Here is a 57,671-nt window from a genome sequence, read left to right as displayed (position 1 = left end):
CGGAAAACTGGTCTCGGCGGGCAAAGGGATCGCGCTCAAGGGGGACGACAAGGTGCTGAATATCGACGGAGATTACCTGACGGCCCGCAGCGATCCGCGCAACACGTTGGCCAATTACAGGCGTATCACCGGATCGCTGCGTTACAACAGTCGCAGTGTGACCGACCGCGCCTCGCTCCGCTGGCGGCTGAGCCTGGACTACACCGGTTCGCTCGACAAGGAAAAAACGGACGCCGACGCTTCGATGGCCGGCGACCGCTTCAAAGCCTCGTACAACCGTTTCGCATTTGCCTCTGCTTTCCATTGGGTCTTTTTCGATGCCGGGGCGGTAAAATCGCTGGATATCACGGCGTCGCTGGCGCAGGAGGTGAGCCGGATGGAACAGACCAAACAGGTCTATCTGAACCGGCCCGTCCCGCTGCCGGTGGGGATGACGAACGGCCAGGAGCACGATGCGGAACTGCTGCCCTATAAATATACGGCCGACGTGGCGGTGGACGGCAAGCCGATGAACGCTTTCGTCAAGGCCGTCCTGGGGCTGGGAGGCCGGACGGGCGGCGTGCGGCACGACGGCAAAGCGGGGCTGGACTGGAAATACGACAAGAACTGGGGGAAAGGCCAGGTGTACGACATCACGCGGCCGTTGAACCCGAGCAATACCAACCGACCGCGGGCGTTCAGCGATATTCCGGCCGGCACCGAGCTGTCGCTCTTCGCCGAGGACGCGCTCCGGTTCGAGGCGGGCCGGCACCGGTTCGTGGTGACGGCCGGGGTGCGTGCCATGATGCCGCTCAACATCCGCAAAGCGTATGCGATGCACGGCAAAGTATATGTCGATCCGCGCGTGAACGTGCAATGGAAACTGCCCGCCGCGGGCGAAGGGGCGGGCCGGTGGAACTTCGAAGTCGCCGGGGGGATCGGGCGGCATACCAAAACCCCGACGCTCGACCAGCTTTATCCCGACCCGATTTACAACGATCTGGTGCAGCTGAACTACTACCCGACCGATCCCGACCTGCGGCGGATCAATATGCTGACTTACGTGTGGGACAACATCAATTTCGACCTGCGTCCGGCCCGCAACCTCAAGTGGGAAGTCCGTTTCAGCACGCAGCACCGGGGGATGGACTTTTCGGTAACCTATTTTCAGGAACGGATGCGGGACGGGTTCCGCACGATGAGCTACTACAAAGCCCTGCCGTATAAAAAGTACGACGCGAACGCGATCGACCCCGGAACGCTCACCGGGCCGCCCGACCTGGCGGACGTGCCTTACACGACCGATACGTTGCTGGATACGTACGGCCGATGGGCGAACGGCAGCCGGATCGATAAACGGGGGATCGAGTTCCAGTTCTCCTCGCCGCGGATCGAATCCATCCGCACGCGTATCACGGTGAACGGGGCGTGGTTCCGGACGACGTACAGCAACAGTGCGCCGATATACCGTTCGGCGACGGTCAATCTGGGGGGCGATCCGCTCAAATACGTGGGCCTGTACGACTGGGAAGACGGCTCGGTGCGCCAGCAGTTCAACACCAACGTGACGTTCGATACCCATCTGGAAAAGCTGGGGCTGACCTTTTCGACCACGTTCCAGTGCCTTTGGTTTACCAGCAGCCAGCCGTTGTGGAACGACGGGGTGCCGGTGGCGTGGGTGGACGCTTCGGGCACGGAACATCCCTTCACCGAGGCCGACAAGCACGATACGCAGCTGCAATGGCTGGTGCAGACCTACTCGGCGAGCTATTTCGACCGTTCGACAGTGCCGTTCGCGATGGATGTGAACCTGAAGGCGACCAAGCATTTCGGCCGGTGGGCGCGGTTGGCGATGTATGTCAATCGACTGCTGAGCGCCTATCCGGACTATTACCGCAACGGGGTGCTGACGCGGCGGTCGGCGTCGCCCTATTTCGGGATGGAACTGAACCTGACTTTTTAACGAAAAGAGGGATACCCGGCGGGGATTTCCCCGAAGAACACGGAAATGTCTAACTAAAAAACATACGAACCATGAAACGACTGAAAAGACTCGCGCTGCTGTGCACCGCGGCCCTGGCGTTGGCTTCCTGCTCGGACAACACGCCGAAACAGGTAACGATCGGCAACGAGACGATCGAATTGACGGCTCCCGGCAACATCACTTCGATGAATGTCAAGAGCGGTAAATATACTTTTACCAACGTGACTACCGGCGTGGCGAAAGAACTCGAATATCCGCTTTCGTCGGATGCCAGCGTCGAGGAAGGGCTGTATAACGTGAAATTCGAAGGCGAAGCCGAAGTGCTGGTCGATCTGACCAAAGCGGCCGACGAAGAGGAGGCCCCGACGCCCGTTACCGTCAAGATGCAGGGCGTGGCCAACAACGTGGTGGTCAAGGCCGACGGGACTTTCAGCCTGGAACTCAAACTTTCCGTCGTCCCGGAAGCCAGCAACGATTTCGTGATTTCGGAGATTTATTATGTAGGTTCCGCCTATGCGCCCGATGCCAGCGGCAAACAGAAACAGTATAACGGCGATCAGTATATCAAAATCACCAACAACTCCGATACGGTGCTTTTTGCTGACGGGCTGGCCCTTTGCGAGTCGGAATTCACGACTTCCCAGAAAAAGAGCGGGCTGACTCCCGATGTCCGCGACGAGGCGATTACGGTGGACTGTTTTATGGTGATCCCCGGTTCGGGAACCGATTATCCGGTACAGCCCGGCGAGTCGATTATCCTGTGCGACAATGCCCAGAATCATAAGGAGGCCGATCCGTCGTTCATGAACCTCAGCGGCGCGAATTTCGAGTGGTACACGTCGTCCACCAGCAGTACTACTACGGATACGGATAACCCTGCCGTGCCGAACCTCGATATCTACTATTGCTATACGAGAACTATTTTCGTCTTCAACAAGCAGGGAACGAAGGCTTATGCTCTCGCCCGTCTGCCGGAGGGGATGACCAAGGAAAAGTGGCTCAACGATTATGCCTATACCTATACTTATACGCTGGTGACCGGCAAACCTTCCAAGGGTTCTACGGCCTACAAGGTTCCGAATGAATGGGTGGTGGATGCCGTGGAACTCCGCAGTTACAAGTCGGAATTCGCATGGCCGGTATTCGACCCGTCGTTCGATATCAGCTATACTTATTGCGGCGATCTGAATGCCGGTTCGATCGATTTCGGTACCGCCGTACGCCGCAAAGTGGCTTCGACGACCGAGGACGGACGCCAGATTTTGCAGGATACGAACAATTCGGCTGAAGATTTCGAACGTAACGTGACGCCGTCGATGAAATAAAAAACGCAGGGCCGGCTCCCGCGATTCCATTCCGGAACCCGGAGCCGGCCCTACGCGGGACGCGGCTGCGGCCCGACTCGGGGTACTATTACGGATAGCCCTGGGGTTGTTTGTCCGCACAGCGACCGGTCCGGAGCCACTCCCGGTGCAGGCCTTGCTATTTATCGTACGGTTAAAATATTTCGGAAATATCCCTTTCAGGCTTGTACTTTATATATCTATGTAGCTCCCGGCCCTCGATGTCTCGGCGCGCGTCCCCCTGCGCGCCCTGCGGGCTCGCCCGCGACCGAGACAGCCGTCCGGAAACCGGAACAAGCCGAATAGGGATACTGCCGAAATATTTTACCCGTTCGGCTTTGCGCCCACCCATTGGCGCAAACTCCCGGTCGGAGTGCCCGGAGGCACCGCGAAAGCCGGTGATTCTTATGAATCGCGGAAACTAAAAACTCTACGGTTAATTACCATGTTTTCTTTTAGTCAGGCCGGAGCCACCCCGGGCGTAGGCCTGCAAGCAGTCCACGCTGGCTCCGGCCTTGAGTCTGCAAATTAAAAGTAGGTTTAAATAAGTACTTCTTTCGGTGCCTTACTTTGTACCCGAAGTACGGGCAGAGACTGCCGACCCGGGAATGTGCGATTTTCCGATCCGACGGGAGTCGGGAGCGGGGAATCGCATTCCCGGCGGGTTCTTTGCTTGCTTTCTTGCCCGCCCAAGAAAGCAAGTGCCCCGCCGGCATGAGGCGTCCGGGGAAGCCGGTGCCCCGTGGCATGAGCGGGCGCAGAAAAACAAACGCCCGTCGGCGAAAGACAGTACATTTAAACCGTACAGTTAATTTTATAGCCGGAGCCAGCGGAGCCGAAACAAGCGTAGCGCAGTTGCAGGCCGCCGCCCGGGGTGGCTTCGGCCTGACTAAGGGAGAATATTGAAATAAACCGTACGGTTGCCTGCATAAACCCGCAGGGCATGGGCAGTTACGGCCCGGGGAGCCGAGCGGCGCCGGGCTATGCCGGGGACGGTTCCGGACTGATAAGGGAGAACGCTTCAAGTAATTGTACGATAAGTCGTCCCGCTTTTATCGCGCCGGCAGAACCGATCGGCCATCGTTCGTAAAATTCATAAAAATCCGCCTGATACGTGAGGTGCATCCGACATATCTTCCTCTGGGCCTTGTGCCAGCCCGTCCTTTCGGCAGCGGCCGTACAGGCCGACAGCCTGCCGCTCTTCCGGCGGGCGATGCTCGATGCGTCGCCTGCGGCGGCCCTGCCTGCCGCAGTCTTGCGGAATCCGGCCGCCATGTGGTATCGGCAGGGATTTTCGCTCTCCGAATTGTCGATCGGCTATGAAGACAGCCGGCGGGGTACGGCGGCCTTGGCACAGGACGGAAACGGGTACGGAGGGTTCGGTTTCGCCGCGCGTTCTTTCGTGCTGACCGGCCCGAAAGGGCGGGCTTTCGGCGGAGCCGGTTATACCAACGGTACGCGGCGCGATGTACGGTGGAGCGAAACCGCTGATTTCGCCTTGCTTTATCCGTATGTGACCGCCGATTCGGTCGGCGGTAGCCTGTCTTCGGAGACCTACCGTTTTTCGGGCGGATATGCCCATACGACGGGCGAATGGACCTGGGCGGCCTGGCTGGATTACCGGGCGTTGCTCGAATACCGGGAAGTGGATCCCCGGCCCCGGAACGTGGTTTCCGACCTGCAAGGGTCGTTGGCGGCGGCACGGAACGTGGGGTCGGAGTACCGGCTGTCGTTGGCCGTGCGGGGGCGGAAATACGGCCAACGGGGAGATATCGCTTTCTATAACGAGACCTATCAAGCTTCCGTTTACCACCTGACCGGGCTGGGTATGGATTACGTCCGTTTCGCGGGCGTCCAGACCAGCGCCAATTATTCGGGTTGGGGCGCGGGCGGTTCGGTGGATCTCTTTCCGGCTTCGCGGAACGGTTTTTCGGCCTCGGCGGGGTACGATTATTTCACTTTCCGCAAAGAGATGACCGGGATGAACAACCTGCCGCTGGTATCCGTGGCCGACCATTCCGCGTCCGCCACAGCGGCCTACAACGGCCGTGCGGACAGGGTGGCCTGGGGCGTCACGGCCGAGGGCGGTTATCGGAAACGGAACGGGACGGAGCATATCTTCGGCGATCCGGCAGGAAATATCTACCCTGAGATCGGAACGAGCGAGGGCTATTCCGACCGGATCGTGAACGGGACTGTGTCGGGATTCGTGGGAAGTCTGCCAGCGGCCCATACCGTCTGGTGGGTGAAACCGTCGGTTTCCTGGTTCGATTTCCGTTCCGAATATCCGTCGGCCCTGCGCCGGATGTCTTTCTCGCGTTGGCAGGCGGGGATGGACGCAGCGGCGATCTGCGCCTGGGAACAGTGGATGTTGCAGGCCGAAGTCGGTCTGTCCCGGTCGGGCAGAATCTCCGGCGAATTGGCTTTGCCGGAGGCTGATTTCAGCACTTCGCGCATCCGCACGCTGGAGGCCAATTACCGGTATCTGACGGATGATTTCACCCGTCTGCGGCTGGGAATCCGGGTCAGTCGTCGGATCGGCGGCGAACGGGCGATCTTTGCGCAGGGAGGCTGGACGCACGATTGGTTCTCGGCCTGCGGTACGGCTGACGGTTGGTCGGTGTCGCTCGGATTCGCGTTCTGACGGTTTCGGCAGTAGGAAAAGAGTACCCGATTATATACAAATCCCGGTCTATGTACTTTGATATACCGATAACTTTTACCCGCGTTTTTCGGTTCCTCCCCCGATGGCATGAGGCGGCGCACCCCCGGGCAAAAGACCCGGAGGGCCGGCGCGAGCCGAAAAAGCATCCATGAAAACGAATCGGTATATCGAAATAGATCATCGGGAAAGAATAAGTGTTGGTAAATATTAGGACTTTACCCACAGCCGTACAATGCTCGCCCCGAACGGTTCTGCGGTACCGTTCGACGCTCGGATCAGGACTCTGTACGGATCAGGAGGGCGGAAACCGGGATAGCCTGATAATCAACCTGTATAAGAGTAAAGTCCTGTCTGTTTACCCAATAAAAAAGCGGTTTCGCCCGAAAATCGGGCGAAACCGCTTTCCTTTTACGGCACACGGATTCAATCGTCGATATCGATCAGTTGGAACTGCTTGTTGAAGGTCAGTTCGAGACGGTTGCTGAGTTTGACTTCGTAATCGGCATAGCCGCGTTCGATTTTCAGGACGTTCGCCCCCGCATAATACTGTTTCACGTAATCGGCGATCTGTGCCGGGACCAGTTCGGCCGGTACGACGGTATATTTGCAGTCGAGTTCCGACCATTCGCCCGAGCTGTTAAATTCCGCCTTGTTACCGTTGGCGAACAACACTTCGTACGAGGTCTTGAAGAAGTCTTTTTCCTCTTTGGCGAAAGCGACGTTCACGTCGGCGAAATATTTCTTGATGAATTGCTGGGCGGCGGCAGGGAGCTGGGCGACGGTGATCGGCCGATCGTTGTCGGCGCGGACGACGGTTTGCAGCGAGAAGAGGCAAACGAACAGAACGAGGATCTTTTTCATGGCATTATAGGTTTTTAGGGTTTGACAATCCGTAGCCTTGGCATTAACTACATGACAAAGGTGGGGAGCGATTCTGAAAAGAATATGAAATCGGCGATTTCCCGTGAAAATTTTCGAGCGGAGTTCCGGGGCGGTAACTATTTCGCGGACGATCCCCCCCTTCGGGTCGGGCGGGAGGCGTGCCGTCCGGAGGCCGGGAGTAACGGATATGCACAACCTGCCCGTTTCTGTCGAGTTCAGCCGGGCAACGGATTTTTCCCGCAAGGGAACCGGGGGAGGGTCAGATTTCGACCAGGCCGTTTTTGATGGCGTAAACGACCAGATTCGCCGTATTCTTACAGTTCGTTTTTTCGAGGATGTTGGCCCGGTGTTTATCGACAGTCCGTTTCGAGATAAAGAGCATGTCGGCGATTTCGTAGTTGGTCAGCCCTTTGCAGATCAGCAGCAGGATCTCTTTCTCCCGTTCGGAAAGTACGGTCCCGTCTTCGTGGGCGCCTTTTTCGTCGGTTTCCGTTTCGTCCGGGGCGGGAGACGATGACCGCAGGTTGCTGACAAGGTTGAACAACAGTTCCTGTGAAAAGTAGGACCCGCCGTCCAGTACCGTTTCGAGGGCGGTGTAGACCTCCGTAATGTCCGAGTTTTTGAGCAGGAATCCTTTGACGCCCTGGGACACCATCTTGAAGTAGTAGTCTTCTTCGCCGTACATCGACAGGGTGATGATCCGCAGGTCGGGATAGCGGGCGAGGGCTTCGCCGGCGGCGTCGATGCCGTTCATCTCGGGCATCGAAATGTCGAGCAGCACGATATCGGGCAACCCTGCCGGCGTCCGTGCGGCGGCCTCCAGAAGGGCGAGCATCTCGGTGCCGGTACCGGCTTCGCCGGATACGCTGAACTTCGGATGCGAATTGAGCAATAACTTCAATCCGTTCCGAAATAGAGCGTGGTCGTCCACTAATAATACCGTATATCGCTTGTCCGCTTCCATATTTTTCAATTATCCGTTCGTTTATTTGGTACTGTTCAGGTTTGAGGCGACTGTTCTCTTTAACTTCGCTACGCTCGTTTTGCCTGCGGCTTCCTCGTGCTGCCTTGCCAAAGACCGTGAACGGTCTTGGGTCTCGGAACGCTACTCGGTTCCTCCTCGCCGCTTACCATAGCCCGCAAGCGGTCTCCGGATGCGCTGGCAGCGTCGGTTGTGAACAAAGAGAACCAGAAAACCGACGCAGCAGCCGAGCGCCATCGAACTCGTTCGGATGGCCGAGGCGCCGGGAAAAGGCGAAGCCGAACTTTTCGAGATCGCATCTCCTGAGTTTGGCAGATACTCTTTTCCTTCAGGATTTTCGGTCGGAACGACAGTCCGTTGTTTTGCGGTTCGCAGAATCGCCGGCCTTGTCGCCCTGGCGCTTTGCGCCACGGGGGGAGGGCGACAGGCCGAGCCTCAGGTTTAGGTGCAGGCCGTCGTTTCGGACAACAGTATTCCGGAACCCGAAGCGTGCAGGTTGCCTTGGTTTTCCTCTTTGTTTCGGCTCTTTGGTTCTTTCTTTTCAAAGAAAGAACAATGGACTCTACACTATACGTACAAATAAACGAACGGTTATTTAAAAAATTTATATTGGAACAGGATGAGGTAGAGCATTCCGCACGTGACGTACGAATCGGCGATATTGAACGTAGGGCCGAAGAATATGAAAGGCTCCCCGCCCCAGATCGGCATCCAGTCCGGCATCCGGTCGATTTCGATCAGCGGGAAATAAAGCATATCCACCACGCTTCCGTGCAGAAACGAAGCATATCCCGTGCCCCACGGTACGAAATGCGCCACCTCCGTAAATGTGGATTCCGAGAAAAACAGCCCGTAGAAAGCCGAGTCGAAGATATTGCCCAAAGCTCCCGCCAATACGAGCGAGACCCCCACTATCACCCCCGTCGGGGCTTCCCGCCTGATAAGCCGGCGGATGTACCAGCCGATGGCGACGACCGCCGCGATCCGGAACAAGCTCAGAATCAGTTTGCCGTACTCCCCGCCTAATTCCATGCCGTACGCGGCGCCCTGGTTCTCGATAAAGTGGATATAAAACCATTTCCCGAAGACCGGGATGGCTTCTCCGATAGTCATGTGGGTTTTGACGCAGAGTTTGACCGCCTGGTCGGCGATCAGCAGCAAAACGATAAGCGAGACGACGAGCAGGGTTTTCTTCTTTTTCTGTTCCATAGGACAAAGCATTGCCGCCGGCGATACGGTTCGGAAAACCGCCGGGACCGGACTGCGGCAAAGGTACTAAAAATGCCGATCATCTTTCCGCCGCCCTCGGGACGGAACGGAAGCGATCGGCACTATTCGATCAGGTATAAGGCTGTCGGCAACCTTCGGAAAACTATTTTTCTACGGCTGCGCTGAGTTCGGCTCCTGCCTTGAATTTAACGACTTTCTTGGCAGCGATCTTGATCGTGGCGCCCGTACGCGGGTTGCGGCCGGTGCGTGCCGGTTTTTCGGTCACGCCGAACGAGCCGAAGCCTACCAAAGCGATCTTATCGCCTGCTTTCAGCGTTTTGCCCGTAACCTCGATAAAAGCTTCGAGCGCTTTTTTAGCCTGGGCTTTGGTCAGTCCTGCTTCCGCAGCGATTGCATCGACGAGTTGAGTTTTATTCATAGCAGTAACATTTAGAGAGTTAGTAGTTTCTCGATTGTACGTTGCAAATATAGCCTATAAAACGTAACTGCCAAGGATTTAATGATTTTTTTTGCAGGAACCCGGCGGATTCGGCTAAAAAGGAGCCAGTGTTTTGGCCGTAATGAAAAAACCGCTACTTTTGTGCCCGGAGAGGTGGCAGAGTGGTCGATTGCGGCGGTCTTGAAAACCGTTGAGCTGCGAGGCTCCGGGGGTTCGAATCCCTCCCTCTCCGCCCAGGTTGTAATCCGGAAAAAGAGACATACCTCAAATCGGTATGTCTCTTTTTATTTTGGTACCGGAGACCGCCGTTCCGCTGAAGAGAGGTCGAACGGCGGAATGGGCCGATTTGTAACGGGCGATTCCGTATTCATTAAAATATGCCGGTAAATTGCCATTGTTTTCGTATTTTTGAGCAGGCAGCCGTCTGTCCGATTTTCAAATACAGCATATTTATGGATACCGAAACGAACCATATCGCGCATTTCCCCCAGGGAGTGACCGAACGCCCCGGCGAAAACGCCATCTTTATCGTCTATACGCTGAAAGACCTTCCCGGCACGGCCGATGCCGTCAAAGACGTTTGCGCCAATTTCTCGGCCCTGATCCGCAGCATGACGAACCGTTATCCGCAGGAACAGTTCAGCGCCGTAATGGGATTCGGCGCGCAGGCTTGGGGGAGGCTCTTCCCCGGACGCCCGAAACCGGCCGAACTGGAGCCTTTCGAAGAGATCAGAGGACCGAAACATACCGCCGTTTCGACGCCCGGCGACCTCTTTTTCCATATCCGCGCCCGGCGCATGGCGCTGTGTTTCGAATTCGCGTCGATCCTCGACCGGAAGCTCGACGGCACGGTCGAACCGGAGGACGAGACACACGGTTTCCGGTTCCACGACGGCCGGGCCATCATCGGCTTCGTGGACGGTACCGAAAATCCGGCCGTCGATGAGAATCCCCGCTCCTTCGCCCTGATCGGCGACGAAGACCCCTCCTTCGCCGGGGGAAGTTATGTCTTCGTACAGAAGTACATCCACGACATGAAAGCGTGGAACGCGCTGCCGGTCGAAGAACAGGAGAAGGTAATCGGCCGCCGGAAATTCGACGATGTGGAGCTTTCGGACGAGGAGAAACCCGCCGACGCCCACAACGCGGTGACCAATATCGGCGACGAGCTGAAAATCGTCCGGGCCAACATGCCTTTCGCCAATACTTCGAAAGGCGAGTACGGAACCTATTTTATCGGTTACGCGGGCACTTTTTCAACCACACGCACGATGCTCGAACGCATGTTCGTCGGCGAACCGGAAGGGAACACCGACCGCCTGCTGGATTTCAGCACGGCCGTTACGGGCACGCTGTTCTTCGCTCCCTCGTTCGACCTGCTCGGCGAACTGGGCGAATAACCGTCCCCCGCCAGGTAAAAAGCCGGACTTTCGCGGTCCGGCTTAATATTTCACTTGTATGTTACCGATAAGTAACATATATTTGTGACCGAATGGTAACATAACCGGACATGGTGCAACGGAAAATACGGATGGAAAAGGACCGAGAGGCGACGGAAAACGCCCTATTGGAGGCTGTCGGCGGACTCGTGGCCGAAGAGGGATTCGAGAAGTTGGGAGTCAATGCGGCAGCAGCCCGGGCCGGAGTATCCAAGATGTTGATATACCGCTATTTCGGATCGCTGGACGGATTGATAGCGGCCTATATCCGCAAACACGACTTCTGGATCAACTACCGGCCCGAAATACCGAAAAAGAAGCATCTGGCCCCTTTCCTGAAACAGATGTTCCGCGGTCAGATCGACCGTCTGCGCAGCGATACGACGCTGCGGCGACTCTACCGATGGGAGCTGAACGGCAATAACGCGCTTATCGCCGAACTGCGGGGCCAGCGCGAAGCGGCGGGGCTGCGGTTGGTGGAAGCCGTGAGCGAAGCGACCGGCCGGCCGCGGGCCGAAGTGGCTTCGATAGCGACGATGATTTCAGCCTCGGTCAGCTACCTGGCTTTGCTGGAAGAGAACTGCCCGGCCTACAACGGCATCCCGTTGCAGCGGAACGCCGGCTGGGAACAATATGCCGAAGGGATCGACGCATTGGTCGATCTGTGGCTGGAGAATCTGAAAAACAAATCGAAATGACGAAGGTATATGCGTGGATGGCAGCCGTACCGATTGCTTTGGGACTTTGCGGCTCCTGCCGGCAGGAAGCGGCGCGATACGGTGCCGGGGATTTGCAGATAACGGTCGAACAGGGCGAAAACTGGCTGCATGATTTTCCGCTTTTCCTGGGGATCGGCCGCAAAAATGCGCCCCAGATCGCCGTTTGGGTCGAAGATACGGCGGGCCGTTACCTGACGACGCTCTATGCGAGCGAAAAGATCGCCACGCAGGGCTGGGTGATGTCGGGCGGAAACCGCCGCAAGGAGGCCCTGCCGGTCTGGTGCTACGCGCGGGGAGTGCGTTACGAAGACGGACTTTTCCTGCCGACCGAAAAACGGCCGCTGACGGACGCTGTCTCCGGGGCGACTCCGCGGGCCGGGTTCGGGATAGGTTTTTCGTCCGGCGAACTGCCGCGCCGGTTCGTCGTGAAAGCGGAAATCAACCATTCGACCGATTTCAACGATTTTTACCCGAAAGACGCCGCGCCGGGCACGGCCGGCTGGTCGGGCGGAAAGATGGGAAGCGGACAGCCCGCCCTGGTCTATGCGGCGCGGGTCGATCTGGATTCGGGACAAAAGGCGTTCCATGCCGTATTGGTCGGCCACAGCAGTCCGGACGGGACGGACGGAACGGTCGATCCCGATCTTTCGACCCTGACCACGGCGCTCGGTATCGTCGAACGGATCACCGTAACGGCACGGTGACGGAGCCGGTTGAAAACCCGTGGCGGCGCTGCGTCCTCAAGGCGCAAGCCGTTCGATCCGCCACGAACCGTCGTCCTGCCGGGTGTAGAGTATCCGGTCGTGCAGGCGGTTTTCGCGCCCCTGCCAGAATTCGATCCGTACGGGCGTTACGGCCACCCCGCCCCAGTGCTCGGGGCGTTCGACGGGGGTGTCCGACGATTCGGCTTCCGCGAGTTTCGCTTCGTAAGCCTCCGCTAACCATGCACGCCCCGGTATCGGCCGGCTTTGCGGCGACACGGCCGCCCCGATCCGGCTGCCGGGCGGCCGTGAACGGAAGTAAGCGTCCGACTCTTCGGGCGAAATCCGTTCCGCCGTTCCCTCGATATGGACCTGCCTTTCGAGCGGGTACCACAGGAACGACAGGGCGACCTGCGGATTAGCCGCCAATTGCCTCCCTTTGCGGCTTTCGTAATGGGTGAAGAAGACGAACTGCCCGTCGCGCAGTTCTTTAAGCAGCACGGTGCGTATCGACGGGCGGCAGTCGGCCGAAACGGTGCCGACCGCCATCGCGGTCGGCTCGGTTATCTCCTGCGCTCCGACTGCCGTAGCCAGCCACTGTTCGAACAAAATCAACGGGTCGGGCGGCACGTCGCGGCGGTTCAACCCGCCCCGCGTATATTCTTTTCGGATTCCGGACAAGTCCATTGCAAAAGTATTTATATCTTTAGCGATCCCGATTATATATCATCTTCTGTACCGCATCTGCCCGCCCGCGCTGGAATCCCTCCGGCGCGGAGCGGAAACGGGACTATACGCAAGAAAAGCCGTATATAATCCTCCTCATCAAGAGCATCGCAAAAACGGTGCAATTTTTCTCCGGCGGCCTCTTTTTCGTATTTCGATGTCCTGCGGGCATTTTTCGGCACAGTGATTGCGGCATGCGGTTCCCGTTATGCTATCCATACGACTTTTTCTATCTGTGTGTATGCCGGAATTTCGGATGCTTTCGGCCCGTGCTTACCCCGGAACCGCACAAAGCAGCTTGGGCGGAAGGCCGATGGGCGGAATCGTTGTCCGATGCCGGGGAAATGCAGATCGGCTTATTAAAAAGGCGGACTATATACGTTTACACAACCTCCCTTTCGGCTCCGCGCCGGACGATGTGAAGCGGTGCAAACCCGGGCAAAAGACCCGGAGGGTCCGGCACGAGCCGAAAAAGCAGGCAGTGTAAAATAGCATATAATTACTAAAAATATCGAATCATGTTTACCGGAACCGATTTAGTCCAATTTTTCCAGGAGAACGCCGCGCTGGCCGTTTTCCTGACCGTGGCGGTCGGCTTTTGGATCGGCAAATTCCGATACAAAAGTTTTTCGCTCGGCACCGTCACCAGCGTATTGCTCGTAGGGGTACTCGTCGGGCAGATGAAAATCGAAATCCCCGAACCGGCCAAAACGCTCTTTTTCCTGATGTTCCTTTTCGCCGTGGGGTATGCCGTCGGCCCTCAGTTTTTCCGGGGGCTGCGTAAAGACGGGCTGCCGCAGGTGGCGTTCGCGGTGGTGGTTTGCCTGCTGTGTCTGGGATCGGTGTGGTTATGCGCGCTGGTGATGGGGTACGATGCGGCGCAGGCCGCGGGCCTGATGGCCGGTTCGCAGACGATGTCCGCGGTACTGGGAGTGGCGACCGATACGATACGGGAGATGCCGAACCTCAAAAACCTGGATCTGAGCACGATGCCTGTCGTCTATGCCGTTACCTACATCTACGGTACCGCGGGATCGGCCTGGCTGCTGGGAACGCTGGGGCCGCGTCTGCTGGGCGGGGTGAACAAAGTGAAAGCGGCCGCCAGGGAGCTGGAGAGCCGGATGGGCGAGGATGTCAGCGCCCAGCCGGGGTTCAATCCGGCGGTACGGGCTATCGTGTTCCGGGCCTTCAGCGCCGATAACGAATGGTTCGCTCCGGGCCGCACGGTGCGCGAGTTCGAGGAAAACATGCGCAAGCAGGGGAAGCGTATTTTCGTCGAACGGTTGCGCCAACAGGGGAAAATCCGCGACGTGACGCCTAAAATGATGCTCTACCGGGGCGACGAAATCGTGGTCAGCGGCCGGCGGGAGTTCGTGATCGAGGAGGAAGATTGGATCGGGGCGGAAATCGTGGACGAAGAACTGGTGAATTTCAATGTGGAAAAACTCTCCGTCGTGGTCGGCAGGAAAGAGGCTTCGGGGATGTGTATCCGCGAGCTGCTGAAGTCGGACTTCATGCACGGGGTGATGATCCGCAGCATCACGCGTACCGGGGTGAAAATACCCGTATTCGGGGGCGGCAGGCTCGATACGGGCGACCGGATCGAACTGATCGGACTCAGGCAGGACGTGGACCGCGCGGCGGCCCGCCTGGGGTTCGGCGACCCGGCGACGGAAAAGAGCAGCATGACGCTGGCCGGTTTGGGAATCGTGCTCGGAGGATTGATTTTCGGATGGATATTGGTCACGCGGATCGGGAGCATCCCGCTGAGCCTGACGGTCAGCGGGGGCGTGCTGATCGCAGGGCTGGTGTGCGGCTGGCTGCGGGCGAAACGGCCCAACCTGGGCGGCATCCCCGAACCGGCGGTGTGGTTCATGAACAATGTAGGGCTGAATGTCTTCATCGCGATCGTGGGTATCTCCACGGGGCCGACGTTCATCCGGGGTTTCCAGGAGGTGGGCTGGAGCCTGTTCATCGTAGGAGCGGTGGCGACCTCCCTACCGTTGATTTCGGGTATTTTTATCGGGAAATACCTCTTCAAGTTCAACGACGCGCTGACGCTGGGTTGCTGTTCCGGGGCACGCACGACCACGGCGGCATTGGGAGCCGTGGAGGAGACGCTGGAAAGCACGGTGCCGGCGATGGGCTATACGATCACCTATGCCATCGGCAATACGTTGCTGATTATCTGGGGCGTGGTGATTGTCCTGCTGGTCGGCTGACAGAGACCTTTCGCCGACCGGAACGGACGGCGAAAGGAGCCGTCGCAGGTTCCGTTGCCGGCGGAACGAATCCGGAAACATAGGGCCGGAATCCGTGAATCGGACCGGCCCTGCGTCTTTTTTGCGCCGGCGACCGGAAACCTGTCCCGGCGGGGCGGTATTTCGACATGTTGAAATATAAAATCGCATGGAACACCTCTCCGGACATGCTAAATTCGACGCCAAAATTGTTCTATATGTCGGGAATATGAACGAATTTCCGGAGAGTTACGGATAATTTGTATCTTTGCAAATCCGTTATCGCCTGATAATTAAGCGGAAGAGTAAGCAAACAGTCTCCCCTGCCCCTGGTATCGGCCGATGATCCCGTTCATCGGCCCTGCGTTCAGGCCGCTTTGCGGCTCCGGGGTGGGCGCAGGCCGAAACTATCCGAAATTCAGGCAGATATAAAATGGGGAAAACCGTATATGCTTGCCTGAGAGAATGATGACGGGAATCCCCGACCCTATGTAAACGAACAGGACAAGACATGAACAGAATATTCACCGCGCTCATGGTCGCCGCCGGATTGGGAACGACGGCCCTGCCGGCGTCCGGACAGAAAACCGTGAACATCGCTTTCGGCGATTTCGACCGGTGGACGGTACGCGAAATCAAGGAATCGGGCGTGATCGGGGGCAACGTCCGTTACCTGTACGAAATCGCCCCCGGCGACACGATCAAGGGCGACGCGCCATATCGGCGCAACCCCAAATCCCCGTGGAGGACCTCCAACGTGATGGCCAAAGTGAGCGGCATCACCAAATGCAGCGCGACCGTCTTCCCCGAACGGCGCGGAGACGGGTTCTGCGCCCGTCTCGACACCAAAATGGAAACGGTCAAAGTGTTGGGGATCGTCAATATTTCCGTGTTGGCGTCGGGCAGTATCTTCTTCGGCGAGATGCTCGAACCGATCAAAGACACCAAAAACCCCCTGGCCAAGCTGAATCACGGCGTGCCGTTCACCGACCGGCCGACGGCGCTGGTGCTGGACTACAAATTCCGCACCGACGGTTCGGCGAACCGGATCAAAGCTACCGGTTTCAGCGCCCAGAAAACCGTTCCGGGCCAGGACTACGCCGATGTGCTCCTCCTGCTCCAGAAACGGTGGGAAGACGCCGACGGGAACGTTTACGCCCAGCGCGTGGGGACGGCCAACGAACGGTTCGGGAAGAATACGCCCGAATGGATCGACGGCCATGCGATTCCCGTACTTTACGGCGATATTACCGGGAACCCGGCGTTCCGGCCCCAGATGGGACTGGTACCGGACGAACGGGCCTACTGGTGCCGCAACAGCAAGGGCCGGATGGTGCCGATCCACGAGACCGGCTGGGCGCCGGAAGGCGAACGCCCCACCCATATGATCCTCCAGATGTCTTCCAGCTACGACGGCGCTTATGTGGGCACGGTGGGCAACAGTCTGTGGGTGGATAACGTGAAACTCCAATATTGATTCCCGCTTTGAAAACCCGACGGATAAGCAGAACCCGCCGCACCTTCCTGCGTGCTTCCGCTTTTGCCCTGGCTGCGGGCCTGCTCCTTGCCGGCGGAGCGCAGGCGCAGCATACCCGTTTCGCCGTGCCTGCCGGATACGGACTATTACCGGATGCGGTCTCTGCCGGGGCCGACACTGCGGTGCAGGCCAAAACTCCCGCTGCCGCAGCGGACACCGCCGCAGCCGCCGACAGCACGGCACCGGCGGACAGCACGCCCGTGAAACTGACCGGTTGGCAGCGGTTCATGCGTTTCTTTACCGAATCGAACCAGGAAAAAAAAGATAAAAAATTCGATTTCAGCATTATCGGCGGCCCGTTCTATTCGAACGACGTGAAAGTCGGCCTGGGACTGGTCGCTTCCGGCCTCTACCGGGTCGATCGCAGCGACACCCTGCTCCAACCCTCCAATGTCTCGCTGTTCAGCTCCGTGGCTACCTCCGGGTTCTACATGGTCGGGATACGCGGCACGAATATTTTCCCCCGCGACCGCTACCGGCTGAACTACCTGCTTTATACCTTCTCGTTCCCCAGCGCATTTTGGGGAATCGGTTACGACATGGCCGCGGACAACGCCAACGCCAGCCAGTACACTCGGAAACAGAACCAGGTCAAGGTCGATTTCCAGTTCCGGATCGCCAAGAACCTCTACCTGGGACCCGTGGCCAGTTTCGACTATGTGGACGGCCTGCGTTTCGACCGGCCCGAACTGTTGCTGGGCCAGGACGCCTCAGTGCTGAGTTTCGGCATGGGGTTCGTGCTGAACTACGACTCGCGCGATGTGATGACCAATGCCTACAAGGGCTGGTACGTGCGGCTGGAACAATACGCCAACCCGAAATGGCTGGGCAACAAATACGCTTACGGGCGCACCGATCTGATCGTGGATTTTTACCAGAAACTGTGGAAAGGGGCCGTGCTGGCTTTCGACTTCCACACGCAGCACAACTATGGCGACGTGCCGTGGACGATGATGGCCAAACTGGGCGGGTCGTACCGCATGCGCGGTTACTACGAAGGGCGTTACCGCGACAATAACCTGACCGAGATACAGATGGAGCTGAGGCAGCACATCTACAACCGCCACGGGCTGGCGGCATGGGTCGGCGCGGGGAACGTGTACAAGGATTTTAAAACTTTCCGCTGGGGCCATACGCTGCCCAACTACGGGATCGGCTACCGGTGGGAATTCAAGAAAAGGGTGAACGTCCGCCTCGACTACGGCTTCGGCAAAGGACAGAACGGGTTCCTCTTCCAGATCAATGAAGCATTTTAGAGAGACCATAGAGCGGATCAGGAAACGGTTCGCCGACCAGCGGACTTACTATTGGATATTTCTGGCGGTATTGCTGGTCCCGAACCTTTTCCTGTGTCTGACCGAACCGATGCCGCTTTTCGGCAAAGCGGCTCTGATATTGGTGCCGGGGGCCGTATGGATGGCCCTGCTCGCCGTCAGCCGCAAACCGGGGAACATCATTTGGTGCCTGCTGCCGGTACTCGTGTTCGGGGCGTTCCAGTTGGTGCTGCTCTACCTGTTCGGCAACTCCATCATCGCGGTGGACATGCTGCTGAACGTGGCGACCACCAATTCGGGCGAGGCGATGGAACTGCTGGGCAAACTGGCGCCGGCCATCGTCGGAGTCGTTCTGCTCTATGTCCCCGCCCTGATACTCGGAGCGATGTCGATCCGCCTTTCCGACCGGCTGGCGCCGGCGTTCCGGAAACGGAACGCGCTGCGGGCAGCGGCCCTTTTCGCGGTCGGGCTCGGCGCCATGCTCGGCGCCCGGATGCAGGATCCGGCCTACCGGGCCAGACTCGACCTCTGGCCGGTCAATATCGGTTACAACCTGAAACTCGCCGTCGATCGGTGGGAGCGGGGCAACCGTTATGCCGAGACCTCGAAAGACTTCCGCTTCGGTGCGGTTTCCGAACGGTCGGACAGCGTGCGGGAAGTCTACGTGATGGTGATCGGTGAAACCTCGCGGGCGCTCAACTGGCAACTGTACGGTTACGGGCGGGAGACCAATCCGCGCCTGTCGGAGACCGAGGGGCTGGTCTGTTTCCGCGACATGCTGACGCAGGCCAACGCCACGCACAAAAGCGTGCCGATCATGCTGAGCGCGGCTTCGGCCGAAAATTACGACATTCTCTATACCCACAAAAGCGTCCTGACCGCTTTCAAGGAGGCGGGTTTCCGTACCGCGTTTTTCTCGAACCAGCTGCCGAACCGTTCGTTCATCGACCATTTCGGCAACGAGGCGGACACCACCGTCTTCCTCAAAGCCAACGCGATGGCCAAAGGCGAAGAGTATAACCCGTACGACGAGGTGCTGCTGCGGAGCGTGGATTCTTTGCTGGCGGATACCGCTGTGCGGAAATTGTTTATCGTGCTGCACACTTACGGCTCGCATTTCGACTACCAGGAGCGCTATTCCGTGAACGATATCCATTTCCGGCCGGCCAGCTACGAATCGGTGAACCGCGACAACCGGGACATTCTGATGAACGCTTACGACAATTCGGTTCGGGCCACCGACGAGTTGTTGCACGGGATCATCGGACGGCTCGCGGCGCAGCCGAATACGGCGGCGGCCATGCTGTACGCTTCGGACCACGGCGAAGATATTTTCGACGATCGGCGGAACCTGTTCCTGCACGCTTCGCCGATCCCGTCCTATTACCAGCTCCATATCCCGTACCTCATGTGGTTTTCGCCGCTGTACGACTCGTTGTGGCCCCAGGCCCATGCCTGCGCGGCGGCCAACAGCGGGCGGCCGGTGACCACGAACGTGATTTTCCACACGCTGCTTTCGGTGGGGGGTATCGAAACGCCCTACCGCAACGACTCGCTGGCCGTGACTTCACCGCATTTTACCGTAACCCCGCGCCATTACCTGAACGACCATAACGAACCGGAAACGCTCGACCGCATCGGCCTCAAACCGCAGGACGTCGAGATGTTCCGCCGGCTGGGGCTCGATTATCCGGCCCCCGAAACGGAATCTGCAACCCGGTAGCACGAATAAATCGTTATCTTTGGGCGTTTATCCCGCGACCGATCCATGCCATTGCGCCGACATATCGCTTTTTTCGCCGTGCTGATCGCCAGCGCGCTGATGTTCGTGCATGCCGTCGTGCCGCACCACCACCGCGCGTCCGATCTGTCGGTCTGCACGGAAGAGCCGGCGCCCTGCCGCCATGTCTCCGCTGTCCGTGAGGCGGCCGGAACGGCGGTGTTGTCCGATGCCGGCTGCGATTGCGGCTGCAACGGCGTGCAGTGCGCCGCTCCGCTGCCCTTCACCCTGCGTTGCGGTACCGACGGCGACGATCATTCCGCGGCGGCACAGGGGCTGCTGCCACTCTTCGAATGCGAACTTTGCACCGGCGCGGGCCGTCTGTCCGTCCCGGAATTGTCCGTCCTGTCCGGGGCGGTCTCCTATTTTGTCGCCGATGCGCGTCTGGCTGCGCAATGGACGCCCGGTTCCGTCGCCGGAAGGGCTCCTCCCGTTTTATAGTTCGTCTTGTTCGTGCCGCGCCGGGAAAAGGGGCGGCATGTATCTTCCATTGCTGAACTGTAAAACGAAATACCATGAAATTTCCTGTGATAATTCTGCCGGCGCTCGCTGCGCTGGCGTTGGCCGCATGTACGTCCGGCGATTCCGGCGACGCGCACGACCACGGAGCGGAAGGCCATGACCATGCCGCCGAGGCGATTGCCGAAGAGGAGGAGCATTCCGACGGACCGGGCGTCATCGCGCTCGACGACGCGCAGGCTGCGGCACTCGGCCTGAAGTATGAAAAGGCCGCGGCCGGACCGTTCGCCAGCGTCGTGCGCACCGGCGGCAGCATCGAAGCAGCCCCGGGCGACCGTTCCACCGTGACGGCCACCGCGTCCGGTATCGTCAGTTTCGGCGGCCGGCGGCTGACCGAAGGGACGAAGGTCGCCAAGGGGACGCCTTTCCTGATTTTAGGTTCTTCCGGGATGGCAGAGGGCAACTATCCGCAGCAGCTGGCCGACGCCCGTGCGGAGCTGGCCAAGGCCGAGGCCGATTATGCCCGTGCCGAGACCCTTTCTGGCAACAAAGTGGTCAGCGGGGCCGAACTCGAAGCGGCGAAGCTGGCGGTGGACGTGGCCCGGCGCAAGGTGGCCGTCCTGTCCGAGCATGCCACCAAAGGAGGCAAAAACATCGTCGCCCCGCTGGGCGGTTATGTGACTTCGCTCGCGGTGGGCGAAGGGGATTACGTGACGGCGGGACAGCCGCTGGCCACGATTTCGGCCAACCGCAACCTGGTGCTGCGGGCCGATGTGCCGCAGCGTTACCTGGCGGAAGCGGCCGAAGTCCGGACGGCCAATTTCACGACGCCCTACGATGGCCGTACTTACGACCTGTCGCAGTCGAACGGCCGCCTGATCGGTTCGGCCCGGGCGCTGGCGGCGGGTTCTCCGACATTGCCGGTGCGTTTCGAATTCGAGAACGGGGACGGCCTGACGCCGGGAACGGTGGTCGAGGTTTTCCTCAAGGGTGCGCCGCGCGAAGGGGTGATGACGGTGCCGGCTTCGGCGCTGACCGAGGAGCAGGGGGCGTATTATCTGTATGTGCGTACTTCGCCGGGGCATTACCTCAAAAAACCGGTCGAGATCGGCGCGTCGGACGGGGCGAGGGTCGAGATCGCGAAGGGTCTCGCACCGGGCGACGAGGTGGTGACCGAAGGCGCTTACTACGTCCGCCTGGCGGGTATGTCCACAGCTATTCCGCACGGACATACGCACTAAATTTCAATCGTTCGATTACCCCCCCGGAATCCGCGGAGGTAAAACCCCAGGCGAAGCGCGGGTTGCAGCTTTCCGCCCGAGGTAGTTTCGGGCAGCGCGGCTCGCGGCGCTCGCCGGACAGGTTTCCGTATGTTTCGGAGAGGCTCTGATGATGCTGCCGGAAGTCGCGCGCTGACGGAAATCCACCCCGAAAGCCTTACGGCTTTTCGGTTGTCTTTCCTGCGTTAGCGCGGTGTGCGCGACTACGGAACCGCCCTACCGGGCAGGCCCCGCGTGCTCGCGGTGGAGCTGGCGATGCTGCGCATCGCTTATATTTAACCGAACCGTAAAAAATACGATCCATGATCAACAAGATAATCAGCTTCTCGCTGCACAACCGGCTCACGGTGATGATCGTATCCGCATTGATGCTCATCGCCGGCGCCTATACCGCCCAGCGGATGGAAGTCGATGTGTTTCCCGACCTCACCTCGCCCACCGTCGTGGTGATGACCGAAGCCCCCGGTATGGCGGCCGAAGAGGTGGAGCGGCTCGTCACCTTTCCCATAGAAACCGCCCTGAACGGCGCCACCGACGTGAGGCGCGTGCGTTCCGTCTCCACGACCGGGTTTTCGACCGTTACCGTCGAATTCGACTGGGGCACCGACATCTACCTCGACCGGCAGATCGTCGCCGAAAAACTCGTCGGCATCGGCGAACAACTGCCCCAGGGAGCGCAGGCCCCCGTGCTGGCTCCCCAGTCCTCGTTGCTGGGCGAAGTGATGGTGATCGGCCTGACCGCCGACAGCACCTCCCTCGAAGAGCTGCGGACGCTCGCCGACTGGACCCTGCGGCCCCGGCTGCTTTCGACCGGCGGCGTAGCCCAGGTTACCGTCGTCGGCGGCGACATCAAAGAGTACCAGATCATCGCCTCGCCCCAGCTGATGCGCCATTACGGCGTGAGCCTCGACGAACTGCTCGCCGCCGCACAAAATATGAACGCCGACGCGGCCGGGGGCATTCTGAACCAGTACGGCAACGAATACATCGTCCGCGGCCGGGTGCGCACCGCCTCGCCGGAAGAGATCGCCGCCAGCGTGGTGAAGCTCTCGCCCGAAGGGACGCCGATCACCGTGGCCGACATCGCCGAAGTACGCATCGGAGGCAAGACCCCGCAAATGGGCGACGCCTCGGTGGACGGCATCCGTGCCGTGCGCCTCTCGGTCACCAAGCAGCCCGCGACAGGGACGCTCGAACTGACCGACAAACTCGACCGGACGATCGCCGAAATCGCCGAAAACCTGCCGCCGGACGTGCAGGTCACCACCGAGATATTCCGGCAGGCCACCTTTATCGAAAGCTCCGTGAACAATATCGAACGGGCGCTGATCGAAGGCGGCGTGCTGGTGATCGTGATCCTGATGGTCTTTCTCGGCAACTTCCGCACGACGGTCATTTCGCTGCTGGCGATCCCGATTTCGCTCCTGGTGTCGATGATGACGCTCAAGGCACTCGGTTTTTCGCTGAACACCATGAGCCTCGGCGGGATGGCCATTGCGATCGGATCGCTGGTCGATGACGCCATCATCGACGTCGAGAACGTATTCAAACGGCTGCGAGAGAACCACCGACGGCCCGAAAGCGAGCGGCAGTCCAACCTGCGGGTGGTTTACGAAGCCTCGACCGAGATACGCGCCTCTATCTGGAACGCCACGCTGATCATCATCGTCACTTTCGCCCCGCTCTTTTTCCTGAGCGGCATGGAGGGGCGGATGCTGCAACCGCTGGGAATCGCCTTTATCGTATCGCTGTTCGCCTCGATGGTCGTGGCCATTACGCTGACCCCCGTACTGAGCAGCTACCTGCTGACCGGCGACCGGATGCTGGGGCGGCACGAACGCGAACCCTGGATCGTCCGCAAGATGAAAGCCGGTTACACGGTCCTGCTCTCCGGCGTACTGAACCACCGCAAAGCGGTCGTGGCCGCGGCCGTCGTGCTGTTCGCGGGCGCCGTCGCCCTCTTTACCACCCTGGGACGCAATTTCCTGCCGCCTTTCAACGAAGGGTCGATGGCTATCTCGATTTCCGCCCTGCCCGGCACTTCGCTCGAAGAGAGCGCCCGGATCGCTTCGCTGGCCGAGGAGCAGCTGATGCAGGTCCCGGAAGTGGTCGTCGTCTCGCGCAAAACCGGCCGGGCCGAACTGGACGAACACGCCCTCGGGACGGAGACTTCCGAAATGGACGTGCCCTTCGTGCTGAAAGAGCGCAGCCGCGCCGAAGTGTTCGCCGACGTGCGCGAACGGCTGGGCGGTATCAAAGGGATCGTTTTCGAGATCGGGCAGCCCATTTCGCACCGTATCGACCTGCTGCTTTCGGGTACGCGGTCGAACATCGCGATCAAAGTGTTCGGCGACGACCTGAACGAACTTTTCGCGTTGGGCAACCGGATCAAAGCCGCCACGCAGGATATTCCGGGGCTGGTCGATCTGAACGTCGAACAGCAGATCGAGCGTCCCCAACTGCAAATCAAGCCGCGCCGCGGCGTGCTGAGCCAATGGGGCATTACGCCGGCGCAATTCGCGCAGACCGTCGAGGTCGCCCTGGCCGGCCGTGCCGTTTCCGAAGTATATGAAGGGGAGCGGAATTTCGACCTGACGCTGAAATTCGATTCTGTCAGCCGTTCGTCGATGGAAGGGATCTCCCAGATCCTGCTGGACGGCCGCAACGCGGCGGGCGAGACAGTCAAAGTCCCGCTGGGCGATGTGGCGGAGATCGTCTCCGCGTCGGGGCCGAACGCCATCAACCGCGAAAACGTGAGCCGCAAGCTGGTCGTTTCGGGCAACGTCGAGGGGGCCGACCTGCGGGGCGTGGTCGAGCAGATACAGAAACGCATCGCCGAACAAGTACCCCTGCCCGAAGGGTACCACATCGAATACGGCGGTCAGTTCGAAAGCGAAGCCGCCGCCTCGCGGACGCTGCTGCTTACCTCGCTGCTGGCCGTACTGGTGGTCTTCATGCTGCTCTACAACGAGTTCAAGGACCTCCGGCTGACGGGCGTCGTGCTGCTGAACCTGCCGCTGGCGGTGATCGGGGGCGTGGTATCCATCCGGCTCACTTCGGGCATCGTCAGCATCCCGTCGATCATCGGGTTCATCTCGCTGTTCGGGATCGCCACGCGCAACGGGATATTGCTGATCTCGCGTTACCGGCACCTGGCGTGCGAGGCCGAGGGAGCGGGATTGTCCCTGCGCGAACGGATCCTGCACGGGTCGGCCGACCGGCTCAGCCCGATCGTAATGACGGCCCTGACTTCGGGGCTGGCGCTAATTCCGTTGGCGTTGGGCGGCGACTTGCCGGGCAACGAGATACAAAGCCCGATGGCGATCGTGATTCTCGGCGGCCTGCTGACTTCGACGCTGCTGAACCTGTTCGTAGTGCCGGTGGTCTATTCGCTGATGTACCGCCGACGCGGATAAAGCGTATCCGGGGTTTCCGGACTCGCTGATTGAACCGTCGGGCGGCGGTGTGGGCCGAAGAGGTCTGAAAATCGGACATGCGAGTAATATTGGGTAAAACTGTACGATATTTGCCCGGTTCCGTTCCGTTTTGTCTTTTCGGCCCGCGCCGTCCCCTCCCGTCGGCTGCAAGCCGGCAGCGGTTTTGCGACTGTTATTTCCTTGTTGTGTAAATTGTTAGATGTCAACGAAAAAAGAACCGATGAACATATTCAGATTCACGATCGGGGCGGCATTGACGCTCGCGACGATCGGCGCCGCCCCGGCGCAGACCGGGGACTACGCATCGTTCCTCAGCGACGTGGCGTCGCGCAGCCCTCAGTTGGCCGCCGCACAGAAAGGCCATGAAGCGACAGTCCGCGGTCTCCGGACGGGACTGGCTCCGGACGATCCGGAGGTAGGGTTGGAATATTATTTCGCGGGAGAGACGCAGTATGAAATTTCCGTAGAGCAGGCCTTCGATTTCCCGACCGTCTACCACCAGCGGAACAAGATCAGCAAACTGGGGGTTTCGAAAGCCGAACAGGAATACCAGGCCGCGAGACGGGGCGTGATGGCGGCCGTGTCGGACGCCTACCTGAACCTGAACTACGCTTCCGAACGGATAACGATCCTGACCCGGCGCCGGGACGACATCCGGCAGGTCGTCGCCCTGTACCGGCAGGGGGTGGAAGCCGGACGGAATACGGTCATGGAGATGCGGAACGCTCAAATGCTCCTGACCGAAATCGAAAACAGCCTGACGTTGGCCGAGACCGAACGGGAGGAGGCCGCCGCTGCGCTCGCCCAATTGAACGGCGGGCGGAAGGTGTCGCCGCAGGGCTATCCCCGTTTCGACTTTACCGGAACGCAGGACGAATTCGTCCGTGCCGCCCTGGCTGCCGACTACGAGCTTCAGGCGGCGGCTATCGATACCCTGATCGCGCAACGGGAGCTGAAGCTGAGCCGTAACGAATGGCTTCCGAAACTCAAAGTGGGCTACAAAGCGGAAATCGAAGGCACGAAAGGGACGAACGCCCTGCTGGCGGGGATCTCGCTGCCCCTGTGGCAGAACAGCGGGCGCACACGGCATGCCCGATCGCTGGGCGAGGCGGCGAAAGCCCAGCACGCGGCGGTCGAGGCTTCGGCCCGCACACGCCTCGGTTCGCTCTATGCGCGTTATCGTTCGCTGTCGGCGGCGCTGGAAGTCCGTTTAGACGACGATTCGGCCCAAGATTATCCGGATCTGTTGCAGAGCGCGGCCGAGGCGGGCAACATCACGTCGATCGATGCCCTGATGGGACTGGGAGAGTGGTACGCCATGAAAGACAGCCAGATGGCGTTGGAATACGAGGTGGCGGCGGCCGGGGCGGCCATGGCTTTGTGCCTGATGTAGCGCCGGAGGTCGCACCGCCGGCGGAGCGGATGTTCGCGCGGCAGGACGGAAATACGGGCGGGCGGGACTGAGCCGGAGGAATCCGCGAATCAGAACGCCCGGCCGATCACGTATGCGGCATAGGCCTCCAGCGCGCGCCGCACGGGCGAATCGGGATAAACGGCAAGCAACTCCACCGCCTCGCGGTGATATCGTTCCATGATTTGTACGGAATAAGCCGCTCCGTTGCTGCGGGCTACGAAATCGCGCAGCCATTCCACCGATTCGTTGCGCTCGGAGGCCCGGCGCAGGTGTTTCAGCACTGTCCGCCGTTCGCCGGAAGACAGGTCCTCCATAGCGCGGATCAACGGCAGGGTCATCTTCCTTTCGCGCAGGTCGTTGCACGACACTTTGCCTGTTTTCAGCCGGCTGCCGTCTTCGGCGAAACCGAAATCCAGCAGGTCGTCCTTGATCTGGAACGCCAGCCCCAGCAGTTCCCCGAAACGGTACATGTCCCGCACCTGAGGGGCTTCGGCGTCGTCGCCGAAAGCCGGCAGCACGCCGCATTCCGCTGCCGAGGCGATCAGCGCCGCCGTCTTGTGCCGGATAATATCCGTATAGGTCTCTTCCGTGTTGTCCAGCCGTCGGGCGTGCTCCATCTGCCTCAGTTCGCCGTCCACGATCAGCTCGATCGCCCGCGTGGCCGACCGCATCGCTCCGTAACCGCCCGCCCGCGAAGCCTGGGCCAGCCCTTTCGAGAAGAGGTAATCACCGACCAGCACGGCCGATTTCGACCTCAGCAGTGTGCCCGGCGTCCATTGTCCGCGCCGCACGTACGCTTCGTCGATCACGTCGTCGTGCACCAGCGTAGACCAGTGGATCATTTCGATCAGCACCGCTCCGGCCTGTACCTTCGGATCGTTCGCGTCCCCGTGCAGCGCCGCCGTCAGCAGGGTCAGCAGGGGGCGCATCTGTTTTCCCCCGCTGCGCAGGATGTCCCGCGTGATGGGCCTCATGAACGGTTGTTCGGAGACCGTCGTTTCGTTCAGCAGCGTACGGAACGCCCGGAACGCGTCGCCGACGGGCGCAATGATATCGTCTAATTGGGCCATAGGCTAAAGTTATTCGCGGAGCCGGGAGTCGATCACGATGGTTACCGGCCCGTCGTTCACGAGCGACACCTGCATGTCGGCCCCGAAACGTCCGGTGGATACGGGTTTCCCGATCTCCCGCGAGAGTCGCTCCGCGAACGATTCGTACAGCGGTTCCGCCGTTTCCGGACGCGCCGCCGCGATGAACGAAGGACGGTTCCCTTTACGGGTGGAGGCTTGCAGCGTGAACTGGCTCACCACCAGCGCTTCGCCTCCCGCTTCGACCACCGAACGGTTCATGGCCTGCGTCTCATCGGCAAAGATACGCATCCGCGCGATCTTGCCCGCCAGCCACGACACGTCTTCCTCGTTGTCCCCTTCGGCCACGCCGAGAAGAATCATCACTCCCCGACCGATTGCTGCAATTTCCGTTCCGCCCGCGGATACCGCCGCCCGCGAAACGCGCTGAACCACCGCCCGCATAGTTATTCCGTTGTTTTCTGAAAATTTCCCGTGTTCCGGCGCCGTCCGTTACGATTCGAGGATCACCAGTTCGATGCCCAGCATCGAAGCCAGGTCGGAGATGAATTCCATATAACGCATGTCGGCCTGCGGCGACAGGCTCCCGAGGCAGATTTTGGACGGGTGCAGGGTCGCGATGCAGTCTTCTATGGCGGCCCGCACGAGCCTCATCCCCTCCACCGAGAAGACCGAATGGCCGAAAGTCTCCGTGAACGAGCGGTTCTCGGACAGCAGCTCCAACGTGGGAATGATCTCGATATGGCTGCGTTTGGCCGACGCGACGAGTTGCTGCAACTGCGCCGTGCTGTAATAGCCGTCCGCGGGATAAAGCCTGCCTCCCGGCGCGGCGGTTTCGAGCGACGGGCTTTCCATGCGCCAGTGGTCGGTATCGGCCAGGATCAGGTAAACCTCTCTCGATTTGCTGCCGAGCCGCCTGACGGCAGCCTCCAGATCGCCGACCGACCGCAGGCCGGAAGCCGCGTCGGTCGTCGCCCCGTGGTCGCGGGATGCCGTGCTGGCGCCCCAGTCGGTCAGTATTCCGCCCGGTATGTATTTGCCTTTCGCGGCATCTTCGGCCACCATGTCCTGCAAAGTCTCCACGGCCTGGCGCAGGGCCTTGTCGCTGGTGAAGGTCACGAAGATGCGCCGCGATTTCACGACGATCTGCCAGGCGTCGTTTCCCGCCGCGCCTTCGATGGCGTTCGTTTTGACGAATGTGATCCGGTTCCGCGCCTTGTTATACGAATTGGAGGCCGCCGCGCCCTGCGAGCGGAGCCATTTGGCGAAATCGGCGGCCGTGTTGCTCCGTTCGAAATCGGATGTGACGAAAATGGTTTTGTCCAGCAGGAATTTCTGCCGGGTCGGAACCGACTGGCGGGGCTGGTGCCTGCCCGCCGGACTTTTGTGCTGCGCGCCGGCCGTATCCGGGCCGAGCAGGGCCAGAACGCAGAAAACGGCACACAGCCACCGCCGCAGCGGGCGTCCGGGATGTATCTTTTTCGGAAAAATCATCTTCAAAGATAACAAAAAATTCTACCTTTATAGCTCCATCCATATTCAGCATCCCGATGAAGAAGGTCGTTATCATTCCCACGTACAACGAGATCGAGAATATAGAAGCGATGATCGAAAGGGTCTTCGCATTGCCCGAGGCGTTCGACATGCTGGTGATCGACGACGGTTCGCCGGACGGTACGGCGGAGGTGGTGCGCCGGGCGATGGCGCAGAAGTATGCCGGAAGGCTCCATATGATCGAGCGGAGCGGCAAACTGGGTCTCGGCACGGCGTATATCGCGGGATTCAAGTGGGCCTTGCAGCAGGGCTACGATTATATTTTCGAAATGGACTGCGATTTCTCGCACGATCCGGACGACCTGCCGCGGCTCTGCAAGGCTTGCAGCGAAGGCGGGGCGGACGTGGCGATCGGCTCCCGGTACGTGACGGGGGTGAACGTCATCAACTGGCCGATCGGACGGGTCATCATGTCCTATTACGCCTCGGCCTACGTGCGGTGCGTGCTGGGCATTCCGGTGCGCGACTGCACGGCGGGCTTCGTCTGCTTCCGTTCGGAGGTGCTGAGGACGATCGACATCGACCATATCCGCATGAAAGGTTACGGGTTCCAGATCGAAATGAAATATTCGGCCTGGAAACTGGGTTTCCGCATCACGGAGGTGCCGATCATCTTTACGGACCGTACGCGGGGCAGCTCTAAAATGAGCAGCGGCATCTTCGGCGAAGCGTTCTGGGGAGTGCTCCGCATGCGTTTCCGCAAGATCCTGCCCGCGTTGCGCGGCTGATTTCCTGCCGATCCGCGGGGCGGGCTGCGACGGACGGTCATAATTTCGGAATGACGATGAAAGAAAAAGAGATATTGTTGCGGCTCGTGGAGGCCGAAATCGGGCGGCTGCCCCTCGACGATACCGAACCGCAGGGGTTGTATGCGCCCATACGTTACATCCTCGAAGACGGCGGCAAGCGGATCCGTCCGCTGCTCTGCCTGATGGGAGCCGACGTGTACGGCGGCGAACCGGAGAAAGCGTTGCCCGCGGCGGTAGCCGTCGAGGTGTTCCATAACTTCACCCTGCTGCACGACGACATCATGGACAAGGCCGAACTCAGGCGCGGCCGTCCCGCCGTCCACCTGAAATGGGGCGAGAGCGGCGCGATCCTCTCCGGCGACGCGATGCTGATCCTGGCTTACCGGATTCTGCAAAACGGCACGCCGGTCTACGGCGCCGGAAAACTGCCCGGATTGCTGGAGGTGTTCAACCGGGCCGCAATGGAGGTGTGCCAGGGGCAGCAGTACGACATGGACTTCGAGACCTGCGACCGGCCCGTGACGCGCGACGAATATATCGGCATGATCCGGCTCAAGACGTCGGTACTGCTCGCGGCGGCGCTGGAGATGGGAGCCGTCGTCGGCGGGGCGTCCGATGCGGAACGCCGCTCGTTATACGATTTCGGGGTGAATCTGGGTCTGGCGTTCCAGATACAGGACGATCTGCTGGACACCTACGGCGATGCCGAAACGTTCGGCAAGAAGATCGGCGGCGACATCGCCGCGGGGAAAAAGACTTTCCTGCACATCGCGGCGATGGAAAAGGCTTCCGCGCCGCAGCGCGACGCGATCCTCGCTCCGGGAGACATCGGGGAGAAGCTGCCGCGCGTGCGTGCCGTTTACGACGCGCTCGGCGTACGCGAAGCGGCCGAGACGGCCATCGCGGAATATTTCGGGTTGGCGCTGGAGGCTTTGCGCCGGGCGCACCCGCAGGCCGGCCGGCTTGCCGTGCTGGAAGAGTATGCTTATTCGCTGATGAAACGAAACAAATAGAGACGATGTACCGAGAACTTTTCAACGATCCGCAGAATGCTTCCGAAAAAATCCATGTGAACGGGGAGTTGCACCCCGACGTGCGCGTGGGGATGCGGCAGGTGAACCTGACCAACGGGGAGCGGGTGGTGCTGTACGATACGACGGGCGTATATACCGAGCCGGGCTACGAGGCCGATACGCAGCGGGGGATTCCCAAGATGCGCGAGGCATGGATCGCCGCATGTGCCGCCGCCTTGCCCGAAGGCGAGTTCCACACCCAGATGTGGTATGCCCGCCGGGGAATCGTAACCCCCGAAATGGAATATGCGGCCATTCGCGAAAATGCGGGTCTCAGTCCCGGAGACCGGGGCTATATCACGCCGCAGCAGGTGTGCGAATCCATTGCCGGAGGACGGGCGATCCTGCCGGCGAACCGGAAGCATCCGGAGACGGAACCGATGGTGATCGGGCCGGAATATCTGGTCAAGATCAACGCGAACATCGGCAATTCGGCCCTGGGTTCCTCGATCGAAGAGGAGGTGGAGAAGGCGTTATGGGCGATCAAGTGGGGGGCGGATACGGTCATGGACCTCTCCACGGGCCGGAATATCCACCGCACGCGGGAGGCGATCCTGCGCAACGTGCCGGTGCCGATCGGTACGGTACCGATGTACCAGGCGCTGGAAAAGGTCAAGGGAGCGGTCGAGGACATGACGTGGGAGGTCTACCGCGATACGCTCGTCGAACAGTGCGAGCAGGGGGTGGATTACTTCACGATCCATGCAGGGCTGCTCCGGGAGCATGTGCCGCTGGCGCAGAAGCGGGTGACGGGCATCGTGTCGCGCGGCGGTTCGATCATGGCCAAATGGATGGCGCACCATGGCCGCGAGAGCTTCCTTTACGAGCATTTCGACGAGATTTGCGAGATCATGGCGCGTTACGACGTGGCGCTGTCGCTGGGCGACGGCCTGCGGCCGGGATGTATCGCGGATGCGAACGACGCGGCGCAGTTCGGGGAGCTGAAAACGCTGGGCGAGTTGTGCCGCCGGGCATGGGCGCATGACGTTCAGGTGATTATCGAGGGGCCGGGCCATGTCCCGATGGACCGGATCCGCGAAAATATGGATAAACAGATCGAGTGGTGCCAGGGAGCGCCGTTCTATACGCTGGGTCCGTTGGTGAGCGACATCGGAGCGGGTTACGACCATATTACGTCGGCGATCGGGGCGGCGATGATCGGCTGGTTCGGGACGGCGATGCTGTGCTATGTGACGACGAAGGAACATCTGGCATTGCCGAACCGGGACGATGTGCGCGAAGGGGTGGTGACGTACAAACTGGCGGCGCATGCGGCGGACATCGCAAAAGGGCATCCGGCGGCGATTGCGCGCGACCTGGCGATGAGCCGTGCGCGGTACGATTTCCGCTGGCTGGACCAGTTCAACCTGTCGCTGGATCCGGAACGGGCACGGCGCATGCACCGCGAAATGGTAAAGGAAAATGCGGATTTCTGCGCTATGTGCGGCCCGCATTTCTGTGCCATGCGAATTACCAAATCCATAAAATAACCGTTCGTTTATCCGTATTTGCGGCAGGATAGGCTGCCGTTTTCTGTAAAAAGCGGCATCGAAAACTTTTGAGTCGGTTCCGTTACGTCTCAGGCTCCGCAACCCTTTGTACGTCGGATATTTTTCGGTCGAGACGGCGGCGCAAGGCCGGAAATAAGGCTTGAAGTGCAAACCGTTGTTTCGGCAGGAAATTCCGAGAGTACGGGGTACCCGGTAAACTCGGAAGACGCATGAGACATCTCGAAGAGTACGGTTCCGCTTTCTTTCGGTCGGCCTCGGCCGCGAGGGTATTTACGGTCCGCGGACGGCACCGTCGGTTTTCCCGGTGCTCTTTGTCCGCAGCCGTCGTTGCCGGAAGAACCGGAGACCGCTGTCGGGCTTTGGCGAGCGGCGAGAAAGGAAACGAACACACCGATGTTAGAGAAAACAGGCCCTCAAACCCAATAGCACGAATAAACGAACCGATCATTTAACAGATATTGTTATGGCGACGATACGATTGACCCGTGAATTTTCGTTCGAGACGGCCCACGCCCTCGAAGGGTACGACGGTTTGTGCAGGCACGTGCACGGACACTCCTACAAGTTGTTCGTGACCGTCAGCGGCATCCCCTGCGACGACCCCTCCAGCCCTAAATACGGCATGGTGATGGACTTCGGCGATCTGAAACGAATTGTGAATGAGCTGGTTGTCGATCGGTATGACCATGCCCTCGTGTTGCGGCGGACCTCCGGGAATACGGAGCTGCTCGAACGAGTGCGCGAGAAATGGGAGCGCGTTTACCTCGTCGATTACCAACCCACCTGCGAGATGATGCTCAGCCGGTTCGCCGAGCAGATCGCCGCGGCACTTCCCGCCGGAGTGCGGCTCGCCGAACTGTCGCTCTACGAAACCGCAAAATCGCACGCCACCTGGCGGGCCGAAGACAATCCGCTATAAGACAAGACCATGGAAAAACTGTTCCTGATCGATGCCTATGCCCTGATATTCAGGTTCCACTACGCCTTTATCAACCGTCCCATGCGCAACGCGCAGGGGCTGAACACCTCCGCCATATTCGGTTTCGCTAAGTTCCTGAACGAAATCATCGCCCGCGAACAGCCGAAATACCTCGGCGTCGCTTTCGACCCGCCCGGCGGATCGTTCCGCCGCGAACTCTATCCGCTTTACAAAGCCAACCGCGACGCCACTCCGGAAGACATCATCGCCGCCGTGCCCCATATCAAGGCATGGCTCGAAGCCATGCGGATTCCCGTGCTCGAAGTGCCCGACTACGAAGCCGACGACGTGATCGGCACCCTTTCGCACCGGGCCTCCTGCTGCGGCGAATACGACGTCTATATGGTGACCCCCGACAAAGACTACGGCCAGCTCATCAAGGAAAACGTCAGCATGTACAAGCCCGCCAAAGGCGGCGAAGGAATCGACATCGTGGGCCTCGACAAAGTGTGCGAAACCTACGGAATCGCCGACCCCAAGCAAGTGATCGACATCCTTGCCCTGTGGGGCGACGCCTCCGACAATATCCCCGGCGTGCCGGGAATCGGTGAAAAAGGGGCGAAAAAGCTCGTCGCCGAATGGGGGGACGTGGAAAATATCATCGCCCATGCCGATTCCCTGACCCCGAAACTCCGGACCTCCGTGCTGGACAATCAGGAGCAGTTGCGGCTCTCCAAAGTGCTGGCTACCATTCGGCTGGACGTCCCCATCGATTTCGATCCGACGGCCCTGCGAATCGACGAACCGGACTACGCCGCCCTGCGGAGCATCTATATCGAACATAATTTCAGCCTGTTGCTGCGCGACCTCGACAGCCGGCTCTACCATAGCAGCGCGCTGCGTACCGATACCGTACCCCCGCTCAGCAAAAAACCGGGCAAACCGAAACCCTACTCGCAGCTGACCGGCCAGATGTCGCTTTTCGGCGAACCGGAAACCGCTCCGGCGACCGTTGCCGAACCGTTGCCGGATCCGGTCGTGCCGCCCACTCCGGCCCTGTCCGAAGAGGGGACGCCGGAAGCCGGTTACGCGACCCTCGCCACCACCGAACACCGCTACCGCATCGTTTCGACCGACACCGAACTGGCCGCGCTGGTCGCGGAACTCGAACGGGCCGAAAAATTCTGTTTCGATACCGAAACGTCGGGCATCGACCCCCTCCGGTCGGAACTCGTGGGGCTTTCGTTCGCCGTGAAACCTTACGAAGCCTGGTGGGTGCCTACGCCGACGGCCGAACGCCGCGCCGCCGTATTGCAGGCCCTGAGACCCGTTTTTGAAAACGGAAGTATCGGGAAAATCGGGCAGAACGTCAAATTCGACCTGCTGGTGCTGATGCACGCGGCCGGCATCGAAGTGCGGGGGACGCTTTACGACACGATGATCATCCACTACCTGCTCGACCCGGAAGCCCGGCACGGGATGGACTTTCTGGCCAAGAGTTTCCTGAACTACGAGCCGGTGCCGATCGAAACGCTGATCGGCAAAGGGGCCAGGCAGACCTCCATGGCCGACGCCGATCCGGCGGCGGTGGCGGAATACGCCGCCGAGGATGCGGACGTGACCCTGCGGCTTTACGGGAAACTCTGGCCGCTGCTGGAGGAGACGCAGCAGACCGGACTGTACTGCCGGATCGAAGCACCGCTGATCCCCGTACTGGCGCGGATGGAGTTCGCCGGCGTTTTCGTGGACCGGCAGATACTGGGAGAATCGGGCGCGGCGCTGGCCGTCGAAGCCTCCCGGCTGGAAACCGGGATACGCGAAGTGGCCGAAGCGCCGGAACTGAACGTCAATTCGGCCAAACAATTGGGCGAAGTGCTGTTCGAAAAGCTGAAGATCGACCCGAAGCCGAAAAAGACCAAAACGGGACAGTACCGCACCGACGAAGAGTACCTGCAATCGCTGTCCGACAACCATCCGGTGATCGGCAAAATACTGGAATACCGGGGGTTGAAAAAGCTGCTCTCGACCTACATAGAGGCTTTGCCCCAGCTCATCAACCCGGACACGGGGCGGATCCACACTTCGTTCAACCAGGCCGTGACGGCTACCGGACGGCTGAGTTCCACCAACCCGAACCTTCAGAACATACCGATACGCGATGCCGCGGGGCGCGAAATACGCCGGGCGTTCACGGCGCCGGACCGGGAACACGTGGTCGTCTCGGCCGACTATTCGCAGGTCGAACTGCGCATCATGGCCCACCTGTCGGGCGACCAGGCCCTGCGGCAGGCATTCCTCGACGGCGAGGACGTGCACACGGCCACGGCAGCCAAGGTGTTCGGCGTCGCTCCCAATCAGGTGACGCGCGAACAGCGTCGGCGGGCCAAAACGGCCAATTTCGGGATCATTTACGGCATCTCGGCGTTCGGGCTGGCCACGCGGCTGCATATCCCCCGCACAGAGGCCAAAGAGCTGATAGAGGGCTATTTCACCCACTATCCGGGCGTGAAAGAATATATGGAGAAGGTCGTCGCCGAGGCGCGCGAGCGGGGTTACGTGGAGACGATTTTCGGCCGGCGGCGTTACCTGCGCGACATCCGTTCCGGCAATTCGATGACGCGTTCGCTGGCCGAACGGAATGCCATCAACGCGCCGATACAGGGCAGCGCGGCGGACATCATGAAACTGGCGATGATCGAAGTGGACCGCCGTTTGCGCGAATGCGGCAGCGGGGCGCGGATCGTGCTCCAGGTGCACGACGAACTGGTGCTGGAGGTGCCGCAGGGCGAGGTGGCTTCCGTGACGGCGCTGGTGACAGAAGCGATGGCCGGGGCGGCGGAACTGTCCGTGCCGCTGCTGGTCGAGGCCGATGCGGGTACCAGCTGGCTCGACGCCCATTAGAGTATCCGGCGGCCGGAAACCGGCCGAACGGCGGCTTTGCCCTGCACGCATACCGTACCTCCGCCGCGCGAACCGTACCGGCTCGGGCGGGGGTCGGTACATGGGGAGGGGCGAGGCTCCTCTATATCAAGATAAGTTTGCGGAATCCTCCGTTTTGTTCGCAAAGTCCGATTTTTTGTTCGTAAACAGAACAACGAACGATGAAAGGATGTTATCTTTGCATCGAGATGATAACTCCTTATCTGTTCGACCAGAATCTGCTTCTTGCGCTGAATTTCGATGGAGGTTCGGCGATGGATCAGGTGATGTACGTAGTGTCCGGCAAACTCACGTGGGTGCCGTTCTACCTCTGTATCCTGTGGCTGGTCTATACCCGGCTGGGATTGCGCAAGCTGGTGCTTTTCGCGCTGACGGTCGCGCTGCTCATCGCATGCGCCGACCAGACCGCCACGCTGGCCAAGGAATATCTGCCCAAACAGAGGCCGACCCATTTCGCGGCGATCATGGCGGACGTGCATACGGTAAACGGTTATGTGGGCGGCCCATACGGGACGGTCTCGTCTCATGCGGCGAATTGTTTCGGCCTGGCCCTGCTCTCGTCGTTGCTGATCCGGCGGCGGTGGTTCGCATGGATGATGTTCGGTTGGGCGGCTCTGGTTTCGTACAGCCGGATTTATCTGGGGGTCCATTATCCGATGGATATCCTGTTCGGGACGCTGGAGGGCCTGTTCTGGGCTTTCGTCTGGTACCGCGCGTTATGTTGGGCGGATATGCGCATCACGGCGCTCAGGCGGCTCGACCGTCATACTCCCTACCGGTTGTGTTTCATGCGTCGCTGGCGAGAGAAGCGGATGTTGTGGCCTCTGGTCTCTTTTTTGCCGGGGAACCGGGCATAAGGTTTTCCGGTGTCGGGAATTTCCTCTATCTTTACGGTCGATGCGACGTTTGGCGGTATATCTATCTGTAGTGTGTACGGTGCTGTTGCTGTCTTCCGGGGTGTTCCGTTTCCCGGCGGAGAGGGGGGAGGCGTGCGCCGGTTCGCCGGCCGGGGCGGAGTTGCTGGTAGCGGAGGGCACCTCTTCGGATTTCGCTTTGCAGGATAGTTATACGTGGTATCTCGCGCCTGCGGCGGATCCGGCTTCGGTGTCGGGACGCCCGGCGAACGGGGGCGGAGGCGGGGTGCGCTGCTCGTGGCTGACGGGACTGCGACGGGAGTTGTCGAGTCCTGTCTTTCAGTCTTCCGATATTTTTCTTGCTTATCTGGGGCGGGAGTCTTCCGCCCGTTCGTTCGCTTCGTGGCGGACCTCGCTCTGCGGGGCCTCGTGCGGCGGAGCCATATCTGTCTCGCGGCCGGGCGACGGCTATGTCTTCGCCCTGCGCCGTATCGTGATTTAAATCGTTCGATTATCGTATTGTTTGGGTTTGCGTGAACTGTTCTCTTTGTGAACAAAGAGAACCAGAAAAACTTTTTGAGATGCTTCGCATCTCCTGAGCCTATCGGATGACCTATTCTTTAATGAGCTTGTTCTGTAACGGATAGGGGGCTATTCATGTCGTTACCCGATGCCCCCTATCCGTTACAGAATAAAGAAGTCCACCAAGAAAAGGCTTCTGACAAACTGAGGCGCCGCAAACCTGCTCGAAAGTTTCTTTGGTTCTTTCTTTTCAAAGAAAGAACAATCCCCTCAAACCTGAAAGAGCGGATAATCGAACCATTAAAAATCACGAAATATCATGTCAGCACAAGCAAATACAACATCCATCGAATCGCAGATCGCCAAACGCAAAAGCAGCAAATCCGTAGTTGCGGGGATCGGATTGATCATAATCGGAGCCGGTCTTTATTTCATTTCGACCATTTTGTCCGACACCACCTCGTCGCTTTATATGGTTTGCACCGTAGGCGGTTTCGCCGCCATGATCGTCGGCGTGCTCAAACTTTGTTTCGGTGGGAAAGAGACCATCTATCTGCCCACCAAAAGTCCTGTGAAAAGTTACAGCATCTATTTCGAAGCCCTTTCCGGCGACGAACTCGTCAAACTGATCGAACAAGGCAAATTCGACGAAATCCGCGACGCGCGGCGTAAAGAAAGCGGTCCCGTCCGCCTCGACGTACAGCGTTCCAAAGACGACCGTTTCGTCTCCCTGCAAGTGATGCAGTTCGTGCCGTACACATACGAAAAAGTTTCCGGCACCTACTATTTCCAGGAAGGACAGGCGCCCGAAGTAGCTGTCAGCGTCGGCAATCCCGCAAAATAATCGTAACTTTGGCGGCGTTAAAAACAAACCGTACCCCTATGAAAACCTTTAACGTCGCCATCGCCAGCGACCATGCCGGATACCGTATGAAAGAGTTCGTCGCCGGATACCTGCTTGCCAAAGGCTACGCCGTGAACGACCTCGGTACCCGAAGCGAAGAGAGCGTGGATTATCCCGTCTATGCGCATGCCTTGGGCCGCGAAGTGGCCGAAGGACGGTGCGACCTCGGCGTGTCGCTCTGCGGGAGCGCCAACGGGATCAGCATGGCGCTGAACAAACATCCGAAAGTGCGGGCCGCCGTCTGCTGGTGTCCCGAAATCGCGGCATTGGCCCGGCAGCACAACGACGCCAATGTTTGTTCGCTGCCCGCGCGTTTTCTTAGCGAGGAGCAGGCGGCGGCGATTCTCGACGCCTTCTTCGAAGCCGAGTTCGAAGGCGGCCGGCACCGGCGGCGCGTGGAGATGATCGACTTGTAGGCTTTCCGACCGCCGAAAGCCGTGCCGGGACAACGAAAGTCCAGGCAGACCGGTTTTCTTACAGCAAGCAGCCCGCTGCCGGAAACGGCTTCGGGCTGTCCTGTTTCACCGGATTCAGGCCGGACGTTACGGGTATTCCCGCGCGGCACCCGGCCGATTCTCAGAACGAATACCATGATGATACAACCTACCGAAATCGAAGTGATGTGCCCCGTCGGGTCGTGGGAATCGTTGCAAGGCGCCATTCAGGGCGGCGCCGATTCCGTTTATTTCGGCGTGCAGGGTCTCAATATGCGGGCCGGGTCGAGCGTGAATTTTTCGCTCGACGACCTGGCCCGCATCGTCGCCGTTTGCCGGGAACACGGAATCAAGACCTACCTGACCCTCAATACGGTACTCTTCGACGAAGATATCCCCTATATGCGGCAGGTGATCGACCGTGCGAAACTCGAAGGGGTGGACGCGGTGATCATAGCCGACCAGGCGGCGATGGATTACGCCCGGGAACAGGGGATGGAGGTGCATATCTCGACCCAGCTCAACATCAGCAATACCGAGGCGGTGGCCTTCTACGCGCGATATGCTGACGTGGTGGTGCTGGCGCGGGAACTGACCCTCGAAAAGGTCCGGCATATCCATGAACAGATCGCCGAACGCGATATCCGCGGGCCAAAAGGCGAACCGGTACGGATCGAGATGTTCGCGCACGGCGCGCTCTGCATGGCTACCTCCGGGAAATGTTATCTGAGTCTCCACGAAGCCTGGAAGTCGGCCAACCGGGGCGAGTGCCGCCAGTTGTGCCGTCGTTCCTACCGCGTGGAGGACGTCGAGACGGGGATGCAGCTGGTGGTCGAAAACGAACATATCATGTCGCCGAAAGACCTTTGCACCATCGAATTTCTGGATAAGATGCTGGAGGCCGGGGTGCGCGTGCTGAAAATCGAGGGCCGGGCGCGTTCGGGAGAGTATGTGCGCCGGGTGTGCGAATGTTACAAGGAAGGGGTGCGGGCCGTCGCCGAAGGACGCTTTACGCGCGAGTTGGCCGCGGCCCTGAAAGAGCGGCTGCGGACGGTATTCAACCGTGATTTCTGGAACGGTTATTACCTGGGGCAGCGGCTCGGCGAGTGGTCGGAACATTACGGTTCGGCCGCGACGGTCAAAAAAGTGATGGTCGGCAAGGTGACGAACTATTTCGCCCGGATAGGCGTGGCGGAGGTATCGGTCGAGGCGGTGCCGCTGGCGCTGGGCGAAAAGCTGCTGTTTCTGGGGGCCACCACCGGGGCGCTGGAGTTTACGCCGGACGAGATACGGGTCGATCTGAAACCGACGGAGCTGGCGCCGCAGGGCGTGAAATGTTCGGTCAAAATGCCGGAACCCGTCCACCGGGGCGACAAGGTGTTCAAACTGGTGGAGGTGCCGCGGAAATAGATGTCATGCGGAGTTCCCGTAGTACGGACCTGCACGAAATGCAAAACGCTCCGTACGGATGATCGTCGATCATCCGTACGGAGCGTTCTTTCATTGATTCACCGTCGTTTTTCGGAACTTTCAGCGGTCAGATCGCCTGTTTCACCAGACTCATGATATACTCCAGATTCCGGTCGTCCGCGACCTTGATTTCATAATCTCCCGACCCAAAATGTCCGATTGTGGCAACGTCGCGGGCCAATCTTTTCGGATCATCGAGTTTTCCGCTCTTGACATTGATAAATAATTTAAGATTCCGTTGCTGCACTTCGATACTTGCAATATTGTGTCCGTCTTTCTTGAACGATACCCAGAATTTCAGCGGTTTCACCTCGATATCGTCGGTCAGATTCAATATCGCCCCCTTGAAGCGTTCGTAAAGTTCGGCAGTCTCATCCGGTTTTCCCTGTAGCAGATCCGATTCCGTATAAGTTTTGATTTCTTCGGCCACCGTTCTAATCGCCGAATCGTTTTTACCGGCCAATTGCCCGATACTTTCAGCCGTATGGCTTTTTTTGATTGGGATAACGGCCATTGTTCCGTTTTCGTATCGTTTGACCTGCCACAATTCGATGGACAAATCCCTGAAATTGGTCGCTTCGATCTGGTTCTCGGTAAAGTCGGTCGAAACGAATACGACGCGCGTTTGGGACCAATCGACATCGGAGCGTTTCAAATTGCGCCCCAACGATTCGTTATATTCGACCAGGAAAACCTCCTTATATTGAAGCATTAAATTCAGGTACGTTATCCCTTGATCGAAAACGCTGATATTCCGGTTGCGTTTATATTCGATAATCACGAAAGCATTGCTTTGGGGATCGTAAGCCAGTGTGTCGATACGTTTATTTTTAATCGAACATTCCGACTTGACCAGCTCCAAGCCCATAATGACGGGTAGGTTCCGTTCGAAAATTTTCTGCATATCGCGTTCCAGTCTGAACGGTTTTTCGTTTACGACTGTCAATGCGTTGTCCGTACCTGTCTTAAACAGAATCATAATTTTTCCTGGCGTTAAATCAGGCGTTTATAGACCATTTTGTACTATATCCGTGCTCGGAATGTGTTGTCCCGACGGCTGGAAACTGTCCGGCTCCGGGTCGAAATAGGATCCCCCGGAACTGTTTCCCCTATGGTGTAAATATTAGATCAACCCCATTCTTTTTGAGATTTCCAGCATCCGCCGGATCGATTTCTCCGCTGCGGCACGCGTCGTTTCCGGAATGACGATCTCCGGCTGCATGCGTTCCAGCGCGTCCGCCATTTTCCGGAGCGTGACCAGTTTCATGAAACTGCAATTGTTGCAACCGCACGTCGAATCCATCGGCGGAGCCGGGATGAACGTTTTGCCCGGAGCCGCTTTTTTCATCTGGTGCAGCACTCCCGGCTCCGTCACCACGATATAGGTGTCGGTCGAAGTATCTTCCACGGCGAATTTGAGCAATCCCGCCGTCGAACCGACATAATCCGACACCAGAACGATCGGCCGTTTGCACTCCGGATGGGTCAGCACTTTGGCCGCCGGATACTCTTTTTTCAGTTCCAGTATCTTTTCGAGCGAAAACTCCTCGTGCACGTGGCACGCCCCGTCCCAGATCAGCATGTTTTGCCGGCCGGTGATATTCTTGATGTAGTTGCCCAGATTCCGGTCCGGCCCGAAAATGACCGGTTCGTTTTCGGGCAGCGACTGTACGATCTGCACGGCGTTGCTGCTGGTGCAGACGATATCCGTCAGCGCCTTGACCTCCGCCGTGGTATTGACGTAGGAGATAACCGTGCGGCCGGGATGGGCCGCGATAAAGGCCGCGAAATCTTCGGCCCGGCACGAATCGGCCAGCGAACAGCCGGCCTCCATGTCCGGCATCAACACCGTTTTCCGCGGCGAGAGGATTTTGGCCGTCTCGCCCATGAAATGCACGCCGGCGAACAGGATGACCTCCGCGTCGGTCGTGGCGGCTTTCTGCGACAGGGCGAGGCTGTCGCCCACGAAATCGGCTACGTCCTGTACGTCGCCCTCGGTATAGTAGTGCGCCAGTATGACTGCGTTGCGTTCGCGCTTGAGCGCTTCGATTTTCTCTTTCAGTGCCATCATGATACGGCAAAGATACGCGATAAAATCGGGATTCCGGATTTTCCCGGAAAGTTCGGTCGCCGGCGGTTTTACTTCTCTCCGGGTTCGAGTTTCTTTTTGTAATACGAGCCGGCGGTATAGAGCACGGCCACGGGATTGTGGCCCGTTACCCTGTCTTTGGTCACCAGCGTCGTCGTGCAGGCGTCGGCATATTTGTAGAACAGGCTGTCGTGGCCGACGCAAAGCCCGATCACTACATTCAGGTCGGTGTGCGCTTCGTTCAGCAGGCGGGCCTGGAGAATCGGGTTGCACATGGCCGCCCCGATGGTTTCGCATTCGGCCGGGATGCCCATCGACGTTTTCGGCTGCCCGGCCACTTTGCAGACGACGGAATAGACCTCGAATCCGTTCGCACGCAGGATACGGGCAAAGATGCGGGCTTCGTTCACCAGCCCGACGCAGTTGGCGATGCCGATTCTCCGGGCGCCGGTTTTGCGGGCGAACTCCATAATTTCCTGTACGCGCGTCCACCGGCCGTACCCTTCGTATTCCACTTCGGCCGCGGCCCGCATGATTTCGCGGTTCCGGCCTTCGTCGTACCGCTCTGCGGCCCATTGCCGGTCGGTTTCGGGCAGGCGGGTCGTCAGGCAGAATCCGGGATAAACGCTCGTCTTGATTTTACAGTTCTGCGTCCCGCAGTCCACACAGGTAGGGGTGTCCCGTTTTTCGGCGGGGGGCGTCGTTTCGTTTTCGTTCATGGCAAACCGTTTTGGTTGCCTCAAAGATAAAAAGCGGCGCGGAAATTTTCCGCACCGCTTTTTTCGGTGGTTCCGGGATTCCCGTTCGTCGTGCCGACCGGCTATCTCCGGGGACCCGGCCCGCCCGGGCGAGGACCTCCGTGTCCTCCGAACGGCCCGCGGTCTTCGGTGCCGTAGTTTTCGGCCGACCGGCCCTTCCGGGTGTCGAACTTATAGGTCAGGCTGACCATGAAATAGCGTTTCAGTACGTTGGACAGCGTGGTCTGCGTATAGGTCGCGTTGCTCGTTTGCCAGAATGCCCGGTTCTGGTTCAGCAGGTCGTAACCGGAAACGCGGACTTCGGCCTGGCGGTATTTGAGGAATTTGTACCCGATGCCGGCATTCAGCAACGCGAAATGCTGGCTGTAAGACGACTGCGTCCCGAACGAGTTGCGCCACGAGGCGTCCATATTGACGAACAGCCCTTTCCACAGGTACACGTTCAGGAAAGCCGACAGGTCGCTGCGTACGTAACGGTCGAATTGCCGGCTCATCTGTTGGGTCTGCCGGTCTTTCTGCTGGCTGGTGGTGAAGGTCAGCCCCGGACGGTAGGCGATGGTGAAATCGACGTTTTCCGAGATGTTGCTCGTCAGCGACAGATTCAGCCCCAACCGGTTGCTGTTCGACATGTACTGCACGTTGTCTTCCATGGAGGGGGTGCGCGCGTACATGTACATCAGCCCGAGGTTGAGGTTGCTGCGTATCGGGTTGATGGCGAATCCGTACATCGAGAAGAGGTTGGCGCTGATATAACCGTCCAGATTGACCGGCGTCGATAACTGCGCCCCTTTGACGAGCGTCGTCCCCTGGATCACCCGGTCTTCGGTCAGCGTTTCGCGGTGGGTGGCGATGTAGTCCTGCGTGAAGCTGGCCCGTGCGAATACGTGGAAGTAGTTGGATTTTTCGGGGTTGGCCAGGTTATAGTGCAGTTCCAGACGGTCGGTGTAACTCTGCTTCAATCCGGGGTTCCCCTGCGAGACGTTCAGCGGGTCGCTGATGTCGAGCAGGTCCTGGAGCTGGTTCACCGACGGGGTCGAGGTCGTGCGGCGGTATTCGAACCGCAGGTGCTGCATCTTGCCGGGGTTGTATTCGAACCGCAGGCGGGGCAGCCAGGCATTGAAGGCGTAATCGCTGGTCAGCTCCTTGGGGAAAGTCTCGTCGTCGTTGAGCCGCGAGTGCTGGTAGCCGACCGAGGCGTTCAGACGGAAAGTCTCGCCCTTGACCCAGTTGTAGCCGACGGTTCCGGTCTGCCGGGTCTGGTTGCGGGCGAACAGGTTGGAGGTGGTAGGGTCGGGATCCAGACCGAGTTCGCTCACCAGGTCGCGGACGGCATCCAGCGTCTCCAGCTCTTCGGTCAGGTTATAGCTGTATTTGTGCGAGTCGGTCTTGTCGTAAGCGATCCGGTAGCTGAACTGCAACCGCGAGGATTGCGACAGCGGCTCGGAATAGCTGATCCGGCCCGAAACGTCGAACCCGGGGGCATCGAGCGTACCGATCTGGTTCAGGGTGGTATAAGCCAGCCCGTCGGCTTTGGTCAGCAGGGCGCTGAGGGCGGCGTCTTCGTCGGCCAGCGAACCGTATTCCGACAATTGCGAACGTTCGCCCCAGCCGTTGCTGCCTCCGCCCGAGCCGCCGACGGAGAGCGTGCGCCCGGCTTTCCCGAAACGGTGCATCCACCAGAGGTTGGCCGAAGCGTCGTAAGTCCCCAGCTGGGTGGCGTAGCGGTTGGCGGCCGTGTTGCTCAGCAGGGCGTTGAGCATGGTCCGGGAGGCGTTGGTGCTGGAACCGTGGTTGGTCGAATAGGTCACGCGGGGCATGAAGAATATCCGGTTGGTTTCGTTCGGGTTCCATTCGAGACGCATGTTGAGCCGGTGCTGGTAGTTGTATCCGCGGGTGGCGGTCGTGTCGTAGTCCTGCCGTTTGCCTTCGGTCTGGTAGTCCTGGCTGGTGATGCGCCAGATATCGGCGTTCACGTTGTTGAAAAAGTAGCTGCCGTTGATTTTCACTTTTTCGAATTCGCCCTGATAGTTGAGGCCGGCCATCGTGGTGGTCTGGATGCCCCCGCGCACGTTGGTGGTGAACTGGCTGGCGTCGATGCCGCCGCCCATGCCGCCGCGCCGGCCGGTCATGGCGCTGGCTATGTCGTTCAGGGTGAAGCCCTGGTTATTGACGTTGTTGCGCGAGGCGAGCACGGTCCAACGCTGGTTGGCGTTGAACATATTGGCGGCGGCTCCCGCGGAGTACCGGTGGTCGGTACCGTAACCGCCGTACACTTTCCCGAAAGTGCTGGTACTTACGCCGCTTTTGGTGACGATATTGATGGCTTTGATCCGTTCGCCGTCGTCGAAACCGGAGAATTTCGATTCGTCGCTCTTGTCGTCGAACACCTGAATGCCGGCGATTACGTCGGCCGGCAGTGTTTTCAGGGCTACGGCGGGGTCGTCGGCGAAAAATTCCTTCCCGTCCACATAGACTTTTCCGAGGGTCTCGCCGTGCACTTCCACGGCGCCGTCGTCGTTGGTGGTCACGCCGGGCATTTTCTTGAGGAGGTCTTCGCTGGTGGCGTCGGGATTGGTCTTGAATGCCGATGCGTTGTATTGCAGCGTGTCGCCTTTCACGGTGGCGATCGGGGCTTTGGCTATTACCTGCACCTCTTCGGTTACCTGCGCTTCCGGCTGCATCCGGATCGTCCCCAGATCGACGGTGTTGCCGGAGGCCGGACTGATGGCGCGGTGAAAATTCTTATATCCGATGAAAGAGATCGTAATGTCGGTGCTTTTCTCCTGGCTGGTGACCTGGAATGTCCCGCCTGTTCCGGTCAGGCTGGTCCTTTTGGCGGCGTCCGGCTCGGAGGCGTTGATAATGACGTAGGCGCCTGCGATGGGCTGGCCGTCGTCGCCTCCGACGACTTTCCCTTTCAGGGTGATCGGCGCGGCCTGAGCGGCTGCCGAAAGCACCGACAGAACAAATAATCCTAAAATTCGTTTCATGGTACAGGAAGTGTCTCTCAATATTTCGGGACGGGAAAATTCCGGTCGCTTAATTAAGACGTTTTCGAGCGGGAAAGTTTAATCGAATGTCGATAAAAAATTTCCGGAAAAGGTTTTTCGGGACGAAAAATCGATTCGGGAAGCGGCATTTTCGGAAATAAACGCCTAACTTTGTATGAATCTGTTAGCCGATTCACAGAATAGAGACGCCCACGGGCGCAGACTGTGCACACACGAATAAACAACCCAAATACACTCACCTATGGCAGAAGAAAAAGCTAAGAAGCTGATGACCGAATTTCCTCCCGTTACCACCCGGGAGTGGGAAGAGGCCATTGCCAAAGACCTCAAGGGGGCCGACCGTACCAAGAAACTGGTATGGCGTACCCTGGAAGGGTTCAGCGCAGAGCCTTATTACAGGGCCGAAGACATGGCGGGGCTCAAGCACCTCGGCACGGCTCCCGGAGCCTTTCCTTACGTGCGGGGCGTCAAAGCCGACAACAACTGGCGCGTGCGACAGACCATCGAAGTCGGCGAAGACGTCAAAGCCGCGAATACACAGGCGCACGACATCCTGATGAAAGGCGTCGATTCGCTCGGTTTCGTCATCAAAAGCAAGGACTTTTCGGCCGCCGACCTCGACGCCCTGCTGAAAGGGATCACGATCACGGCCGTCGAACTCGCTTTCAGCGGCTGCGGAGTTTACAGAGCCGCCGAACTGTTCCTCGACAAGGTCGTTGCCGAAAAACTCGATCCCGAACAGGTGTTTGCCGTCTTCGGAATCGACCCCCTCATGAAACTCTCGAAAAAAGGTTCCTGGGGCTGTTCGGCTCCCGACGGGGCCAAGCAGTTCGCCCGCATCAAAGAACTGCTCGAAAAAGCGCCGCAGTACAAACGCGTGCGGCTGATCGCCGTGAACGGGACGCTGTTCCACAATTGCGGGGCGTCGATCGTGCAGGAGCTGGCTTTCGCGCTGGCCATGGGGCACGAATACGTCGTGCGGCTCACCGACCTGGGACTCGACGTGGACCAGGTAGCCCCGTCGATCAAGTTCAACTTCGCGGTCGGCACCAACTATTTCATGGAGATCGCCAAACTGCGCGCGGCGCGGATGCTGTGGGCGAACATCATGGTGCCGTACAATCCCAAACGCGGTTGCAGTTCGAAACTGCGCGCGCATATCCAGACTTCGGCCTGGAACCAGACCGTTTACGACCCGTATGTGAACATGCTGCGGGGTACGACCGAGGCGATGAGCGCCGCGATCGCCGGCGTCGATTCGATCGAGGTGCTGCCGTTCGACCATGCTTACGAAAAGCCGACCGAATTCAGCGCACGGATCGCGCGGAACGTGCAGTTGCTGCTCAAGGAGGAGTCGCACTTCGACCAGGTGACCGACCCGGCGGCGGGTTCCTATTACATCGAGGAGCTGACCGCTTCGATCGCGGAGCAGGCCTGGAAACTCTTCAAAGAGGTGGAAGAAAAGGGCGGTTATACGGCTGCGTTCGAGGCCGGTTTCATTCAGGATCAGGTCGAAGCGACGGCCGCCGTGCGCGACCGGAATATCGCCACACGGCGCGAAATTCTGTTGGGGACGAACCAGTATCCGAATTTCGGCGAGACGGCTTCGGCAGAGATTACGGAAGATACGGTGACGCGCGGCATGCACAAGTGCAGCTGCGGCTGCAAACATGCGGGCCGGGAGCCGGAATACCGTCCGCTGAAGCCGTACCGCGGGGCGATGGCTTTCGAGGCGATGCGTCTGCGCACGGATCGCAGCGGCAAGGAGCCTAAAGCCTTTATGCTGACTTGCGGCACGCTCTCGATGGCGCGCGCACGGTCGCAGTTCGCCTGCAATTTCTTTGCCTGCGCGGGTATCCGGGTGATCGACAACACGTTCTTCCACTCGGTAGCCGAAGGCGTCGAGGCGGCCAAACAGTCCGGCGCGGGGATCGTCGTAGTCTGCTCGTCGGACGACGACTACGCGACGGTCGCTCCGCAGGTGTACGAGGCGTTCAAGGGTACGGGCACGATCGTCGTGGTGGCGGGTGCTCCTGCCTGTCAGCCCGAACTGGAAGCGGCGGGCATCTCGCACTTTATCAGTGTCCGCAGCAATGTCCTCGAAACACTCGAAAATTACCTGCAGGAATTAGGTATTTAACCGTTCGTTTATTTGTACTGTTCAGGTTCGAGGCGACTGTTCTCTTTGTGAACAAAGAGAACCAGAAAAACTTTTTGAGATGCTTCGCATCTCCTGGGCCTGCCGGGTACCTTGGTCTTCGACAGGTCTGTGTTATCGGAACAGGGGGCTAATCAGGAAATAATCGCAACCCCCTGTTCCGATAACACAAAAGGATTCGCAATGCAAAAGGATTGCGGAGCCTAAGGCGTAGCGGAGCTTCACAAAGTTTCTTTGGTTCTTTCTTTTCAAAGAAAGAACGGTTGCCTCAAACTAAAATGTACGGACAAACGAACCTTTGAACGACAAATTATGAGAGCCAAATTTTCAGATATAAGTTACACTTCTGCAACTGCCGGCGGCAGTTGCGGCTGCTCTTCCAAAAAAGAGTGCGGCGAAGCCCCCGTGTGGATGACCCCCGAACATATCGCCGTCAAAGGTTCCTATTCGGCCGACGACCTGCTCGGCATGGAACACCTCGGCTATGCCGCCGGGCTCGCCCCGTATTTGCGCGGTCCGTACAGCACCATGTACGTGATGCGTCCGTGGACCATCCGGCAGTACGCCGGCTTTTCGACCGCTGCCGAATCCAACGCCTTTTACCGTCGTAACCTCGCCGCCGGACAGAAAGGCCTGTCCGTCGCTTTCGACCTCGCCACCCACCGCGGATACGACGCCGACCATCCCCGCGTAGTCGGCGACGTCGGGAAAGCCGGCGTGTCGATCTGCTCCGTCGAAGACATGAAAGTCCTCTTCGACGGCATCCCCTTGGACAAAATGTCCGTATCGATGACCATGAACGGCGCCGTGCTGCCCGTACTGGCCTTTTATATCGTCGCCGGCCTCGAACAGGGCTGTACCCTCGATCAGCTCAGCGGGACGATTCAGAACGACATCCTCAAGGAATTCATGGTGCGGAATACCTACATCTATCCGCCTGAATTTTCGATGCGCATCATCGCCGACATCTTCGAATACACCTCGAAGAACATGCCCAAATTCAACTCTATCTCCATCTCCGGCTACCACATGCAGGAGGCCGGCGCCACCGCCGACATCGAGATGGCCTATACCCTCGCCGATGGCCTCGAATACCTTCGTACCGGGGTGAACGCCGGGATGGACATCGACTCCTTCGCCCCGCGTCTGTCGTTCTTCTGGGCCATCGGCATGAACCACTTCATGGAGATCGCCAAGATGCGCGCCGCGCGTATGCTGTGGGCCAAGATCGTGAAACAGTTCAACCCCAAGAACCCCAAATCGCTGGCCCTGCGTACCCACTCGCAGACCTCCGGCTGGTCGCTCACCGAGCAGGACCCGTTCAACAACGTGGCCCGTACCACCATCGAAGCAATGGCCGCCGCGCTGGGGCACACCCAGTCGCTGCACACCAACGCTCTGGACGAAGCGATCGCCCTGCCGACCGACTTCTCGGCCCGTATCGCCCGCAACACCCAGATCTATATCCAGGAAGAGACCAATATCTGCCGCGGCATCGACCCGTGGGCCGGCTCCTATTACGTGGAATCGCTCACCAACCAGATCATGCACAAGGCCTGGGCCTTGATCGAAGAGGTGGAATCGCTCGGCGGCATGGCCAAAGCCATCGAAACCGGCGTGCCGAAGATGCGTATCGAAGAGGCCGCGGCCCGCACGCAGGCCCGTATCGACTCCGGCGAACAGACCATCGTCGGGTTGAACAAATACCGGCTGGAAAAAGAAGACCCGATCGACATCCTGGCGGTGGACAACACCGCTGTTCGCGAATCGCAGGTAGCCCGTTTGAAAGAACTGCGGGCGAACCGCGACGAAGCTAAGGTCAAAGCGGCCCTGGCGGCGATTACCGAATGCGTGAAGACCAAGAAGGGTAACCTGCTGGAACTGGCCGTCGAGGCGGCCAAAGTGCGTGCCTCGCTGGGCGAAATCTCGGATGCCTGCGAAGTGGTCGTAGGCCGTTACAATGCGGTGATCCGCTCTATTTCAGGTGTTTATTCGGCAGAAGTGAAAGACGACGAAAAGTTCGCGAAAGCCAGGGAGCTGTGCGAAAAATTTGCGAAAAAAGAGGGGCGCCAGCCTCGTGTCATGATCGCCAAACTGGGGCAGGACGGCCACGACCGCGGCGCCAAAGTGGTAACCACGGGTTACGCGGACATCGGGTTCGACGTGGATATGGGGCCGCTGTTCCAGACACCGGAAGAGGCGGCCAAACAGGCCGTGGAGAACGATGTCCATGTGGTCGGCGTATCGTCGCTGGCAGCCGGGCACAAAACGCTCGTTCCGCAGATCGTGGCGGAACTCAAGCGGTTGGGCCGCGAGGATATCGTGGTGATCGTAGGCGGGGTTATCCCGCACCAGGATTACGATTTCCTCTATAAGAACGGCGCTGCGGCGATCTTCGGTCCGGGTACACCGGTAACCGATGCGGCGATCAAGATTCTCGAAATCCTGCTCGACGAGTAACCGATCCGTTCCCGCTTGCCGCGCATTGCGGCGGGCGGAACCGTCTCCCTTTGCCTGCAAAGGACGTCGAAATCGGAACCCGTCGAACAGCCGACAGGATAGAAACAGCCGGGGCGGCAAGGTCGCATATACCTTGCCGCCCCGGCTGTTTTTTAGTTTGACAGGCCGGTATTTTTTTCGGCCCGCATCCACCCCGTCGGACATTGTCTCCCCGTCGGAGTACCCGGCGGTAACGGGGCTTCGACTCAGTCTTGGGTAAAACCTGCGTATTCGATACTCGCGGTATCCGGCATCCTGCGCATTATCCGAAGACGGAAACCCGGCCGGTTATTTCCCCAGCCGCTTGCCGAGCACTTCGAGCATATCCGTCGTCATCTCCGACAGGCCCCACTTCGGCGCCCAGTCCCATTCGGCCCGTGCCACGCTGTCGTCCATCAGATTCGGCCAGCCTTCCGAGATGGCATCTTTCACCGGATCGATCTCGTAGACCATCTCCAGCGACGGGATATGTTTTCGGATTTCGGCGCAGATGATCTCCGGCGAGAAACTCATCGAAGCCACATTGTAGCCGTTGCGGTGTTTCAGCCGCGAGGGATCGGCCTCCATCAGCTGCACCATCGCGTTCAGCACGTCCGGCATGTAGATCATGTCCATGAACCGGTCGTGCGGTACGGGGCAAACGAATTTTTCGCCTTTGAGGGCCGCATAGAAAATTTCCACCGCATAGTCCGTCGTTCCTCCGCCCGGCAACGCCTGCGACGAGATCACCCCCGGCAGGCGCACGCTGCGCGTATCGACCCCGAATCGTTGATGATAGTAATTGCTCAGCAGTTCGCCCGTCACTTTGCATACCCCGTAGATCGTGGTCGGGTGCATCGGCGTGTCCTGCGGCGTTTTGTCTTTCGGCGCGTCCGGCCCGAAAGCCCCGATCGAACTCGGCGTGAAAACCGCGCAATTATATTCGCGGGCGATTTCCAGCGCGTTCATCAGCGCCCCCATGTTCACCCGCCAGGCTTTCTGCGGATTCGCTTCGCCCGTGGCCGACAGCAATGCCACCAGGTTGAAAATCGTGTCGATTTTGTTCTCGCGCACCGTTTTGGCCACCGCTTCGGCATCCAGCGCATCCAGCTGAACGAAGTCGTTGTCCTCGCGGTCGCCGTGGATGTCCGCTGCGATTACGTTATGCTGGCCGTAGATGCCCCTCAGGTGGGTGGTCAGTTCCGAGCCTATCTGTCCGCCGGCTCCGACGATAAGTATTTTTTTCATGGGTCAGGTCTTGGTTTTCGGGAAACAAATTTATCTGTTTTTCTTTACATTCGGCGAAGGATTCGTTAAAAACTTCCGGAATGCGCTTCGGGAAATCGCGTGCAGGATCCGATACTTTTCGGCGTATACGGCGGGGACATCGTCCGGATGTTCCGGAGCACGATACGCATTCCGACGGGCAGACGGGCGGCCGGCGCGGGCGGATTATCGGATTTGTTCTTATCTTGCAATCGGAAAATACGATACGGATATGCTGAAAAACATATTATTCGACATGGGCGGGGTGGTGTTCCGGCAGAATTCGGAGGAGGCTTTCCGCCGTTTCCGCGAAGCGGGAATCGATCCTGTCCGTTATATGGGCGATTACGGCCAGAAAGATTTTTTTCTGGATGTCGAAACCGGCCGGATCGATGCGGATGAGTTTTGCCGGAGAATGGCGCAGGCTGCCGGCCGCGAACGGGTGGAGTGGCGGGAGGCCCAGTATTGCTGGCTGGGGTTCGTCCGCGACGTGCCGGTCGGGCGGCTGCGCCGTTTGTCGGAACTCCGAAAGGATTACCATGTCTGTCTGCTGAGCAATACCAACCCTTTCATGATGGAGTTTACGCGCAGCGACCGGTTCAGTGCGGAGGGGAAACCCATAACGGCATATTTCGACACGTTGTTTTGCAGCTACGAGATGGGAGTCTGCAAGCCCGATCCGGAGATTTTTCTGAAAGCGCTCGCGGCGGACGGCATGCGTGCGGAGGAGACGGTATTCGTGGACGACAGCCTGAAAAATATCCGGGCGGCGGAGGCGCTCGGCATACGCGGCCTGCATGTGGCTCCCGACGAGGACTGGGGGGACGGATTGACGGAGTTGCTGCAACGGTACGGCGGTCGGTGAACCGCGTATGGGAAACCCGGCATCTTTCGGTGCCGGGTCGTTTTTTCTCCTCTCCGGAAACGCTTACCGGATGAGCCGGTTGGTCGCGGTATCGGGAAATACGACGCTGGGCCGGAAAGTTTTCGCTTCTTCGAAATCCATGATGCCGTAGGAGATGATGATGACGATGTCGCCGACAGCGACTTTTCGCGCGGCGGCGCCGTTGATACAGATGCACCCGCTGCCGGCGGGGCCTTCGATAACGTAGGTCTCGAGCCGCTCGCCGTTGTTGTTGTCCACGATCTGCACTTTCTCGCCTGCAATGATGCCGGCGGCGTCCATCAGCTCTTTGTCGATGGTGATGCTGCCTACGTAGTCGAGGTTGGCCTCGGTTACATGCACGCGGTGTATCTTCGATTTCAATACTTCTATCTGCATGCTATATCTCCAATTTATATCCGAATACAAAGTTGTCCGCACCAGCGGGCGGCCCGAGCCACCCCGGGCGGAAGGCTGGCGCCGCCGGGCACTCCGGCCGGGATGTAACTATCCCAATTCCCGCTGGCTCCGGGTAAAACGCATGGTCAGGGCGCCATTTAAATAGCTACATTATCGATCAGCCTCACCGTCCCTGCCCGTACCGCCGCGAAGCAACGCAAATCGCCCGCTGCGCGGCCCCATTCCGAAGCCGGTTGCAGCGTTTCGGCCGAAGCGATCTCGATATATTCCGTTTCGAGCAGCGGATTCGCGTCGATGCGCTCCGCGATCAGCCGTTTCGCCTCCGCCACCGGCACCTTGCCCCGCAGCGACACCGCCGCATCCGACAGCACCTCGTAGATACGCGGCGCCGCCCGCCGATGTTCCGGCGTCAGCAACAGGTTGCGCGAGCTGCGTGCCAGCCCGTCCGTATCCCGCACGATCGGACAGCCCACGATCTCGATCGGCAACGACAATCCGCGCACCATGTGGCGGATGATCGCCAGCTGCTGGAAATCCTTTTCGCCGAAAAAAGCCTTGTCCGGTTTCACGATGTCGAACAGCCGCGATACCACCTGGCCCACCCCGTTGAAATGCCCCGGACGGTGCTCCCCCTCCATCACCCGGTCCAGCCCGCCGAAATCGAACACCCGCGTGTCCGGCTCCGGATAAATCTCTTCGACCGTCGGCGCGAAGACGAAATCCACGCCCGCCGCTTCCAGCAGTTTCAGGTCGGCCTCCTCCGTGCGGGGATAATTTTCGAGATCCTTCGGGTCATTGAACTGCGTGGGATTGACGAAGATGCTCACCACCGCCGTGTCGCACGCGCGGCGGCACTCTCCCACCAGCGACAGGTGCCCTGCATGCAAAGCGCCCATCGTGGGCACGAACCCGACCGTGCCCCGGAATCCTGCGAGCTCCGACGCCCGCCTGCAAAGTTTCATCCTCAGTATGCTTGAGATTGACGGAATACCGGCCTGCCGCCGGTATGTTTTACGGCACAAAGGTAAATATTATTTTATGTTTTCGCCCTTTTGTCGCCTTGTGCCCCCCTGCAGGAGGCTCCGACCCGGAAAAATCCCTATATTTGTCCGTTTGTTGCACATGTCCGTTTCCGTACGGTCGTCCTCCGGGAGAGAGACTCGCCGGGAAAACGGTCGGAGTTCCATGGTTATTTTAATCGCAGGAGACACACATACGGGAAAAACCCTGCTGGCGCAAAAGCTGCTGGAAAAATACCGCTATCCCTATCTGTCGATAGACCACCTGAAGATGGGGCTGATCCGGAGCGGACTGTGCGAATTGTCCGCGGAAAGCGACGAAGCGGAGCTGACGGACTATCTGTGGCCCATCGTCCGGGAAATGGTGAAGACCTGCATCGAAAATGCGCAGAACATGATCGTCGAAGGGTGTTATATCCCGTTCGGCTGGGAAAAGGACTTCACGACGGAATATATCCGGCAGATAAAATACGTCTGCCTGATATTCGGCGAGGAATACATCCGGCACAACTTCCGCGATATTTTGAAATTCGAGAACGTCATCGAGCAAAGGCCGGCCGCGGGCCTGACCGTCGAGGATCTTTGCAGGACCAACGAATATAACCTGCGGCAGTGCCGGTCGAGAAATTACGATTATATCCTGATCGACAAAGAATACCGGATCGACGCGGAAATATAGGGCAAAGGCCCGGCGGATTTCTCGCAGGCCCGGAAACGCGTGCCGGCATGCGGCACCGGAACGAAAATGGATCGCATAGAAACGGAACGGCTGATATTGAGGCGCTTCACGGAAACGGACGCGGATGCCTTGTTCGCCCTTTTGGGCGACGAAGAGGTCAATACGTTTTTGCCGATGTTCCCGCTGAAAGACATCGGGGAAGCCCGGCAATACCTCCGGCATATAGAGAACCATATCCGGCGGAAAGGGTTTTACTATGCGGTCTGCCCGAAAGAGGACGACCGGCCGGTCGGTTGCGTCCACGTGAGCGGAGACGACAGCCACGACCTGGGTTACAGCCTCCGGAAAGAGTTCTGGCACAAAGGCATCTGCACCGAGGCCTGCCGCGCCGTAATCGACATGCTGAGGCGGACGGACGTGCCGTATGTCACGGCTACGCACGACGTAAACAATCCGAGGAGCGGCAAAGTCATGCAAGCCGCAGGCATGACCTACCGTTATTCCTACGAAGAGCTGTGGCAGCCCAAAAACATTCGGGTTACGTTCAGGATGTACCAACTGAATCTCGACGGACGGCAAGACCGGACCTATAAAAAGTATTGGAACGAATACCCGGTCCATTTCATAGAGGAGCTATGAGCCGCCGGAGACTCCCGGCTTTCGCCGCAGCGCCGCCGGCCGAAGTCTTTTCGGGGCCTTTTGCCGAAGATGAAAAACGGTTCCGTACGGAACACAGCACAACGAACAGATAATATGCGACATATCCGGATACGACATTGGTTTTTCGCGTCGCTGGCCGCCGCCATATTCGTGCAGTGCGCCTCCATCGCGCAGCCCCAGGGCGGGCCGCGCGACTCGCTCCCCCCGCTTGTCGTCAGCACCGTGCCCGTGCAGAAAGCCGCCAACTTCAAAGGCAGGCGGATCCTGCTGAATTTCAACGAATACGTGGCGTTGCGCGACCAGCAGAAAGAGTTCGTCATCTCGCCGCCCAATCTGAACGGCAGCAAACCCACCCTGACCGTCAAAGGGCGCTCCATACAGGTCGATTTCCAGGAACAGCCCGACAGCAACACCACCTACCGGCTCGATTTCGGCAACGCCATCGCCGACAACAACGAAGGGAACCGGCTGGGAGACTACGCTTTCATCTTTTCGACCGGGCCGCAGATCGACACCCTCCTGATGAGCGGCCTGACCGTCGACGCCCAGACCCGCGATTCGGTGATCGGGGCTATGGTCTTCTTTTTCGACGCGGCGGCCGATTCGGTGGCCTCGCGCGACTCCACCCTGTTCAACGCCCGGCCCGACGCCGTTTTCCGCAGCGACAGTTCCGGATTTTTCCTGGCCGACATCCTCCGGGACAAGGATTACCGCGTGTACGCGATACTCGATAAGAACGGCAACCAGCGGTACGAATCCGGAGCCGACTATGTCGCCATGCTCGACACCGTGTACAATCCGACCCGGATGCCCGATTTCGACATGTGGATCGAACCCGCTGCGGGGCGCAAAGGCCCCCGCCGGCAGATAGACCCGCCGCAGCTCCGCTTCGAGCTGTTCATGGAAGAACCCGTCCGCCGGCAGACCGTACTGGGCACCTCCCGTCCCGAACGGCAGAAGCTGGAGATCGTATTCAACGCCGTCCGGCAGGCCGAAATCGTCTCGTTCGCCCCGGTCGGCCTCGATTCGACCTGGCTCACCCGCGAGAACGGCATCAAGGGCGACACCGTATGGTACTGGATCGCCCCGCCCACCCGGGCGGACGCCGAAGCGCTGCAAGACACGATCCGGGCCCGGATTTCCTATATGACCCAGGACAGCCTGTGGAACCCGCAGCTCAAGACCGAAGAGCTGACCTTCGTGCACCGGATCGTCGATCCGACCGCCCGCGGCAGGAAATCGAACACGGCTTACGCCGACAGTGTCAAAAAGGTCAAGGAGGCGAGGCGCAAGGCTAAACGTGCGGCGCGGCTCCAGAAAAAATGGCTGAAAGTGGCCCGGCAGATCAGCCGCCGGCGGGGAGACCCCAAACGCACCGATGCCGAACTGCTGGCCGACAGCACGCTGTTCAAACAGGTGGACGTGGATACCACGCAGACCGACAAACCGCGCCGCGAGGACGAACTGCCGGCCAAGAACCCGTTCGGATTCGAAGTGATGGCGGCCAACCCGCTGAATCCGGAAAACCATATCCGACTGTTGTTCAACTATCCGCTGCGGTCGGTGGACGACGCGCGGATCAGACTGACCAAACTTTCCGAAGGGCAGTCCTCGCTTCCGAGCCGCGACCGGCAGTCGGCAGTCGCGGAACCGGGCAAAAAGACCGAAACCCCGGAACCGTTCACCGTGGAACTCGACAGTGCCACTCGACGGCTGCTCACC

45 protein-coding genes and 1 tRNA gene (2 of these 46 cut by a window edge) are annotated in these 57,671 nt (G+C 59.3%); 31 read left to right on the top strand and 15 right to left on the bottom strand.

What is annotated here, in order from left to right; all coding sequences use genetic code 11:
• From RIKMI_RS0105020 to RIKMI_RS0105010, 3 genes are all read left to right on the top strand, one after another.
• Window positions 1-1,942 carry the 3' portion of a TonB-dependent receptor gene (locus RIKMI_RS0105020; RefSeq protein ID WP_051214356.1) on the top strand. Its footprint begins 794 nt before the window's first position, so 1,942 of the gene's 2,736 nt are visible here — the last part of the coding sequence; its start codon lies off the left edge, out of view; its stop codon occupies window positions 1,940-1,942.
• A gap of 71 nt (window positions 1,943-2,013) precedes the next feature.
• Window positions 2,014-3,288: a DUF4876 domain-containing protein gene (locus tag RIKMI_RS0105015; RefSeq protein ID WP_027290704.1), complete on the top strand. Its 1,275-nt coding sequence runs from the start codon at window positions 2,014-2,016 to the stop codon at window positions 3,286-3,288.
• 1,132 nt (window positions 3,289-4,420) lie between these two features.
• Window positions 4,421-5,950: a DUF6850 family outer membrane beta-barrel protein gene (locus tag RIKMI_RS0105010; RefSeq protein WP_147288425.1), complete on the top strand. Its 1,530-nt coding sequence runs from the start codon at window positions 4,421-4,423 to the stop codon at window positions 5,948-5,950.
• 444 nt (window positions 5,951-6,394) lie between these two features.
• Here the strand turns inward: RIKMI_RS0105010 and RIKMI_RS0105005 are convergent, their stop codons facing one another.
• The 4 genes from RIKMI_RS0105005 to RIKMI_RS0104990 all read right to left on the bottom strand — a co-directional run bounded on the left by RIKMI_RS0105005 (window position 6,395) and on the right by RIKMI_RS0104990 (window position 9,483).
• On the bottom strand, window positions 6,395-6,832 hold the full coding sequence (locus RIKMI_RS0105005; protein WP_027290702.1) for a PepSY-like domain-containing protein: 438 nt from the start codon (window positions 6,830-6,832) through the stop codon (window positions 6,395-6,397).
• A 280-nt stretch (window positions 6,833-7,112) separates the two neighbouring features.
• Window positions 7,113-7,817, bottom strand: coding sequence for a response regulator (locus RIKMI_RS0105000; RefSeq protein WP_027290701.1), 705 nt, complete (start codon window positions 7,815-7,817; stop codon window positions 7,113-7,115).
• 609 nt (window positions 7,818-8,426) lie between these two features.
• Window positions 8,427-9,044, bottom strand: a complete 618-nt coding sequence (locus RIKMI_RS0104995; protein WP_027290700.1) for a lipoprotein signal peptidase — start codon at window positions 9,042-9,044, stop codon at window positions 8,427-8,429.
• Window positions 9,045-9,207: 163 nt separating this feature from the next.
• Complete coding sequence (locus tag RIKMI_RS0104990; RefSeq protein ID WP_027290699.1) at window positions 9,208-9,483, bottom strand: HU family DNA-binding protein; 276 nt, start codon at window positions 9,481-9,483, stop codon at window positions 9,208-9,210.
• A 168-nt stretch (window positions 9,484-9,651) separates the two neighbouring features.
• Here RIKMI_RS0104990 and RIKMI_RS0104985 point away from each other — a divergent pair.
• The 4 genes from RIKMI_RS0104985 (at window position 9,652) to RIKMI_RS0104970 (ending at window position 12,366) form a co-directional block, all read left to right on the top strand.
• A tRNA-Ser gene (locus RIKMI_RS0104985) sits at window positions 9,652-9,736 on the top strand.
• Window positions 9,737-9,956: 220 nt separating this feature from the next.
• On the top strand, window positions 9,957-10,904 hold the full coding sequence (locus tag RIKMI_RS0104980; RefSeq protein ID WP_027290698.1) for a Dyp-type peroxidase: 948 nt from the start codon (window positions 9,957-9,959) through the stop codon (window positions 10,902-10,904).
• Between the two features lie 131 nt (window positions 10,905-11,035).
• Entirely contained in the window at window positions 11,036-11,641 is a 606-nt protein-coding gene (locus RIKMI_RS0104975; protein WP_115356457.1) for a TetR/AcrR family transcriptional regulator, read from the top strand.
• Window positions 11,638-12,366: a T9SS type B sorting domain-containing protein gene (locus RIKMI_RS0104970; RefSeq protein ID WP_037291535.1), complete on the top strand. Its 729-nt coding sequence runs from the start codon at window positions 11,638-11,640 to the stop codon at window positions 12,364-12,366. The genes RIKMI_RS0104975 and RIKMI_RS0104970 overlap by 4 nt, the downstream gene beginning before the upstream one ends.
• A gap of 36 nt (window positions 12,367-12,402) precedes the next feature.
• On the opposite strand, the gene pdxH is transcribed toward RIKMI_RS0104970, so the two are convergent.
• A complete protein-coding gene (gene pdxH, locus RIKMI_RS0104965; RefSeq protein WP_037291534.1) occupies window positions 12,403-13,050 on the bottom strand; it encodes a pyridoxamine 5'-phosphate oxidase in 648 nt (215 codons plus the stop codon).
• Between the two features lie 557 nt (window positions 13,051-13,607).
• Between pdxH and aspT the strand changes: the two genes are divergently transcribed.
• From aspT to RIKMI_RS0104925, 8 genes are all read left to right on the top strand, one after another.
• Window positions 13,608-15,311 (top strand): aspartate-alanine antiporter, encoded by a 1,704-nt coding sequence (aspT, locus tag RIKMI_RS0104960; RefSeq protein WP_027290694.1) that lies wholly within the window; start codon window positions 13,608-13,610, stop codon window positions 15,309-15,311.
• 529 nt (window positions 15,312-15,840) lie between these two features.
• Entirely contained in the window at window positions 15,841-16,806 is a 966-nt protein-coding gene (locus tag RIKMI_RS0104955) for a PCMD domain-containing protein (protein WP_027290693.1), read from the top strand.
• A gap of 182 nt (window positions 16,807-16,988) precedes the next feature.
• Window positions 16,989-18,122: a BamA/TamA family outer membrane protein gene (locus RIKMI_RS0104950; protein ID WP_370447812.1), complete on the top strand. Its 1,134-nt coding sequence runs from the start codon at window positions 16,989-16,991 to the stop codon at window positions 18,120-18,122.
• A complete protein-coding gene (locus RIKMI_RS0104945; protein ID WP_027290691.1) occupies window positions 18,109-19,863 on the top strand; it encodes a phosphoethanolamine transferase family protein in 1,755 nt (584 codons plus the stop codon). Before RIKMI_RS0104950 ends, RIKMI_RS0104945 begins: the two co-directional genes overlap by 14 nt.
• A gap of 45 nt (window positions 19,864-19,908) precedes the next feature.
• Window positions 19,909-20,361, top strand: coding sequence for a hypothetical protein (locus tag RIKMI_RS14850; RefSeq protein ID WP_147288426.1), 453 nt, complete (start codon window positions 19,909-19,911; stop codon window positions 20,359-20,361).
• A gap of 74 nt (window positions 20,362-20,435) precedes the next feature.
• Window positions 20,436-21,620, top strand: coding sequence for an efflux RND transporter periplasmic adaptor subunit (locus RIKMI_RS0104935; RefSeq protein WP_027290689.1), 1,185 nt, complete (start codon window positions 20,436-20,438; stop codon window positions 21,618-21,620).
• A gap of 341 nt (window positions 21,621-21,961) precedes the next feature.
• Window positions 21,962-25,075, top strand: a complete 3,114-nt coding sequence (locus RIKMI_RS0104930; RefSeq protein WP_027290688.1) for an efflux RND transporter permease subunit — start codon at window positions 21,962-21,964, stop codon at window positions 25,073-25,075.
• Window positions 25,076-25,316: 241 nt separating this feature from the next.
• Window positions 25,317-26,489, top strand: coding sequence for a TolC family protein (locus RIKMI_RS0104925; RefSeq protein ID WP_027290687.1), 1,173 nt, complete (start codon window positions 25,317-25,319; stop codon window positions 26,487-26,489).
• Window positions 26,490-26,578: 89 nt separating this feature from the next.
• Here the strand turns inward: RIKMI_RS0104925 and RIKMI_RS0104920 are convergent, their stop codons facing one another.
• The 3 genes from RIKMI_RS0104920 to RIKMI_RS0104910 are packed head-to-tail and all read right to left on the bottom strand — an operon-like array spanning window position 26,579 to window position 29,092.
• Window positions 26,579-27,580: a polyprenyl synthetase family protein gene (locus RIKMI_RS0104920; RefSeq protein ID WP_027290686.1), complete on the bottom strand. Its 1,002-nt coding sequence runs from the start codon at window positions 27,578-27,580 to the stop codon at window positions 26,579-26,581.
• Between the two features lie 9 nt (window positions 27,581-27,589).
• Window positions 27,590-28,042: a D-aminoacyl-tRNA deacylase gene (gene dtd, locus RIKMI_RS0104915; protein ID WP_027290685.1), complete on the bottom strand. Its 453-nt coding sequence runs from the start codon at window positions 28,040-28,042 to the stop codon at window positions 27,590-27,592.
• 48 nt (window positions 28,043-28,090) lie between these two features.
• Window positions 28,091-29,092: a glycoside hydrolase family 20 zincin-like fold domain-containing protein gene (locus tag RIKMI_RS0104910; RefSeq protein WP_027290684.1), complete on the bottom strand. Its 1,002-nt coding sequence runs from the start codon at window positions 29,090-29,092 to the stop codon at window positions 28,091-28,093.
• 56 nt (window positions 29,093-29,148) lie between these two features.
• On the opposite strand from RIKMI_RS0104910, the gene RIKMI_RS0104905 reads away from it, so the two are divergent.
• The 10 genes from RIKMI_RS0104905 to RIKMI_RS0104860 all read left to right on the top strand — a co-directional run bounded on the left by RIKMI_RS0104905 (window position 29,149) and on the right by RIKMI_RS0104860 (window position 40,468).
• The gene (locus RIKMI_RS0104905) at window positions 29,149-29,880 is read left to right on the top strand and encodes a polyprenol monophosphomannose synthase (RefSeq protein ID WP_027290683.1); all 732 of its coding nucleotides are present in this window, start codon (window positions 29,149-29,151) and stop codon (window positions 29,878-29,880) included.
• A 50-nt stretch (window positions 29,881-29,930) separates the two neighbouring features.
• Window positions 29,931-30,914, top strand: coding sequence for a polyprenyl synthetase family protein (locus tag RIKMI_RS13085; protein WP_037291531.1), 984 nt, complete (start codon window positions 29,931-29,933; stop codon window positions 30,912-30,914).
• Between the two features lie 5 nt (window positions 30,915-30,919).
• Window positions 30,920-32,464: a phosphomethylpyrimidine synthase ThiC gene (thiC, locus tag RIKMI_RS0104895; RefSeq protein WP_027290682.1), complete on the top strand. Its 1,545-nt coding sequence runs from the start codon at window positions 30,920-30,922 to the stop codon at window positions 32,462-32,464.
• Between the two features lie 484 nt (window positions 32,465-32,948).
• Entirely contained in the window at window positions 32,949-33,404 is a 456-nt protein-coding gene (locus tag RIKMI_RS0104890; RefSeq protein ID WP_027290681.1) for a 6-pyruvoyl trahydropterin synthase family protein, read from the top strand.
• A gap of 9 nt (window positions 33,405-33,413) precedes the next feature.
• Complete coding sequence (gene polA / locus RIKMI_RS0104885) at window positions 33,414-36,305, top strand: DNA polymerase I (RefSeq protein WP_027290680.1); 2,892 nt, start codon at window positions 33,414-33,416, stop codon at window positions 36,303-36,305.
• A gap of 200 nt (window positions 36,306-36,505) precedes the next feature.
• The gene (locus RIKMI_RS13080; protein WP_115356400.1) at window positions 36,506-37,201 is read left to right on the top strand and encodes a phosphatase PAP2 family protein; all 696 of its coding nucleotides are present in this window, start codon (window positions 36,506-36,508) and stop codon (window positions 37,199-37,201) included.
• 40 nt (window positions 37,202-37,241) lie between these two features.
• Window positions 37,242-37,700, top strand: a complete 459-nt coding sequence (locus tag RIKMI_RS0104875; RefSeq protein ID WP_147288427.1) for a hypothetical protein — start codon at window positions 37,242-37,244, stop codon at window positions 37,698-37,700.
• 339 nt (window positions 37,701-38,039) lie between these two features.
• Window positions 38,040-38,564: a hypothetical protein gene (locus RIKMI_RS0104870; protein WP_027290678.1), complete on the top strand. Its 525-nt coding sequence runs from the start codon at window positions 38,040-38,042 to the stop codon at window positions 38,562-38,564.
• A gap of 38 nt (window positions 38,565-38,602) precedes the next feature.
• Complete coding sequence (rpiB, locus tag RIKMI_RS0104865) at window positions 38,603-39,040, top strand: ribose 5-phosphate isomerase B (protein ID WP_027290677.1); 438 nt, start codon at window positions 38,603-38,605, stop codon at window positions 39,038-39,040.
• A gap of 180 nt (window positions 39,041-39,220) precedes the next feature.
• A complete protein-coding gene (locus RIKMI_RS0104860; protein ID WP_027290676.1) occupies window positions 39,221-40,468 on the top strand; it encodes a peptidase U32 family protein in 1,248 nt (415 codons plus the stop codon).
• Between the two features lie 127 nt (window positions 40,469-40,595).
• Here the strand turns inward: RIKMI_RS0104860 and RIKMI_RS0104855 are convergent, their stop codons facing one another.
• The 4 genes from RIKMI_RS0104855 to RIKMI_RS0104840 all read right to left on the bottom strand — a co-directional run bounded on the left by RIKMI_RS0104855 (window position 40,596) and on the right by RIKMI_RS0104840 (window position 46,365).
• The gene (locus RIKMI_RS0104855; protein ID WP_027290675.1) at window positions 40,596-41,507 is read right to left on the bottom strand and encodes a DUF5655 domain-containing protein; all 912 of its coding nucleotides are present in this window, start codon (window positions 41,505-41,507) and stop codon (window positions 40,596-40,598) included.
• Window positions 41,508-41,651: 144 nt separating this feature from the next.
• Complete coding sequence (gene nadA, locus RIKMI_RS0104850; RefSeq protein WP_051214354.1) at window positions 41,652-42,599, bottom strand: quinolinate synthase NadA; 948 nt, start codon at window positions 42,597-42,599, stop codon at window positions 41,652-41,654.
• Between the two features lie 68 nt (window positions 42,600-42,667).
• Window positions 42,668-43,336, bottom strand: a complete 669-nt coding sequence (locus RIKMI_RS0104845) for a DUF1847 domain-containing protein (protein ID WP_037291527.1) — start codon at window positions 43,334-43,336, stop codon at window positions 42,668-42,670.
• A 101-nt stretch (window positions 43,337-43,437) separates the two neighbouring features.
• Window positions 43,438-46,365, bottom strand: a complete 2,928-nt coding sequence (locus tag RIKMI_RS0104840) for an outer membrane beta-barrel protein (RefSeq protein ID WP_037291524.1) — start codon at window positions 46,363-46,365, stop codon at window positions 43,438-43,440.
• A 262-nt stretch (window positions 46,366-46,627) separates the two neighbouring features.
• On the opposite strand from RIKMI_RS0104840, the gene RIKMI_RS0104830 reads away from it, so the two are divergent.
• Window positions 46,628-48,526, top strand: a complete 1,899-nt coding sequence (locus RIKMI_RS0104830) for a methylmalonyl-CoA mutase family protein (protein ID WP_027290671.1) — start codon at window positions 46,628-46,630, stop codon at window positions 48,524-48,526.
• A 330-nt stretch (window positions 48,527-48,856) separates the two neighbouring features.
• Entirely contained in the window at window positions 48,857-51,004 is a 2,148-nt protein-coding gene (scpA, locus tag RIKMI_RS0104825) for a methylmalonyl-CoA mutase (protein WP_027290670.1), read from the top strand.
• Window positions 51,005-51,331: 327 nt separating this feature from the next.
• Here the strand turns inward: scpA and RIKMI_RS0104820 are convergent, their stop codons facing one another.
• The gene (locus RIKMI_RS0104820) at window positions 51,332-52,270 is read right to left on the bottom strand and encodes an NAD-dependent epimerase/dehydratase family protein (RefSeq protein WP_027290669.1); all 939 of its coding nucleotides are present in this window, start codon (window positions 52,268-52,270) and stop codon (window positions 51,332-51,334) included.
• Between the two features lie 250 nt (window positions 52,271-52,520).
• Between RIKMI_RS0104820 and RIKMI_RS0104815 the strand changes: the two genes are divergently transcribed.
• Window positions 52,521-53,153, top strand: a complete 633-nt coding sequence (locus RIKMI_RS0104815; RefSeq protein WP_027290668.1) for an HAD family hydrolase — start codon at window positions 52,521-52,523, stop codon at window positions 53,151-53,153.
• A 63-nt stretch (window positions 53,154-53,216) separates the two neighbouring features.
• On the opposite strand, the gene panD is transcribed toward RIKMI_RS0104815, so the two are convergent.
• Together panD and panC are read right to left on the bottom strand one after the other, a co-directional pair.
• Window positions 53,217-53,570 carry an aspartate 1-decarboxylase gene (gene panD / locus RIKMI_RS0104810; protein WP_027290667.1) on the bottom strand — a complete coding sequence of 118 codons (354 nt, stop codon included), beginning with the start codon at window positions 53,568-53,570 and terminating at the stop codon, window positions 53,217-53,219.
• A gap of 158 nt (window positions 53,571-53,728) precedes the next feature.
• Window positions 53,729-54,553: a pantoate--beta-alanine ligase gene (panC, locus tag RIKMI_RS0104805; protein WP_027290666.1), complete on the bottom strand. Its 825-nt coding sequence runs from the start codon at window positions 54,551-54,553 to the stop codon at window positions 53,729-53,731.
• 223 nt (window positions 54,554-54,776) lie between these two features.
• Here panC and RIKMI_RS0104800 point away from each other — a divergent pair, with 223 nt between their 5' ends.
• From RIKMI_RS0104800 to RIKMI_RS14275, 3 genes are all read left to right on the top strand, one after another.
• Window positions 54,777-55,289, top strand: a complete 513-nt coding sequence (locus tag RIKMI_RS0104800) for a hypothetical protein (RefSeq protein ID WP_027290665.1) — start codon at window positions 54,777-54,779, stop codon at window positions 55,287-55,289.
• Window positions 55,290-55,355: 66 nt separating this feature from the next.
• Window positions 55,356-55,928, top strand: a complete 573-nt coding sequence (locus RIKMI_RS0104795) for a GNAT family N-acetyltransferase (protein WP_027290664.1) — start codon at window positions 55,356-55,358, stop codon at window positions 55,926-55,928.
• Between the two features lie 114 nt (window positions 55,929-56,042).
• Window positions 56,043-57,671 carry the 5' portion of an Ig-like domain-containing domain gene (locus RIKMI_RS14275; RefSeq protein WP_027290663.1) on the top strand. Its footprint extends 471 nt past the window's final position, so 1,629 of the gene's 2,100 nt are visible here — the first part of the coding sequence; its start codon is at window positions 56,043-56,045; its stop codon lies off the right edge, out of view.

The sequence above is a fragment of the Rikenella microfusus DSM 15922 genome (assembly GCF_000427365.1).
In the GTDB taxonomy this organism is placed as follows: Bacteria; Bacteroidota; Bacteroidia; order Bacteroidales; family Rikenellaceae; genus Rikenella; species Rikenella microfusus.
The sequence above is the reverse complement of the archived record's forward strand: the minus strand, read 5'-3'. Positions and strand labels throughout refer to the sequence as shown.

Bases quoted from the DNA above. Each gene is read 5' to 3' on its own strand.
- RIKMI_RS0104840 (WP_037291524.1), bottom strand. From the start codon at position 46,365: ATGAAACGAATTTTAGGATTATTTGTTCTGTCGGTGCTTTCGGCAGCC.
- RIKMI_RS0105015 (WP_027290704.1), top strand. From the start codon at position 2,014: ATGAAACGACTGAAAAGACTCGCGCTGCTGTGCACCGCGGCCCTGGCG.
- RIKMI_RS0104870 (WP_027290678.1), top strand. From the start codon at position 38,040: ATGTCAGCACAAGCAAATACAACATCCATCGAATCGCAGATCGCCAAA.
- RIKMI_RS0104800 (WP_027290665.1), top strand. From the start codon at position 54,777: ATGGTTATTTTAATCGCAGGAGACACACATACGGGAAAAACCCTGCTG.
- RIKMI_RS0105005 (WP_027290702.1), bottom strand. From the start codon at position 6,832: ATGAAAAAGATCCTCGTTCTGTTCGTTTGCCTCTTCTCGCTGCAAACC.
- RIKMI_RS0104855 (WP_027290675.1), bottom strand. From the start codon at position 41,507: ATGATTCTGTTTAAGACAGGTACGGACAACGCATTGACAGTCGTAAAC.
- RIKMI_RS0104990 (WP_027290699.1), bottom strand. From the start codon at position 9,483: ATGAATAAAACTCAACTCGTCGATGCAATCGCTGCGGAAGCAGGACTG.
- RIKMI_RS0104970 (WP_037291535.1), top strand. From the start codon at position 11,638: ATGACGAAGGTATATGCGTGGATGGCAGCCGTACCGATTGCTTTGGGA.
- RIKMI_RS0104995 (WP_027290700.1), bottom strand. From the start codon at position 9,044: ATGGAACAGAAAAAGAAGAAAACCCTGCTCGTCGTCTCGCTTATCGTT.
- RIKMI_RS13080 (WP_115356400.1), top strand. From the start codon at position 36,506: ATGAAAGGATGTTATCTTTGCATCGAGATGATAACTCCTTATCTGTTC.
- aspT (WP_027290694.1), top strand. From the start codon at position 13,608: ATGTTTACCGGAACCGATTTAGTCCAATTTTTCCAGGAGAACGCCGCG.
- RIKMI_RS0104935 (WP_027290689.1), top strand. From the start codon at position 20,436: ATGAAATTTCCTGTGATAATTCTGCCGGCGCTCGCTGCGCTGGCGTTG.
- RIKMI_RS0104920 (WP_027290686.1), bottom strand. From the start codon at position 27,580: ATGGCCCAATTAGACGATATCATTGCGCCCGTCGGCGACGCGTTCCGG.
- thiC (WP_027290682.1), top strand. From the start codon at position 30,920: ATGTACCGAGAACTTTTCAACGATCCGCAGAATGCTTCCGAAAAAATC.
- RIKMI_RS0105000 (WP_027290701.1), bottom strand. From the start codon at position 7,817: ATGGAAGCGGACAAGCGATATACGGTATTATTAGTGGACGACCACGCT.
- RIKMI_RS13085 (WP_037291531.1), top strand. From the start codon at position 29,931: ATGACGATGAAAGAAAAAGAGATATTGTTGCGGCTCGTGGAGGCCGAA.
- rpiB (WP_027290677.1), top strand. From the start codon at position 38,603: ATGAAAACCTTTAACGTCGCCATCGCCAGCGACCATGCCGGATACCGT.
- RIKMI_RS0104795 (WP_027290664.1), top strand. From the start codon at position 55,356: ATGGATCGCATAGAAACGGAACGGCTGATATTGAGGCGCTTCACGGAA.
- scpA (WP_027290670.1), top strand. From the start codon at position 48,857: ATGAGAGCCAAATTTTCAGATATAAGTTACACTTCTGCAACTGCCGGC.
- RIKMI_RS0104910 (WP_027290684.1), bottom strand. From the start codon at position 29,092: ATGATTTTTCCGAAAAAGATACATCCCGGACGCCCGCTGCGGCGGTGG.
- RIKMI_RS0104930 (WP_027290688.1), top strand. From the start codon at position 21,962: ATGATCAACAAGATAATCAGCTTCTCGCTGCACAACCGGCTCACGGTG.
- nadA (WP_051214354.1), bottom strand. From the start codon at position 42,599: ATGATGGCACTGAAAGAGAAAATCGAAGCGCTCAAGCGCGAACGCAAC.
- panD (WP_027290667.1), bottom strand. From the start codon at position 53,570: ATGCAGATAGAAGTATTGAAATCGAAGATACACCGCGTGCATGTAACC.
- RIKMI_RS0104955 (WP_027290693.1), top strand. From the start codon at position 15,841: ATGAACAGAATATTCACCGCGCTCATGGTCGCCGCCGGATTGGGAACG.
- pdxH (WP_037291534.1), bottom strand. From the start codon at position 13,050: ATGGACTTGTCCGGAATCCGAAAAGAATATACGCGGGGCGGGTTGAAC.
- RIKMI_RS0104820 (WP_027290669.1), bottom strand. From the start codon at position 52,270: ATGAAAAAAATACTTATCGTCGGAGCCGGCGGACAGATAGGCTCGGAA.
- RIKMI_RS0104945 (WP_027290691.1), top strand. From the start codon at position 18,109: ATGAAGCATTTTAGAGAGACCATAGAGCGGATCAGGAAACGGTTCGCC.
- RIKMI_RS0104845 (WP_037291527.1), bottom strand. From the start codon at position 43,336: ATGAACGAAAACGAAACGACGCCCCCCGCCGAAAAACGGGACACCCCT.
- RIKMI_RS0104830 (WP_027290671.1), top strand. From the start codon at position 46,628: ATGGCAGAAGAAAAAGCTAAGAAGCTGATGACCGAATTTCCTCCCGTT.
- RIKMI_RS0104875 (WP_147288427.1), top strand. From the start codon at position 37,242: ATGCGACGTTTGGCGGTATATCTATCTGTAGTGTGTACGGTGCTGTTG.
- RIKMI_RS0104890 (WP_027290681.1), top strand. From the start codon at position 32,949: ATGGCGACGATACGATTGACCCGTGAATTTTCGTTCGAGACGGCCCAC.
- dtd (WP_027290685.1), bottom strand. From the start codon at position 28,042: ATGCGGGCGGTGGTTCAGCGCGTTTCGCGGGCGGCGGTATCCGCGGGC.
- RIKMI_RS14850 (WP_147288426.1), top strand. From the start codon at position 19,909: ATGCCATTGCGCCGACATATCGCTTTTTTCGCCGTGCTGATCGCCAGC.
- panC (WP_027290666.1), bottom strand. From the start codon at position 54,553: ATGAAACTTTGCAGGCGGGCGTCGGAGCTCGCAGGATTCCGGGGCACG.
- RIKMI_RS0104980 (WP_027290698.1), top strand. From the start codon at position 9,957: ATGGATACCGAAACGAACCATATCGCGCATTTCCCCCAGGGAGTGACC.
- polA (WP_027290680.1), top strand. From the start codon at position 33,414: ATGGAAAAACTGTTCCTGATCGATGCCTATGCCCTGATATTCAGGTTC.
- RIKMI_RS0104925 (WP_027290687.1), top strand. From the start codon at position 25,317: ATGAACATATTCAGATTCACGATCGGGGCGGCATTGACGCTCGCGACG.
- RIKMI_RS0104905 (WP_027290683.1), top strand. From the start codon at position 29,149: ATGAAGAAGGTCGTTATCATTCCCACGTACAACGAGATCGAGAATATA.
- RIKMI_RS0104975 (WP_115356457.1), top strand. From the start codon at position 11,036: ATGGAAAAGGACCGAGAGGCGACGGAAAACGCCCTATTGGAGGCTGTC.
- RIKMI_RS0104815 (WP_027290668.1), top strand. From the start codon at position 52,521: ATGCTGAAAAACATATTATTCGACATGGGCGGGGTGGTGTTCCGGCAG.